Source organism: Burkholderia sp. 9120 (assembly GCF_000745015.1).
Classification (GTDB): Bacteria; Pseudomonadota; Gammaproteobacteria; order Burkholderiales; family Burkholderiaceae; genus Paraburkholderia.
In genome coordinates, this window is sequence record NZ_JQNA01000002.1 from 5,224,507 (window position 1) to 5,282,177 (window position 57,671).

General features: G+C 62.9%; 50 protein-coding genes and 1 pseudogene (2 of these 51 only partly in view). 25 read left to right on the forward strand and 26 right to left on the reverse strand.

The genetic code is table 11. The features are described from left to right. Positions 1-188: the beginning of a hypothetical protein gene (locus FA94_RS39635; protein WP_231585074.1), read on the reverse strand. It extends 355 nt beyond the left edge of the window; only the first 188 of its 543 coding nucleotides appear in the window; it begins with the start codon at positions 186-188; its stop codon lies beyond the left edge, outside the window. A gap of 27 nt (positions 189-215) precedes the next feature. Next, positions 216-584: a nuclear transport factor 2 family protein gene (locus FA94_RS31420; RefSeq protein ID WP_035558880.1), complete on the reverse strand. Its 369-nt coding sequence runs from the start codon at positions 582-584 to the stop codon at positions 216-218. A gap of 303 nt (positions 585-887) precedes the next feature. Here FA94_RS31420 and FA94_RS31425 point away from each other — a divergent pair, with 303 nt between their 5' ends. From FA94_RS31425 to flhC, 7 genes and pseudogenes are all read left to right on the forward strand, one after another. Beyond that, on the forward strand, positions 888-1,259 hold the full coding sequence (locus FA94_RS31425; RefSeq protein WP_035558883.1) for a type II toxin-antitoxin system RelE/ParE family toxin: 372 nt from the start codon (positions 888-890) through the stop codon (positions 1,257-1,259). After that, positions 1,256-1,558, forward strand: a complete 303-nt coding sequence (locus FA94_RS31430; RefSeq protein WP_035558886.1) for an addiction module antidote protein — start codon at positions 1,256-1,258, stop codon at positions 1,556-1,558. The genes FA94_RS31425 and FA94_RS31430 overlap by 4 nt, the downstream gene beginning before the upstream one ends. 175 nt (positions 1,559-1,733) lie before the next feature. Continuing rightward, the gene (locus tag FA94_RS31435; RefSeq protein ID WP_459251936.1) at positions 1,734-2,600 is read left to right on the forward strand and encodes a helix-turn-helix domain-containing protein; all 867 of its coding nucleotides are present in this window, start codon (positions 1,734-1,736) and stop codon (positions 2,598-2,600) included. 53 nt (positions 2,601-2,653) lie between these two features. After that, positions 2,654-3,259: a GNAT family N-acetyltransferase gene (locus FA94_RS31440; protein ID WP_051980964.1), complete on the forward strand. Its 606-nt coding sequence runs from the start codon at positions 2,654-2,656 to the stop codon at positions 3,257-3,259. A 188-nt stretch (positions 3,260-3,447) separates the two neighbouring features. Continuing rightward, positions 3,448-3,636 (forward strand): annotated as a pseudogene (locus FA94_RS39640) (YeeE/YedE thiosulfate transporter family protein); the annotation flags it as partial. A gap of 534 nt (positions 3,637-4,170) precedes the next feature. Then, a complete protein-coding gene (gene flhD / locus FA94_RS31445; protein WP_035558891.1) occupies positions 4,171-4,491 on the forward strand; it encodes a flagellar transcriptional regulator FlhD in 321 nt (106 codons plus the stop codon). Between the two features lie 14 nt (positions 4,492-4,505). Then, a complete protein-coding gene (gene flhC / locus FA94_RS31450) occupies positions 4,506-5,075 on the forward strand; it encodes a flagellar transcriptional regulator FlhC (RefSeq protein ID WP_035558895.1) in 570 nt (189 codons plus the stop codon). Between the two features lie 161 nt (positions 5,076-5,236). Here flhC and FA94_RS31455 read toward each other — a convergent pair whose 3' ends face one another. The 10 genes from FA94_RS31455 to FA94_RS31505 all read right to left on the reverse strand — a co-directional run bounded on the left by FA94_RS31455 (position 5,237) and on the right by FA94_RS31505 (position 19,348). Continuing rightward, positions 5,237-6,565 (reverse strand): Nramp family divalent metal transporter, encoded by a 1,329-nt coding sequence (locus FA94_RS31455; protein WP_035558899.1) that lies wholly within the window; start codon positions 6,563-6,565, stop codon positions 5,237-5,239. A 61-nt stretch (positions 6,566-6,626) separates the two neighbouring features. Then, positions 6,627-7,829 (reverse strand): acyl-CoA dehydrogenase family protein, encoded by a 1,203-nt coding sequence (locus FA94_RS31460; protein ID WP_035558902.1) that lies wholly within the window; start codon positions 7,827-7,829, stop codon positions 6,627-6,629. A 36-nt stretch (positions 7,830-7,865) separates the two neighbouring features. Then, entirely contained in the window at positions 7,866-8,522 is a 657-nt protein-coding gene (locus FA94_RS31465) for a methionine ABC transporter permease (RefSeq protein WP_035558905.1), read from the reverse strand. Beyond that, positions 8,515-9,675, reverse strand: coding sequence for a methionine ABC transporter ATP-binding protein (locus FA94_RS31470; RefSeq protein ID WP_035558907.1), 1,161 nt, complete (start codon positions 9,673-9,675; stop codon positions 8,515-8,517). The genes FA94_RS31465 and FA94_RS31470 overlap by 8 nt, the downstream gene beginning before the upstream one ends. A 13-nt stretch (positions 9,676-9,688) precedes the next feature. Further along, on the reverse strand, positions 9,689-11,131 hold the full coding sequence (locus FA94_RS31475; RefSeq protein ID WP_051980966.1) for an LLM class flavin-dependent oxidoreductase: 1,443 nt from the start codon (positions 11,129-11,131) through the stop codon (positions 9,689-9,691). Between the two features lie 41 nt (positions 11,132-11,172). Further along, positions 11,173-12,018 carry a MetQ/NlpA family ABC transporter substrate-binding protein gene (locus FA94_RS31480; RefSeq protein ID WP_035558910.1) on the reverse strand — a complete coding sequence of 282 codons (846 nt, stop codon included), beginning with the start codon at positions 12,016-12,018 and terminating at the stop codon, positions 11,173-11,175. A gap of 356 nt (positions 12,019-12,374) precedes the next feature. Further along, the gene (locus FA94_RS31490; RefSeq protein WP_035558916.1) at positions 12,375-13,973 is read right to left on the reverse strand and encodes an efflux transporter outer membrane subunit; all 1,599 of its coding nucleotides are present in this window, start codon (positions 13,971-13,973) and stop codon (positions 12,375-12,377) included. Between the two features lie 13 nt (positions 13,974-13,986). Next, positions 13,987-17,172: an efflux RND transporter permease subunit gene (locus FA94_RS31495; RefSeq protein WP_035558919.1), complete on the reverse strand. Its 3,186-nt coding sequence runs from the start codon at positions 17,170-17,172 to the stop codon at positions 13,987-13,989. Positions 17,173-17,229: 57 nt separating this feature from the next. Continuing rightward, positions 17,230-18,450 (reverse strand): efflux RND transporter periplasmic adaptor subunit, encoded by a 1,221-nt coding sequence (locus FA94_RS31500; RefSeq protein ID WP_035558922.1) that lies wholly within the window; start codon positions 18,448-18,450, stop codon positions 17,230-17,232. A 43-nt stretch (positions 18,451-18,493) separates the two neighbouring features. Continuing rightward, complete coding sequence (locus tag FA94_RS31505) at positions 18,494-19,348, reverse strand: alpha/beta hydrolase (RefSeq protein WP_035563645.1); 855 nt, start codon at positions 19,346-19,348, stop codon at positions 18,494-18,496. A gap of 173 nt (positions 19,349-19,521) precedes the next feature. On the opposite strand from FA94_RS31505, the gene FA94_RS31510 reads away from it, so the two are divergent. Together FA94_RS31510 and FA94_RS31515 are read left to right on the forward strand one after the other, a co-directional pair. Then, complete coding sequence (locus tag FA94_RS31510) at positions 19,522-20,526, forward strand: LysR family transcriptional regulator (RefSeq protein ID WP_035558925.1); 1,005 nt, start codon at positions 19,522-19,524, stop codon at positions 20,524-20,526. Between the two features lie 235 nt (positions 20,527-20,761). Further along, positions 20,762-21,076, forward strand: coding sequence for a DUF4148 domain-containing protein (locus tag FA94_RS31515; RefSeq protein WP_035558929.1), 315 nt, complete (start codon positions 20,762-20,764; stop codon positions 21,074-21,076). A 239-nt stretch (positions 21,077-21,315) separates the two neighbouring features. Here the strand turns inward: FA94_RS31515 and FA94_RS31520 are convergent, their stop codons facing one another. Then, positions 21,316-22,389, reverse strand: coding sequence for a purine-nucleoside phosphorylase (locus FA94_RS31520; RefSeq protein WP_035558932.1), 1,074 nt, complete (start codon positions 22,387-22,389; stop codon positions 21,316-21,318). Between the two features lie 270 nt (positions 22,390-22,659). Between FA94_RS31520 and FA94_RS31525 the strand changes: the two genes are divergently transcribed. Further along, positions 22,660-23,640 carry an aldo/keto reductase gene (locus FA94_RS31525; protein ID WP_035558935.1) on the forward strand — a complete coding sequence of 327 codons (981 nt, stop codon included), beginning with the start codon at positions 22,660-22,662 and terminating at the stop codon, positions 23,638-23,640. Between the two features lie 7 nt (positions 23,641-23,647). Here the strand turns inward: FA94_RS31525 and FA94_RS31530 are convergent, their stop codons facing one another. The 5 genes from FA94_RS31530 to FA94_RS31550 all read right to left on the reverse strand — a co-directional run bounded on the left by FA94_RS31530 (position 23,648) and on the right by FA94_RS31550 (position 28,057). Then, positions 23,648-24,553, reverse strand: coding sequence for a cation diffusion facilitator family transporter (locus FA94_RS31530; RefSeq protein WP_035558938.1), 906 nt, complete (start codon positions 24,551-24,553; stop codon positions 23,648-23,650). Between the two features lie 130 nt (positions 24,554-24,683). Continuing rightward, positions 24,684-25,511, reverse strand: coding sequence for an alpha/beta fold hydrolase (locus FA94_RS31535; protein ID WP_051980967.1), 828 nt, complete (start codon positions 25,509-25,511; stop codon positions 24,684-24,686). A gap of 257 nt (positions 25,512-25,768) precedes the next feature. Continuing rightward, positions 25,769-26,731, reverse strand: coding sequence for an anti-sigma factor (locus FA94_RS31540; protein ID WP_035558941.1), 963 nt, complete (start codon positions 26,729-26,731; stop codon positions 25,769-25,771). Beyond that, positions 26,728-27,285 (reverse strand): RNA polymerase sigma factor, encoded by a 558-nt coding sequence (locus FA94_RS31545; RefSeq protein ID WP_035558943.1) that lies wholly within the window; start codon positions 27,283-27,285, stop codon positions 26,728-26,730. The genes FA94_RS31540 and FA94_RS31545 overlap by 4 nt, the downstream gene beginning before the upstream one ends. A gap of 172 nt (positions 27,286-27,457) precedes the next feature. Next, positions 27,458-28,057, reverse strand: a complete 600-nt coding sequence (locus tag FA94_RS31550) for a superoxide dismutase (protein WP_231585158.1) — start codon at positions 28,055-28,057, stop codon at positions 27,458-27,460. A gap of 485 nt (positions 28,058-28,542) precedes the next feature. On the opposite strand from FA94_RS31550, the gene FA94_RS31555 reads away from it, so the two are divergent. After that, a complete protein-coding gene (locus tag FA94_RS31555) occupies positions 28,543-29,646 on the forward strand; it encodes a TIGR03118 family protein (RefSeq protein WP_051980969.1) in 1,104 nt (367 codons plus the stop codon). A gap of 89 nt (positions 29,647-29,735) precedes the next feature. On the opposite strand, the gene FA94_RS31560 is transcribed toward FA94_RS31555, so the two are convergent. From FA94_RS31560 to FA94_RS31570, 3 genes are all read right to left on the reverse strand, one after another. Next, positions 29,736-34,577 (reverse strand): NAD-glutamate dehydrogenase, encoded by a 4,842-nt coding sequence (locus FA94_RS31560; protein ID WP_035558950.1) that lies wholly within the window; start codon positions 34,575-34,577, stop codon positions 29,736-29,738. A 158-nt stretch (positions 34,578-34,735) separates the two neighbouring features. After that, positions 34,736-35,512, reverse strand: coding sequence for an alpha/beta fold hydrolase (locus FA94_RS31565; RefSeq protein WP_035558952.1), 777 nt, complete (start codon positions 35,510-35,512; stop codon positions 34,736-34,738). After that, the gene (locus FA94_RS31570) at positions 35,509-36,546 is read right to left on the reverse strand and encodes a M14 family zinc carboxypeptidase (protein ID WP_035558955.1); all 1,038 of its coding nucleotides are present in this window, start codon (positions 36,544-36,546) and stop codon (positions 35,509-35,511) included. Before FA94_RS31570 ends, FA94_RS31565 begins: the two co-directional genes overlap by 4 nt. A gap of 939 nt (positions 36,547-37,485) precedes the next feature. On the opposite strand from FA94_RS31570, the gene phnC reads away from it, so the two are divergent. Genes phnC through phnE form a run of 3 tightly spaced genes read left to right on the forward strand, consistent with a single transcriptional unit; the run spans position 37,486 to position 40,288 of the window. Then, a complete protein-coding gene (gene phnC / locus FA94_RS31575) occupies positions 37,486-38,430 on the forward strand; it encodes a phosphonate ABC transporter ATP-binding protein (protein WP_035558958.1) in 945 nt (314 codons plus the stop codon). Between the two features lie 41 nt (positions 38,431-38,471). After that, a complete protein-coding gene (phnD, locus tag FA94_RS31580; RefSeq protein WP_035558960.1) occupies positions 38,472-39,449 on the forward strand; it encodes a phosphonate ABC transporter substrate-binding protein in 978 nt (325 codons plus the stop codon). Next, positions 39,446-40,288 carry a phosphonate ABC transporter, permease protein PhnE gene (phnE, locus tag FA94_RS31585; protein ID WP_035558963.1) on the forward strand — a complete coding sequence of 281 codons (843 nt, stop codon included), beginning with the start codon at positions 39,446-39,448 and terminating at the stop codon, positions 40,286-40,288. The genes phnD and phnE overlap by 4 nt, the downstream gene beginning before the upstream one ends. Before the next feature lie 50 nt (positions 40,289-40,338). Here the strand turns inward: phnE and FA94_RS31590 are convergent, their stop codons facing one another. Then, complete coding sequence (locus tag FA94_RS31590) at positions 40,339-40,992, reverse strand: hypothetical protein (protein WP_231585075.1); 654 nt, start codon at positions 40,990-40,992, stop codon at positions 40,339-40,341. Positions 40,993-41,080: 88 nt separating this feature from the next. Between FA94_RS31590 and FA94_RS31595 the strand changes: the two genes are divergently transcribed. Next, on the forward strand, positions 41,081-42,028 hold the full coding sequence (locus FA94_RS31595) for a LysR substrate-binding domain-containing protein (RefSeq protein WP_231585076.1): 948 nt from the start codon (positions 41,081-41,083) through the stop codon (positions 42,026-42,028). Between the two features lie 153 nt (positions 42,029-42,181). On the opposite strand, the gene pdxR is transcribed toward FA94_RS31595, so the two are convergent. Beyond that, a complete protein-coding gene (gene pdxR / locus FA94_RS31600; RefSeq protein ID WP_035558969.1) occupies positions 42,182-43,765 on the reverse strand; it encodes a MocR-like pyridoxine biosynthesis transcription factor PdxR in 1,584 nt (527 codons plus the stop codon). Positions 43,766-43,885: 120 nt separating this feature from the next. On the opposite strand from pdxR, the gene FA94_RS31605 reads away from it, so the two are divergent. Next, the gene (locus tag FA94_RS31605; RefSeq protein ID WP_035563657.1) at positions 43,886-45,169 is read left to right on the forward strand and encodes a 4-aminobutyrate--2-oxoglutarate transaminase; all 1,284 of its coding nucleotides are present in this window, start codon (positions 43,886-43,888) and stop codon (positions 45,167-45,169) included. An 11-nt stretch (positions 45,170-45,180) separates the two neighbouring features. After that, positions 45,181-46,641, forward strand: a complete 1,461-nt coding sequence (gene gabD, locus FA94_RS31610; RefSeq protein ID WP_035558972.1) for an NADP-dependent succinate-semialdehyde dehydrogenase — start codon at positions 45,181-45,183, stop codon at positions 46,639-46,641. 165 nt (positions 46,642-46,806) lie between these two features. Here the strand turns inward: gabD and FA94_RS31615 are convergent, their stop codons facing one another. Both FA94_RS31615 and FA94_RS31620 read right to left on the reverse strand, forming a co-directional pair. After that, complete coding sequence (locus tag FA94_RS31615; protein ID WP_035558975.1) at positions 46,807-47,133, reverse strand: DUF4148 domain-containing protein; 327 nt, start codon at positions 47,131-47,133, stop codon at positions 46,807-46,809. A gap of 146 nt (positions 47,134-47,279) precedes the next feature. Then, positions 47,280-48,290 (reverse strand): GlxA family transcriptional regulator, encoded by a 1,011-nt coding sequence (locus FA94_RS31620; RefSeq protein ID WP_051980971.1) that lies wholly within the window; start codon positions 48,288-48,290, stop codon positions 47,280-47,282. A 422-nt stretch (positions 48,291-48,712) separates the two neighbouring features. On the opposite strand from FA94_RS31620, the gene FA94_RS31625 reads away from it, so the two are divergent. From FA94_RS31625 to FA94_RS31645, 5 genes are all read left to right on the forward strand, one after another. Beyond that, positions 48,713-49,666: a choline ABC transporter substrate-binding protein gene (locus FA94_RS31625; RefSeq protein ID WP_035558978.1), complete on the forward strand. Its 954-nt coding sequence runs from the start codon at positions 48,713-48,715 to the stop codon at positions 49,664-49,666. Positions 49,667-49,701: 35 nt separating this feature from the next. Next, positions 49,702-50,631, forward strand: coding sequence for a 3-dehydrocarnitine:acetyl-CoA trimethylamine transferase CdhC (gene cdhC / locus FA94_RS31630; protein WP_035558981.1), 930 nt, complete (start codon positions 49,702-49,704; stop codon positions 50,629-50,631). A gap of 123 nt (positions 50,632-50,754) precedes the next feature. Next, positions 50,755-51,720: an L-carnitine dehydrogenase gene (locus tag FA94_RS31635; protein WP_035558984.1), complete on the forward strand. Its 966-nt coding sequence runs from the start codon at positions 50,755-50,757 to the stop codon at positions 51,718-51,720. A gap of 97 nt (positions 51,721-51,817) precedes the next feature. Further along, entirely contained in the window at positions 51,818-52,303 is a 486-nt protein-coding gene (locus FA94_RS31640; protein WP_035558986.1) for a thioesterase family protein, read from the forward strand. A 14-nt stretch (positions 52,304-52,317) separates the two neighbouring features. Continuing rightward, the gene (locus FA94_RS31645; RefSeq protein WP_035558989.1) at positions 52,318-53,298 is read left to right on the forward strand and encodes an alpha/beta hydrolase; all 981 of its coding nucleotides are present in this window, start codon (positions 52,318-52,320) and stop codon (positions 53,296-53,298) included. 29 nt (positions 53,299-53,327) lie between these two features. Here FA94_RS31645 and FA94_RS31650 read toward each other — a convergent pair whose 3' ends face one another. Continuing rightward, on the reverse strand, positions 53,328-54,290 hold the full coding sequence (locus FA94_RS31650) for a response regulator (RefSeq protein ID WP_035558992.1): 963 nt from the start codon (positions 54,288-54,290) through the stop codon (positions 53,328-53,330). 436 nt (positions 54,291-54,726) lie between these two features. Between FA94_RS31650 and FA94_RS31655 the strand changes: the two genes are divergently transcribed. The 3 genes in view from FA94_RS31655 to FA94_RS31665 are tightly spaced (each overlapping or abutting the next) and all read left to right on the forward strand, a layout consistent with a single transcriptional unit that may run on beyond the window. Next, on the forward strand, positions 54,727-54,969 hold the full coding sequence (locus tag FA94_RS31655; protein ID WP_176057560.1) for a hypothetical protein: 243 nt from the start codon (positions 54,727-54,729) through the stop codon (positions 54,967-54,969). Further along, positions 54,966-56,015: a multidrug transporter subunit MdtN gene (gene mdtN / locus FA94_RS31660; RefSeq protein ID WP_035558995.1), complete on the forward strand. Its 1,050-nt coding sequence runs from the start codon at positions 54,966-54,968 to the stop codon at positions 56,013-56,015. Before FA94_RS31655 ends, mdtN begins: the two co-directional genes overlap by 4 nt. Next, positions 55,996-57,671, forward strand: partial view of an FUSC family protein gene (locus FA94_RS31665; protein WP_035558998.1) — the 5' portion only. Its footprint extends 382 nt past the window's final position; only the first 1,676 of its 2,058 coding nucleotides appear in the window; the start codon lies at positions 55,996-55,998; its stop codon lies beyond the right edge, outside the window. Before mdtN ends, FA94_RS31665 begins: the two co-directional genes overlap by 20 nt.

Genomic DNA, 57,671 nt, shown 5'->3' on the forward strand with positions numbered 1-57,671 from the left:
AGCAACACGAGACCCACGCCTCCCAGCACCGGCTCGCGCCAGGCGAGCAGCGCGGTAAAGGTGAAGGCGCGCGTGCCGGCAAGTAGCGCGAAACCGGCGATGGCGCTGCAAAGTGCGTCGACCGCGCCCGACAAACGTGCAAACACAACGACACTTTCGGGAACCGTGACGGCGGCGGACTCATGCATGATTTTCTCCGTGAAAAAGGTTGTGGGTCAGGCGCCGCCCGGCGCCTCGTCGAGAAAACCCGTTACCGCTTGCAGACGGCCGCGCGAATCGACCATGCCGAAGTCGGATCCCTTGACGATCGCGTCGCCCGCCGGCGTAATCAGCGCCCACGAAAAACGCAGCCGGTTCGCAAAGCCGTCCACGTCGGTGGTACGGCGAAACGTGTGATGCGGAAAGCGCTCGTGGACCGCGCGGATCATCGCGTCGATGCCGTCGTGACCCGCGCCGGCCAGCAGCGGATCGCGATAGTCGGCGTCGGCGCTCCAGGTCGCCGCGATCAACTCGCGACGGCGTGCGCCATCGGTTTCGTTCCATGCGTCGAAATAACGGTCGATCAGATCGGTATGCGCATTCATCTCAGACTCCTTCGTGAACTTGACTGAGCACAACGCTCGGCTGACAGGGTGTCGACGGCGGGCTCGGAGTGAAGATTGACGGCTACGGTGTGGTGAGTCGATTACGTGGGAGGTAAGCATCTCGATGCGCCGCCAGCCAGAGGCCTTCGTCGGAACCTTGCCGGGTCACCGGATTAGCCATTCGGCTGAATCGTCAGCGGCGCAAGCAGCCGCTAATCTCATGTGGGAATTTGGGAGCCGCGCAATGTCGTCGCGCGGTAGACGACGAACCGAACGAACCGGAGCAGGAGCCGCTTTATTAATATGGATTCCATACTTGTAAATACGTATCTTAGTAGATACAATCCTCGACAGATCGTTTCACCACCGGTGTACACGGTCAACCGCACCGAAATATTCGACACCTGGCTTGCCCGCCTCGCGGACTTAAGAGCGAGAGCAAAAATCCTCGTGCGGATCCGGCGGGCGGAACGAGGTCATTTCGGCGACATGAAGTTGCTGGAAGACGGTGTGTCCGAGATGCGCATCGATTGGGGACCCGGCTATCGGGTCTATTTCGCGCGTGAAGGGTGCATGGTGTATCTGCTGCTCTGCGGTGGCGACAAGTCTACCCAGGCGGCTGATATCAAGCATGCCAAAACAATGTGGGCCGAACTCAGAAAGGAACTGTCATGAGCAAGATCAAAACCGCACGGTTCGACGCAGCGCATTACCTCGATAGCGAGGCAATGATCGCTGAATATCTCAACGCAGCGCTCGAAGAAGGCGACGCCGACCTGCTGCTCGCCGCGATCGCAGACATCGCCAAAGCGCGCGGCATCGCCAAGGTCGCATCAGACGCAGGGCTCGGGCGCGAAAGCCTCTATAAAACACTCGCACCGGGCTCCAAGCCGCGTATGGACACCGTGTTCAAACTGCTGCGCGCGCTGGGCGTCAAACTTAATGCCGTGCCGGAAGGTGTGGCTGCCGCGTGATTCGCGTCTGCTGCGTTGCGCTCGCGGTCGGTCTACTGGTGGCATGGGAGTTGGGTGGTATGCGTTGGCGTCGAAAGGGGCTCGGAGCGGTTACGGGCATTCGTAAATTCTCCCGGGGTATTCCATTACCTGTCAGGTAATGGATCGCTGGCGTGCTTTGGCTATCATCGTTGCCATGAACACACTCTCTCTTGCGCACACCGCGCCGTCGTCGCCAACATCGCCGTCGGCTAGTCGCACCGTCGGCGATCTGCTTCGCGAATGGCGTCAGCGGCGAAGAATGAGCCAGTTGCTGCTCGCCACCGAGGCCGATGTTTCAACCCGGCATTTGAGCTTCGTCGAATCGGGCCGCGCGTTGCCGAGTCGGGAAATGGTCATGCATCTTGCCGAGCGACTCGACGTCCCGCTGCGTGCACGCAACGCGCTACTGGTCGCCGCAGGCTACGCGCCGCTGTTCCGCGAGCGCCCGTTGTCGGACCCGCAACTCGCCGCCGCACGCGAAGCCGTCGATCTGGTGCTGAAAGGACACGAGCCCTACCCAGCGCTGGCAATCGACCGTCACTGGACCATCGTCGCTTCGAACAATGCGCTCGCGCCGCTGCTGTCCGGCGCCAGTCCCGAACTGTTGAAACCACCGGTCAACGCGCTGCGGTTGAGTTTGCATCCGGAAGGCATCGCCGGGTCGATCGTCAATTGGCATGCGTGGCGCGAGCACACGCTTACGCGATTGCAACGGCAAATCGAAGTGAGCGGCGACGGCACGTTGAGCGCACTGCGCGACGAGTTGGCCGCCTACCCCGCGCCACCCGGCGCCGAGGCCGCAGAGCACGACAATGCAGCGGTCAATCAGATTGCCGTGCCATTGCGGTTGCGCACACCGATCGGCGAGCTATCGTTTTTTAGTACGACCACCGTGTTCGGCACGCCGGTGGATGTAACGCTATCGGAACTTGCCATTGAAGCGTTCTTTCCCGCCGATCAGCAAACCGCAACCGCACTGCGCAACTTCGCCGACAGCCAACGTGCCGAAGCCGCCTCGTAGCCATTGCGTCACGCCGTGATAGCGGGCAAGCTCGAGGGCTTGGCGGCGCGCACATGCACCGCTCAACCCACACGCACCGAGGGCTGCACTTGAACGACGCCACCGCTGTATTCATCCGCCAGCTCGGCCCGGCGGATCGCGACGCTTATTTTCAGCTTCGCTTGCGCGGGCTGAAGGCGCATCCGGATTCGTTCGGGCAGAGCTATGAGGAAGCGTTCGCACGAGGCCCCGAGCAGCACGACGCGAGATTGCAAGGTCTGCGCGCCGCCGAGGGCGAGTTTTTGCTCGGCGCCTTTGCATCGGTGAGCACATCGGCAAACACACCCGCGGACAAACCCGCGGACTCACCCCTACTCGGCGTAGTCGGCCTGTCGCGCAACCAGCATGACAAGGAACGGCACAAGGCGGCCGTAGTCGGCATGTATGTCGCGCCGGAAGCAGCGGGCCGCGGCATCGGCCGCGCATTGCTATGCGAGTTGCTGGCGCGCGCTGCGCAGATCGACGGTTTGCGGCAAATCCAGTTGATGGTTGGCAGCCACAACGAGGGCGCGCGCCGGCTCTACGAATCGGTCGGCTTTAGCAAGTACGGCTGTGAAGTGGGCGCATTGAATGTCGGCGGCGTATTTCACGATGCCGATCTGATGGTGCGTTTCATGTAACAGATCTTCGCGAGGTCGCTCCGCCTGCCTCAGCGCGCGACCCGCGCTATTTTTTCAGCTCCCTCCTCGCGACATCCCAACAAGACTCGCCAGCCGCGGTTTTTCGGCGGCAGCCACCAGCACACTATTCGTGCGGCCAGGTAATCGGCGCTTGTCGCGCCTGCGAGCCCTCCGCGCTGCCCAGCAGCCTGATACTCGACTACGGCGCCTGCCTGGCCCAAGGTTGTAACATCGGCGCCTACCTCAGCGGCAGTGTGTCAGGCAGCCTGCGCGGCGCGCTCCGGCTCGTCGCTGCGTTTGCCGGCAACGTGCCTGGCACGCGTCTGCGCCCCCTCTTCGGCCTCGAAATCGAACGCGCTCGACCGACCCGTTGCTAAACGTTACGTAAGACGTTACAAATGCGGCCCAGTTTGTAACTGGGGCCGCACCGCTCAGTTACACCTGCGATTTGTCCCTCTAACAGGCTCAGTGAGCGGTATATATTACTTAATATTGCGTTCGCTTTCTGTTCCCTTTCTTGTCGCAGCGCAAATTACCGCACCGCGGGCGCACTCGATCATTTGTTCATATGATTAAGCAAGATGTCCACTGGGCAAGGGTTTCCATGGATCAGACGAAAATTTAAGACGGCAAAAAATCTGCTAGGCATTGACTATTACAGCACCGTGAAAGACTTACCGAAATTTAATGTATCTTTTTGAGATATTTTTTATAGAAGGGATTGATTTCTTGTTTTGCCCTTCATACAATTCGTCCCAAGCTGTTACGAAATGTAACGCGATGTATCAAAAGGTCGCCGTCTGTATCAAGTCGGTGACATGTAGCCGGAGGTTATCGTTTCCGGCGAGGCAGAAAAGACATAACGGCAAAAAATGCCGACATAGTAATTCGGGGCTTCGGAAACAGAGAAAATGGACCGTAGCAGCGAGACGCTGGATTCAATCCGCGAGATTAACTTGTCTTACATCATGCTCGCGCAACGTATGTTGCGTGAGGACAAACCGGTCGGCATGTTCCGTCTCGGTCTGTCGTCGGAACTGGCTGATTTGCTCGCGGGCTTGTCCCTCGCGCAGATCGTCAAGCTGGCCGCTTCCGATCAGCTTTTGTGCTTTTTCCGCTTCAACGACCACGCTATGTTGTCGGCGTTGACGCAAACCACGAAGCACGCCGCAGTTGCACCGACTCACGCGGCGATCCTGCTGGCAGGCCAACCTGCCGAGCAGTTTGCTTAATCGAGGTGACGACGATGCTCAAGCGTAGCCTGACGGAAGACGCACAAGAAGTATTCCGTGCGATCGCGCTGATCGAACTGGGCGCCCGCATGCAGGTGCTCGAGAGTGAGTTGACGCTCTCGCGCGACCGCATGATCCGCCTGTACCGCGAGGTCAAAGGCGTATCGCCGCCCAAGGGCATGCTGCCGTTCTCGGCGGACTGGTACATGACGTGGCTGGCGAACATCCACGCGTCGTTGTTCTACAACACGTACCTGTTCCTGAAGAACGAAGCGCGTTGCTCGCATCTGGACGCGCTGACCAAAGGGTATCGGCTGTATCTGGAACATTGCCACCACAGCGAATCTGAACCGGTGCTGGATCTGACGCGCGCCTGGACGTTGGTGCGTTTCTTCGACGCCAACATTCTGCAACTGACCAAGTGCTGCCGTTGCACCGGCAAGTTCGTCGCGCATAAGCACGACCTGCAGCACAACGTCGTGTGCGGCGCTTGCCAGCCGCCGTCGCGCGCCGGCAAGACGAAGAAGGCCGCAGCCGCTCGCCAGGAAGCGCTCGAAGCTGCGCAGATCGCGCAAGCCGCCTGAGTTGAAGTTATTCGACAAGGGCTGGTCCGGCCCGACTCGAACCGAAGCCTGAAAAACAAAAGGTCCGCCATTGAGCGGACCTTTGTTTTTGATGGCGTCTGATTTGTCGTGGCGCCGCGACACTGAACGCGGCGAACGCGGGCCGGTCGAGACATCGACTCTCAGCCGACCAGTCCGATCGTCTGCACCACCAGCCACAGGTTGGCGACGCTGATCACCACGAACAGCGTCCACGCGACCAATCGCGTCAGCATTGTATTGGCGAATTCCCCCATCAACGAACGGTCGCCGGTCATCCTGATCAGCGGATAAAGCGCGAACGGCAGTTGCAGGCTCAACACGACCTGGCTGGCGACCAGCAACTTGCCGACCGCGCCGTTGCCCATCATCTGCACGCCGATCAACGCGGGAATCAGCGCGAGCGCGCGGGTGATGAAGCGGCGCTGCCAGCACGGAATTTTCAGGTTCAGGAAGCCTTCCATGATGACCTGCCCCGCGACCGTGCCGGTGAAGGTCGAGCTTTGTCCCGACGCGAGCAGCGCAATGGCGAACAGCACCGCCGCGAAGCCGGTGCCGACGATCGGCGCAAGCAGCTTGTAAGCGTCTTCGATCTCAGTGACCTGAGTATGGCCATTGGCATGAAACGCGGCGGCGGCAAGAATCAGGATCGCCATGTTGATCAGCAGCGCGATCACCAACGCCCCAATGGTATCGAGCCGCGACATACCGATCGCCGAGCGGATACTCGCGGGATCGCGCTTCACCGCGCGCGTCTGCACGATCGACGAATGCAGGTAGAGGTTGTGCGGCATGACGGTCGCGCCAAGAATGCCGATGGCCAGATACAGCGGTTCGCGCGAATTCAGCGCCTGCCACGACGGAATCAGCCCCATCGCGACCGACGGCCAATGCGGCTTCACCAACGCTAGCTCGACGATATACCCCACGCCGATCGTCGCGATCAGGCCGAGCATGATCGCTTCGAGGTCGCGGAAGTTTTTGCCCTTCAGGCCCAGCACGATCAGCGTATCGAAGGCGGTCAGCAGCACGCCGGTGGTCAGCGAGCATTTGAACAGCAGGTGGAATGCGAGCGCGCCGCCGAGCACTTCGGCCAGATCGCACGCAATGATCGACACTTCCGCGAGCACCCATTGAAAGCGCGCCACCGCCGGCGAATAACGCGCGCTCGACAGTTGTGCGAGGTCACGCCCAGTGGCAATACCCAGGCGCATGCTCAAACATTGCAGCGCAATGGCCGCGAGACTCGAGAGCACGACGACGAACAGCAGGCTGTAACCATAGCGCGAGCCGGCTTCGATGTCGGTCGCCCAGTTGCCGGGGTCCATGTAGCCGATCGAAATCAGCAGGCCGGGACCGGCGAATTGCAGAATCTTTTTCCAGAACGGCGCGCCTTGCGTGATGGCGACCGAGCCTTGCACCTCGGATGGGCAAAACGGCGCCGTGGCGGTGGTGGGTAGTTTGAACTGCAAGCGTGGAATCTCTCGAGGAGGATAAAGCGCGGCGCCTCGTATCGAGGCGCCGCGAGCCGCCTCAAGTGTACAAAGAAACCTCCGGCAATGTCCCACTCAGCGCGTAGCGGCCGACGTCGCGGATCCGATAGTCGAGCGGATCGTGCAACGTGTGTACGCGCGCGTTACGCCAGAAACGATCGAGTGCGAGTGGCCCATGCGTGGCGCGCGCGCCACAGGCATCGAAGAGTTTTTCGCTGACGTCGAGCGCCGCGCGGTGCGCAACGATCTTCGCCTCCGACGTAGCGAGCGCGACGTGCGCGCGCGTTTCCGCCGTGAGCGATGTGCCTTGCTGCCACGCATCGTCGAGCGCATACGCGGCACGCGTGGCCAGCGCTTCGGCGCTCACCGCCTGCAGACGCATCTCGCCAAAGCGCTGGATCAGGTAGGGATCGTCGGTGGCTTTGTCGACGCCGGAGCTGATCCATGGCCGGCCATGCTGGGTCACGTACGCGCGCGCTTCTTCGAGCGCACCTTGCGCAATGCCTACAAACAGATTGGTCAGCACCTGCTGCGAGATCAGCATGCGCAAACTCGCGTAAGGGGTGTCGGCTCGCTGCAACACTTCGTGCGGCTCGACCACGACCCGCGCGAACGAGACGCTGCCGCTGTCGGTCTGCCGCTGGCCGATCGGATCCCAGTCTTCATGCACGGTGATGCCCTCGCGCGCGGTCGGCACGACGGCGAACACCGGTTTGCCGGTGACGGGGTCGTGCGCGGAAACCGTCATCATTTGCGAGCCGCGTGTGCCGGAGCAAAAGCCTTTCTGACCATCCAGAAGATAGCCGCCGTCACTGGTTGCGCTCGCAACCAGCCGGGTATCGAGCGGATTGACCGCGTTGCCCCACCACCAGCGTTGTTCGACGGTGCCGCGCAGATAGCGGGCACGTTGTGCCGGATTGCCCCAGACGTTGACGCTCACCACCTGCAGGCAGGTAAAGCCCAGCAAATGCGCGAGCGCGCTGTCGACGCGCGCGATCCGCCGGATCGTTTCGTAGATGTCGGGCCAGCGCGCGCCCGCGCCGCCGAATTCGCGCGGCACCGCGAGCGTGAGCAGCCCCGCGTCGGCGATCCATTGCTTTTCCTGCGCGGCGTGGCCGCCGTCGCGATCTCGCTGCGCCGCGCTCGCGCGCAATGCGTCGAGCAAACCGGCGAGGTCGCTCGCCACGGGTGCAGCGGATGCGTCGCGTGGGTGCAGCGCCGCGGCTGGGCGAGGGTCGTTCATCCTGAGTCCGTTTAGAAAAAGTGGAGCGGCCTGCGATCACACACGCTGCGCGAAGCGCCTGACGAGTCGGTCGCCCGCGAACTGTACCGCCGTCACGATCGCGATCAGCAAGACGATCACCGTCACCATCACCGTCGTATCGAAACGCTGGTAGCCGTAGCGGATCGCCAGATCGCCGAGGCCGCCGGCGCCGACCGCGCCCGCCATTGCCGACGAACCGATCATGGCCACCACGGTAATGGTAAAGCCGCCGAGAATGCCCGGCAACGCTTCGGGCAACAGCACATGCCAGATGATATGCCTGCGCTGCGCGCCCATGGCTTGCGCGGCCTCGATCAACCCGCGGTCCACTTCGCGCAGGCTTACTTCGGCGACGCGCGCGAAGAACGGAATCGCCGCGATGCTGAGCGGCACGATCGCCGCCCATACGCCGATCGTGGTGCCGATCAGCAAACGCGTCAACGGCAACAGCGCGACCAGCAGAATGATGAACGGCGTGGAGCGGAACGCATTGACCAGCGCGCCGAGCGCGCCGTTCACCGCGCGCTTCTCGCAGATACCGCCGCGTGTCGTGGTGACCAGCAGCAGCGCCAACGCTATGCCGATCAATGCCGCGAAAAAAGCGGACACACCCACCATGACGATCGTGTCGCGAATCGCATCGGCCAATTCGGAGAGCCACAGATCAGACATAGCCTAATACCTCGACATGGTTCGCATAGCGGCGCGCGCGTTCGAGCAGCGTCGCGATCTGCTTCTGCACGGTACTGTCCGCGCTTTCCCGCACTTGCGCCGATACCACCAGACGCCCTTGTGCATGTCCTTGAATCCGGTCGATGCCGCCGTGCACGAAACTGACGCTACCGCCCTCACTACTCAGCGCCGAGGTGAGGCCGCCGATATCCGGCTCGTGCGCGTCGGCGCCTGTGAAGCGCACGTCCAGCAGAATCCGCGCATCGGTTTGCGCGAGATCGTGTAGCGGCTTGACCCGTTCCGCCAGATCCGCGGGCACGTCATGCACCAGCGTGCGCAGCAACGCGCGCGTCGCGTCGTGGTGCGGATCGCCGAACACACGCCACACCGGACCGTTTTCCACCACGGCGCCCCGTTCGATCACGGCGACCGTATCGCAGACTTCACGAATCACCTGCATTTCATGCGTGATCAGCACGATGGTCAAATTGAGCCGCCGGTTGATATCGCGCAGTAACGCAAGAATGGCCTGGGTCGTTTCCGGATCGAGCGCCGAAGTCGCCTCGTCGCACAGCAGAATGTCCGGGTCCGTGACCAGCGCTCGTGCAATGCCGACCCGCTGTTTCTGACCGCCGGACAAGCTCGCCGGATAAGCGTCGCGTTTAGCGGACAAGCCCACCAGTTCGAGCAGCGCGGCGACTTTCCTGTCGATCTCCGCTTTCGGCACGCCCGCGATTTTCAGCGGCAACGCAATGTTCTCGCGCACCGTTTTCGCGGAGAGCAGATTGAAGTGCTGAAACACCATGCCGATGCGTCGACGCAATGCCACGAGTTCGCGCTCGTTGAGTTCGCCGACGCTTACGCCGTTCACGCGCACCGCGCCGGATCCCTGTTGTTCCAGACCGTTGACGAGCCTCAGCAGCGTCGACTTGCCCGCCCCGCTGCGGCCGATAATGCCGAACACCTCGCCGCGAGCGATCTTCAGCGTGACGTTGGCGAGCGCCGTGGTCGACACGCCGCGCGCATTCGTGAACTGCTTGCTCACGTTGTCGAATACCACGGCGATGTGTTCCGGCGTCTGAGGTGCATCGCGATTCGGGGCGAGAGACGGCGAGTCTTCGATGAACTGCGGGGCGTCGAAAATATGGGCCATGGCGGCGCTCCTGTCAGACTTGCACAGTGTTGGGCAGGTCAGCTTGCTCATTAACTAGCGGACCGGTTTGCGGATTGTTTTGCGCGGACCGCCGATGCTGCGCGCCGACATGCACCGCCGGCAATCGCGCACGGCCGCCGCCGAACAGCTTCTCGCGCAGCGTCGGCGCCGGATCGTAGTCTTCCTTGTAGACGCCGCGATTCTGCAACTCGGGCACCACCAGATTCACGAAGTCTTCGAACGATTCAGGCATGACGGTGCGCGTCAGATTGAATCCGTCGACACCGGCCTCGTCGATCCACGACACCAGCTCATCGGCAATCTGCTGCGGCGACCCGACCACCGGCTTCGCGCGACCGCCGAGCGTCATCTGCTCCAGTACCTTGCGCTTGGTCCACACGCCGCTCACGCTCTTCTTCGAAATCGCTTCGACGGCCGACTGCATCGACTCGGTCTTCACATACAAAATCGGTTCGTCCAGCTCGTATTGCGAAAAGTCGATACCGGTCGAACTGGAGAAATGCGCGATGCCGCCTTCCGCACTCGCATAGCGGCGATATTCCTCGAATTTTTCCTGCGCCGCGCGCTCGGTTTCACCGACTACCACGGTAATGCCCGCGAAGATCTTGATATCGTCCGGCGCGCGTCCAAAGCTCACCGCGCGCGCGCGAATGTCGTCGACAATGGAGCGCGTCAACTGCTTGTTCTGTCCACCGACAAACACACATTCCGCGTGACGTGCCGCGAAATCGACACCGCGGCTCGACGATCCCGCCTGATACAACACCGGCGTGCGTTGCGGCGAAGGCTCGCTGAGATGAATCGCGTCGATCGAATAGTACGGGCCGTCGTGCTTCACGCGGTGCACCTTGTCCGGGTGCGAAAAGATGCGCGCCGCGCGGTCGCGCACCACGGCATCGTCTTCCCAGCTTTGTTCCCACAGCTTGTAGACCACGTCCATGTAATCGTCGGCACGATCGTAGCGGTCGTCGTGACTGATCTGTTGTGCGAGCCCCATGCCGCGCGCCGCGCTGTCCAGATAGCCGGTGACGATGTTCCAGCCCACCCGCCCTTTGGTCAGATGATCGAGCGTCGACATGCGCCGCGCGAACAGATACGGCGGCTCGTAGGTCAGATTCGACGTGACGCCGAAGCCGATGTGCTTCGTGACGTGCGCCATGGCGGGCACGATCAGCGACGGGTCGTTGATCGGAATCTGCACCGACTCGCGCAACGGCGTTTGCGGTCCGCCCTGATAAACGTCGTATACGCCGACGATATCCGCGAGAAAGATGCCGTCGAACTTGCCGCGCTCCAGCGTCTGCGCGAGGCTCGTCCAGTAATCGAGGTCGGTGTAGTTGGCCGACCGGTCGCGCGGATGCGTCCACAAGCCGTGATTGATATGGCCGACCGCGTTCATATTGAACGCGTTCAGCAGGATCTTTTTCTTCGCCATCGTGCAACTCCTGTTCTACGGCTCTGATCTACGCGCCGCGATTACCACGCCACGGCGTAGAGCTTGCCGAAAGCTTTGTCGAGCGCAGCGCGTACGGCGGGCGAATGCTGATAGATCGCGATGAACTTGCGGATACGCGGATCGTTGACGCTGTCCGGTCGCACGACCCATTGGATCGCGTAGTTCTTGTTCTCCAGCCCGTCGAAGAGCAATGCGCTATTCGGGTCGGCGGTGCCCGCGAGCTTGATGAAGCTCGGGTAGCCTTGCGCGAGATCGACGTCGTCGAGCGACCGCGCCAGTTGCGAGGCTTCCAGTTGGACGATCTTCAGATGCTTCGGGTTGTCGATAATGTCTAGCGTGGTCGCGCGATAGTCGATGCCCGGCGTCAGCTTGATCAGTCCGGCGCGTTGCAGCAGCAACAGACCGCGGCCGCCATTGACTGGATCGTTTGCAATGGCCACGGTGGCGCCATTCTTCAACTCGTCGAACCGTTTGATCTTCTTCGAATACAAACCGATCTTCATGATCGTGCCCGGCGCGATCGCGACGAAGTTGTAGCCGCCCTGCTTCTTCGCGTTCTCGAGAAACGGAATGTGCTGGAAGTAATTGACGTCGATGTCTTTATTGGCGAGCGCCGCGTTCGGCGTATTCCAGTCGGTGAACTCGATAATCTTTACGTCGAGGCCTTGTTCTTTCGCCTCGCGCGCGGCGACTTTGAGCGCCTCGATTTGCGGGCTGGTGGCGGTGCCGATTTTCAGCGTGGGCGAATCGGCCGCCTGGGCGTGCGTGGCCGATAACGCAAGCGTGAAACTGAACGTGATCGCGCCGATCAGCGCGAGCGTCGGTGCGTTGAAAAAACGCCGTACTTGGGGCAAAGGAATACGCATGGTGAGCTCGTAGAGTTAGACGTGGTGCGTTTCGAGGCGAGCGGATTCAACGGCCTGACCGAGGTGAACTCGGGCAAGCCGTACGGCATCGGGCAACGGGACACTGCAACGGGCGGCTTAGCCGGCGCGTCGTGGCAGCAACAGGACGCGCGAATCGCTCAGCGCGGACAGCGGAAGGTCGGACAGGTCATCGCCTCTCTCCAGATGAGGTGCGAATCATCATAGAGGGCGGAAAACCAACGGTCTACGAACGGATTTTTGGAAGGAAAGCGGGAAAAATGATTTGGAATAAAAAAGCCGGGCCGCGCTCCCGCGCGACCCGGCTTCCACCACCGTTCAGTACCCTGAATGGAGGACTACTGCTTCGCCACCTGCTGCACAGCCACATCAGCGCCTGACGCAGCCGAAACCACAGCCGCGCCCGAAGCCGGCGCCACCGCACCCACCGCAGCATCCGGCGCCTTCACATCACCCCAGCCGCCGCCCAGCGCGCGAATCAGGTTCACTGTCGCCACCGCCTGCGTGCCCTGCAAATGGCTCGCTTGCAATTGCGAAGTCAGCACCTGCCGCTCACCGTCGATCACATCCAGATAGCTGACCGCACCTTCCGTGTACTGCGTGCGCGACAAATGAGCCGCCCGTTGCGACGCTTCGACCGCATTGTTCTGCTCGCGCATCTGATCGTCGAGCAAACGCAGATCGGCCAGGTTGTCCTCCACCTCGCGGAACGCCACCAGCACCTGCTGACGATACTGCGCGACGTCTTCGTCGTACTTTGAACGCGCTTGCGCGAGATTCGCCTTACGCCGCCCACCGTCGAACAACGGCAACGTCAACGCGCCACCCGCGAGCGGCCCGAGCACGAACGCGCGGCTCGACCACATGAACAGATCGCCCAGCGTAGCCGACTCGAATCCGAACGCACCGGTGATATCGAGCTTCGGGAAGAACGCCGATTTCGCCAGTCCCACACGCGCATTCGCGGCCTGCATTGCCCGTTCCGCCGCCGAAATATCCGGCCGGCGTTCAAGCAGCGCCGACGGCAAACCCGCCGGCACCTGCACCGTGACCGGCTTGAGCGGCGCTTCCGCGAACGAGAAATCCGCCGGCGGCTTGCCGAGCAGAATCGCGAGGCTGTGCTCGGACGCGGCGCGCTGACGTGCTACGCCGACCGCATCGGCACGCGCGCTCGCGAGTTCGTTGCGGGAGCGCGAAACATCCAGCTCACCGATATCACCTTCCTTAAAACGCCGCTCGACCAGCTTCAGCGTATCTTCGCGCAGCGTCACGGTACGGCGGTACAAATCCTGATCCGAGTCAAGCTCGCGCAACTGGAAGTAGTTCTGCGCCACGTCCGCTTGCAACGACAACTGCACCGAACGGAACAGCGCTTCACTTTGCTGCTCGTCCGCGCGCGACGCGTTCACGTTCGAACCGACACGCCCAAACAGATCCGTTTCGTACGACGCGGTAGTTTGCGCGCGCCAGATCGTGCCGGTCGTGCCACCCGCGTTATCCGGCAAGAACTGCGAGGCCGCCGACGCACGCTCGCGCGTCGGGCCGAAGCCCGCGTCGAGTTTCGGGAACCAGTCCGACTTCGCCGCTTGCGTCACCGCACGCGACTGTTGCACGCGCGCCGCTGCGGCCTTCAGGTCCTGATTCGCGGCCGCCGCCTGCTCTTCCAGCGCGTTCAACTGCGGATCGCCGAAGACCGTCCACCATTCGCCGCGATGCGCGTCGTCGGCGGGTTGCGCCGTTTTCCACGTGCCGGTTTCTTGCGGCGATGCCGCCGTGCCCGACGTCGACGTCGTCACCGGCGCTTCCTTGAAGGCCGTCGGCGTGTCGACATCCGGCCGCTTATACGTCGGTTCCAACGAGCAGGCGGCCAGCAACGCGACCAGCAAAGCGCTGGTTGCCGCGCGGCCCCATCCGCTCAAAGATTCATAGCGTTTCATTATTGTTTTCTCCTCAGGCTTCCGTCGCCGACGCGCCATAGTGCGGCGAATCCTTCTGCGCGACGTGAATCGTCCCGCCCGCCAGCGTACGCAGTACCACATAGAACACCGGCGTCAACATCAGACCGAACAGCGTCACGCCGAGCATGCCGAAGAACACCGCGATACCCATTGCGTGGCGCATCTCCGAACCGGCTCCGCTCGACAACACCAGCGGCACCACACCCATGATGAAAGCGATCGACGTCATCAGAATCGGCCGCAGACGCAAGCGGCTCGCCTCGATCGCGGCCGACAGCGGCGTGTGCCCGTCGTGTTCGAGCTCGCGAGCGAACTCGACGATCAGAATCGCATTCTTCGCCGACAAGCCCACCAGCACCATCAAACCGATCTGCGTGAAGATGTTGTTATCGCCACCCGTGAGCCACACGCCGGTCAGCGCGGACAGCACGCTCATCGGCACGATCAGGATCACGGCGAGCGGCAACGTCAGGCTTTCATACAGGGCGGCCAGCACGAGGAACACGAGCAGCACGCTGATCGGGAACACCCACAGGCCAGCATTGCCGGCAAGAATCTGCTGATACGTCAGGTCGGTCCATTCGAGCTTCACGCCGTGCGGCAAGGTTTCCGCCGCTACGCGTTCGGCTGCGGCTTGCGCCTGGCCCGACGAGAAGCCCGGCGCCGGTCCACCGTTGATGTCGGCAGCCGTATAGCCGTTGTAACGCACCACCATTTCCGGACCATAGGTCGGCGTGACCGTCACCAGCGACGACAACGGCACCATGTCGCCCGCCGCATTACGCGTCTTCAGTTGCAGGATGTCGTCGGCACGTTGACGGAACGGCGCATCGGCCTGCACTCGCACCTGGTACACGCGGCCGAACTTGTTGAAGTCGTTCACATACAACGAGCCCAGGTAAATCTGCATCGTGTTGAACACGTCCGTGACCGGCACACCGAGTTGCTTGGCCTTCACGCGATCCAGGTCGACGTTCAATTGCGGCACGTTGATCTGGTAGCTCGAGAAGGTCGGGCCCAGTTCAGGCGTTTGCGCCGCTTTCTTCACGAACGCTTCCGCGGCCTTGTTCAATTCCGCGTAACCGACCGCGCCGTGATCCTCCAACTGCATCTTGAAGCCGCCAAGCGTGCCGAGACCGAGCACCGGCGGCGGCGGAAACACCGCGACGAACGAGTCTTTGATCGCACCATATTTCTGGTTCAACGCACCGGCAATCGCACCCGCCGAGAGCGTCTTGTTGCCGCGCTCCTTGAACGGCTTGAGCGTGACGAACACAATGCCTGCGCTCGAGCTATTCGTGAAGCCGTTCACCGACAAACCCGGGAACGCCACCGCGCTTTCCACGCCCGGCTGCTTCAGTGCGATCGCGCTCATGTCGCGAATCACTTTTTCCGTGCGGTCCAGCGACGCGCCGTTCGGCAACTGCGCGAACGCGATCAGGTATTCCTTGTCCTGCGCCGGCACGAAGCCGCCCGGCACCACGTGCGAGATCAGCACCGTGCCGCCCAGCAGAATCGCGTACACCGCGAGCATGGCGCCTTTACGACGCAGCACGCCGGTCACGCCCTTGCCATACGCCGTGGAACCGCGATGAAAGACCTTGTTGAAGCGCTTGAAGAAACCGCCCAGCAGGCGATTCATCACGCGAGTCAGGAAGTCTTCCTTCGCGCCGTGACTGCGCAACAGCATCGCAGCCAACGCCGGCGACAGAGTCAGCGAGTTGAATGCCGAGATCACCGTCGAGATCGCGATAGTCATCGCGAACTGCTTGTAGAACTGACCCGTCAGGCCCGTCATGAACGCGAGCGGCACGAACACGGCGACCAGCGTCAGCGCGATGGCGATAATCGGCCCGCTCACTTCCTGCATGGCCTTGTAGGTCGCATCACGCGCACTAAGCCCGTTTTCGATATTCCGCTCGACGTTCTCCACCACCACGATCGCATCGTCCACCACGATCCCGATCGCGAGCACCATGCCGAACAGTGACAATGCATTGATCGAGAAGCCGAAGGCGAGCAGCAGCGAGAAGGTCCCGATAATCGACACCGGCACCGCGATCAACGGAATGATCGACGCACGCCACGTTTGCAGGAACACGATCACCACGATCACCACCAGCGCGATCGCTTCGAGCAGCGTATGGATAACCGCTTCGATACTCGAACGCACGAACTGCGTCGGGTCATAGACGATCTTGTATTCGACGCCCGCCGGCATGTCTTCCGACAGTTCCTTCATCGCGGCGCGAACCTGATCGGAAATGGCCAGCGAATTCGCCCCCGGCGCCTGGTTGATCGCGAGCGCCACCGCCGGCTTGTTGTCGAGCAGCGAACGCAGGCCGTATTCCGACGCCGCGAGTTCGACCCGCGCAATGTCACGCAGATAGGTCACGCCGCCGTCCGGCGTCGTCTTGACGATGATGTCGCCGAATTCGCCCTCGGTCTTCAGACGGCCACGCGCATTCACCGACAACTGCAGTTGCGTGCCCGGCACCGAAGGCGATGCGCCGATGACACCGGCCGCCACCTGAATGTTCTGCTCACGGATCGCGTTGACCACTTCGGTCGCCGTCAACCCGCGTTGCGCGACTTTCTGCGGATCGAGCCACACACGCATGGCGTAGTCGCCCGAACCCCACAACTGCACTTCGCCGACACCCTGAATTCGCGCCAGACGGTCCTTGACGTTCAGCAGCGCGTAGTTGCGCAGATACGTCATGTCGTAGCGGTTATTCGGCGAGATCAGGTGGACCACCATGGTCAGCGTGGGCGAGCTCTTGATTGTGGTGATACCGAGCCGTTGCACGTCTTCCGGCAGACGCGGCAGCGCCTGATTGACGCGGTTCTGCACCAGTTGCGTCGCAAGGTCCGGATTGGTGCCGAGCTTGAAGGTCACCGTCAGCGTGAGATTGCCGTCGCTATTGGCTTGCGACTGCATGTACAGCATGTTCTCGACGCCGTTGATCTGCTCTTCGAGCGGCGAAGCGACGGCTTCGGCGATCACTTTCGGATTCGCGCCCGGATACTGCGCGTGCACCACCACGGACGGCGGTACGACTTCCGGGTACTCCGAGATCGGCAGCTTGAAGAGCGAAATAATGCCCGCCAGCAGGATCAATACCGACAACACGCCGGCAAAGATCGGCCGATCGATGAAGAATTTGGATATGTTCATGGGATGCTCTTAACGTTGGAGCATGCGCCGCTCAGTTCAAACCGCGGCGCACTCGGCTCACGAATTCTTGTCCGCTTTGGTGCGTGCCTGCGTGGGGGTCTGGGCAAGCGGCGCGCTGTTCGGATCCTGATCGGCGTCCATCGGCACCATGTGGGCGCGCACCATGTCGCCTGGGCGAACACGCTGAATACCGTTCACGACGATGCGGTCGGTCGCCTGCAAACCACCCTTGACCACACGCAGATTGCCTTGCATGGAGCCCACCGAAATCCCGCGATACACGACGTGATTGCTCTGGTCGACCACCAGTACGAACTTCTTGTCCTGATCGGTGCCGACCGCGGCGTCGTCGATCAGCAGCGCCGGATGCGGCGCGCTGCCACCCACCTTCACGCGTGCATACAGACCCGGGATCAACGCACCATCCTGGTTATCGAAGCGCGCGCGCACCCGGATCGTGCCGGACGACGTATCGAGACGGTTGTCGACCGATTCGATCGTGCCGCTGCGCGAGTAGCCGGTTTCATCGGCGAGGCCGAGTTCCACCGGCACCTTGCTGCCGTCTTTCGCACGACTCAGGTATTGCAGGTAGGTCTGTTCGTCCGCGTCGAACGAGGCGTAGATCGGCGAAACCGACACCAGCGTGGTTAGCGGCGTAGCGCTTGCACCCGCTGCCACCACGTTGCCCACCGTGATTTCCGCGCGCGACACGCGGCCCGCCACCGGCGCGACAATCTTCGTGTAGCCGAGATTGATGCGGGCGGTTTCGAGCGCGGCTTGCGCGGCCTTCAGGTTGGCGCTCGCCTCGCGTGCGGCGTTCTGGCGGTCGTCGTAGTCGCGCTTGGCGATCGCGTTGTCGACGATCAGGCGTTGCGCACGCTCCCAGTCGCTTTGCGTGTAACCCGTGCGCGCCTGGGCGGCCGCGAGTTGCGCTTCGGCGCGATCCACTTCCGCCGCGTACGGACGCGGGTCGATCACGAATAACGTGTCGCCCTTCTTCACGAGCGCGCCGTCTTTGAAGTTGACGGACACGATCGTGCCCGGCACCTGCGAACGCACGTCCACTTTTTCGACAGCCTCCAGACGGCCAGAATAGCTCTGCCAGTCGGTAATGGTCTTCTGCACCACCGTGGCGACGTCGACTTCCGGCACGATGGTCGGCGCGGCCGGCGAGCTCGCATCGACGCGGATCGCGCCGAACGTTCCCAGCCCAGCCACGACGATGACGGCAAGCGCTGCAATCGCCACGCGGCGACGGGAAAGAGGAAGAATAGTCATGAAAAGCTCCCGGTATCGTTGATGGATTTCTGCTTATTTCTGTTCATCGATGAGCGCGTGCGTCGAAGCGCCACTGAAAAAATTGCACCGCTTCCTGCAAGGCGGGCGGATGGTCGGCCAGTGCGGCATGCGACACGCTCGGATAGCGGACCACCTGGGTCTGCACTCCCGCATCGATCAGACTGCTGGCGTATTTCTCCGCCTCCACGTGCAGCACGTCGTTTTGCGCCGTCGCGATCAGCGTGGCCGGCAGGCCCGCGAGACGGCACGATTCGAGCGGCGCGGCATACGGATGCATGCGTTGCGACGCTTGCGGCAAGTACGCGCGATAACACGCTGCACACTCTTTAGCCGTGATATCCGAGCCAAGCCGCTTTTCGTCGCCGAGCCGCGTGAGGCTCGGATCGAGCATCGGCCCGAACAGCGCCTGCGCGGCAATCTGCACGTCACCCCGATCACGCGCGATGAAAGCGAGGCAATTGGCCAATTGCCCGCCCGCATCATGGCCGGCTACGCCAACCTTCCTGCTATTACCGCCAAACGCGCGCGCCCGCGTTTGCACCCACAGCGCTGCGCGATGCGCGTCTTCCGGCGCCGCGGGAAACGGAAACTGCGGCGCCAGCGAATAACCCACCGACACGACGAGTGCCGGTAAGTGTTCTGCGAAATACCGTGCGGCGTAGTCGGCCTGCTCGATCGAGCCCTTCGTAAAGCCGCCGCCGTGGAAATAAAGCAATACAGGCAGTGCGGTCTTCTTGCCTTGCCGGTACAAACGCAACGTAATGTCCTGAGCGTGCCCTTCAATCTGCACGTCGGTGACTTCGAGTGCCGTGCTGTCCGCCTCTGCCAGGCTGATGCTGGAGGGAACGAAAGAGTACGGCGGTTTAAATGCATCCATGTCGAGCCGCGCAATGCGCATAGAACTTCAATGGTGCGAATTGTGGGTTCGGCAGACTCGTAAATAAATGCCTATAATCCGGCAACACAATTCGGCGCCCCTGAACAATCAGCTGCGATTGTCTGCGGATTCGTTTTCCCGCCCGGTGCGCCCGCCCCTTCCGGAGGTTTGCAATGGACCGGCTTCAGGCCATGCAAGTGTTCACGCGTGTCGTCGACACAAATAGCTTTACCCGCGCAGCGGAAACGCTCGACCTGCCGCGCGCATCCGTTACTACCATCATTCAGAATCTCGAAGCGTTCCTCGGCACGCGCCTGATGCACCGGACCACGCGGCGTCTGTCGCTCACGCCGGACGGCGCGGCGTACTACGAACGTTGCGTGCGCATCCTTGCGGATGTCGAAGAGACCGAAGCCAGTTTTCAGAGCGGCAATAAAAAGCCGCACGGCAAGCTTCGCATCGACATGCCGGGGTCGATCGGCCGCCTGCTGGTGATTCCTTCGCTGTGTGAATTCCACACACGCTATCCGGACATCGATCTGCAACTCGGCTTGACGGATCGCCCGGTCGACCTGCTGCAGGAAGGCGTGGATTGCGTGGTACGCGTGGGCGCGCTACAGGATTCCTCGCTGGTGGCGCGACGTATCGGCCTGTTCGAGGGGGTGACCTGTGCGGCGCCGGATTACATCGAGCGGGCGGGTATGCCGTCTTCACTCGAAGATCTGGAGAATCACAAAGCAGTCAATTACTTCTCAAGCCGCACGGGACGCACGCTCGATTGGGCCTTCATGGTGGATGGCAAAGAAGTTGAAGTGAAGATGAAGAGCATCGTGTCGGTGAACGACGCGGACGCCTACGTGACTTGCGGACTTGAAGGCTTCGGTTTGATTCAGCCGGCGCTCTTCATGGTGCTGCCGCATCTGCGGTCGGGTCAGTTGGTGGAAGTGTTGCCGGAACTGAAGCCTTTGCCGATGCCAATTTCCGCAGTCTATCCGCACAGTCGCCATCTGTCGCCTAAAGTCCGCGTTTTCGTAGACTGGATTGCGGAGCTGTTCGATCGTTGCCCGTTGTTGAGCGGACGCGGTACGCTCGACGCAACCTGTACGAAGCGTACTTTCGAAGAACGCGAGTCTGCACCGACACTCGACACACCCGTAATCACCGAATGGGTTGCGTGAGCAACTAGCATTGAACGGCAATTGAAGTACAGTTTCTGGAACAGTGAATTCCAACCGCGGCGCTAATGCCGCGGTTACCTCGATCTACCGCCATTCGCGCGGCCTTCACAACGATTGTTCCAGAATCGCGACAATTCATTTCGCGAAAGTGCGATTTATCCGCACTGCGTCGAAGTCTACATTTCACCCTGTCGCGGCGCTGCTTGCGCTGCAAACGAATCGACAGAGGTGAATCATGAAACGCAATCTCCTGGCAGGTCTCGCTCTCTCGCTGCTTGCAAGCGCACCGGTATTCGCACAGAGCAATGGCGGCGGTATCGGCCGCGCCGGTACTTATGAAACGCAACCCGCCGCAACAGTGGCCGCGACCGGCAAGACGCGCGCTGAAGTGCAGGCTGAACTGGTCGCCGCGTATCGCGACGGTTCATTGCCTTCGCTGAATCGCACCACGTATCCGAACAAGGGCCTGGTCGGTCAAACGCAGGCGGCACGTATTGCCCTGCAGGAAGGCCACGACGGCGACGTCACGCGCGTAGCCGAAAAACAGTAACGCACTGAAGTGAAGCTGCCGCAATGATTCGGTTTCCAAAAGAAACGCTCAGCGCGGCGCCAACCATGCACTCTTCAAAAAGGAGCACATCATGACACCCTCTGAACTCGACCATTGGGATACTGACGCACCCGTCTGGACGCCGTACCGCGCGCCGCAACGGTAAGTGTGTTGTTGGTAGCAGATGAGCCTGGCTGCGGTGACGATCCTCCGCAGCCAGGTTTGTTGGCTAGATAGAACTAACGTTTCGGCACGCCATCACGCCACTCGCCCCAATGCGTGGCGATATCCTGCACGAGCGGATTGCCGGAACGGAACAGGTTTTCAATCGCAATCGTGAAGCCACCTTGCGACGCGTAGTTGAGCAGGTTGTCCGCGCTCGTCTGTCCATCATAAGGACGGTCGAAATCGGAGCCCGCCCGCAGCACGGCGACACGATTCAAATCGACCTTGTGTACGGAAGCAGCACGCTTCAGCGCCTCGTAGGTGGCGTTGTCTTCCTGCTGCGTCGTGCAGTAAACCCCTTTGCCGTCCGTCAGAATTTTGGTCCAGTCGCGGGCGCGTTGGCCGATCAACGTGCCGGACCACCACGTATCCCCCGCAAGCGTGTCGCACTGAACCACCGACGGCGGCCGGTTAGCCGGCGCATACGAATACTTGGCCCGCGCGGCCTGAGCCTGTGCGTCGTCCGACAAGGCGACGTTACGCGACAACGCGAACGCCGTATCGGCGAGTTGCGTATTCAACTGGAACACCTCGGTTTTATAGTCCAACGGGGGCTTCGCCGTGGGACCCGTGGTATTGATGCCGAGGTACCCGGTATTCCAGTTCGACGGAATTTCACGCCCATCGATCTCCCACTGAATCCCGAAGTCCACCAGATATTTCGCCCACGCGGCCGAACCCACCGTGCCCTGCTGCGGATCGATCCCGGCGATACCGGCGACCATGAAGTACGTATGCCGCAAATCGAAACGCGGCGAGAACGTCAGCGCCATGATCGACGCCGCCGCGTTGGTGTGCCCCATGCCGGTGGTCATCACGCACACGTCCTGCCTGTTGCAATGGACGGTCGGGTAATCGGGCGACAAGCCGTCTACCGTAATGTCGCGCCACGGTCCAAGCCGGTCGAGCCACACCTGGCCTTCCGGTTGGAACATCGAAATGATCATGACCTTGACGGGGCGGCCGTGCGAGCCAGCGTCGGCTTGCGAGGCATCGCCGTTGTCGTCAGCGCTGGCCGGGCCTGGCGTAAAAACCGCGCAGGCCGCGAGCGTAACAGCGCAGAAAGCGCCGAGTGTGCGAGTCAGCATCGAGTTCTTCCTTTTTGCTTGTGATGCAGGTTGGGAAAGAGTGCCGCTTTCAAGCCGGAAGAAGTATAGGTGTGAGGAAATCATTTGCCACTACGCAGCGCATCATTTCCCGTGCTCGATGTGATCGCTGTGCGAAATCGCATGCAAATCGGCTCAATACGCATTTCTCGCCGGGTTCTTATAATCGATGGTTCGCAGCATGCCCCGAATGAAATCCCGTTCAAAGGTGCACCGCCTTTGTGCACCTCACTTCGTACCTGGAGCATCACGATGGACTATGTGAAACTCGGCCGTACCGGCCTCGATGTATCGCGTCTTTGTCTTGGCTGCATGAGCTACGGCGTGCCCACTCGCGGCACTCACCCCTGGTCGCTCGACGACGAAGCGTCGCGGCCCTTCATCAAACAGGCGCTCGACTACGGCATTAATTTCTTCGACACCGCGAACGTCTATTCGGACGGCACCAGCGAGGAAATCGTCGGCCGCGCGCTGAAGGACTTTGCCAAACGCGATGAGATCGTGCTGGCCACCAAGGTCAACAGCCGCATGCATCCTGGTCCGAACGGCGCCGGTCTGTCGCGCAAGGCGATCATGTCGGAGATCGACAAAAGTTTGCGGCGCCTGGGCACGGACTACGTCGATCTGTATCAGATCCATCGCTGGGACTACGAGACGCCGATCGAAGAAACCATGGAAGCGCTGCACGACGTCGTGAAGGCCGGCAAGGCCCGCTATATCGGCGCGTCGTCGATGTACGCGTGGCAGTTCGCCAAAGCGTTGCACGTCGCGGAAAGCCATGGCTGGACGCGTTTCGTGACGATGCAGAACTACGTGAATCTGCTGTATCGCGAGGAAGAGCGGGAAATGCTGCCGCTGTGCGAAAACGAAGGCATCGGCGTGATTCCGTGGAGTCCGCTGGCACGCGGGCGCCTGACGCGCGACTGGAATACGGAAAGCGCACGCTCCGAAACCGACGAATTCGGCCAAACGCTGTACGCGCAGACCGAAGACGCGGATCGCAAGATTGTGGAACGCGTCAGCAAGATTGCCAGCGACCGCGGTGTGCCGCGCGCGCAGGTCGCGTTAGCGTGGGTGTTGCAGAAGCAGCCGATTACCGCGCCGATTGTCGGCGCGACCAAGCTGCATCATCTGGACGATGCGGTCGCCGCGCTGTCGTTGAATCTGAGCGACGACGAAATCCGTCAGCTTGAAGAACTGTATGTACCGCACGCGGTGACCGGCTTCAAGTAAGCCGGCTTCAAACGCGCGGCACGTCCGGTTCGAAAAACACCCAGCGGACTTGCGGGAACGCCGCCTGCAAGTCCGCCTCGATCACGTTGATCGCGTCCACCATGGCGCGGCCGCTGGCGTAGTCGATCATTTCGGCCTGCACGGCCACCACCACGTGGCGGCCCCATTGCAGCGTAATCATGTTGATGATGCTGCGAATTTCGGTGCGCGCCTGCAAATGCGCCTCGATCGCGCGACGCACTTCCGGGCTCGCCGACTCGCCGACGATCATCGACTTCACCTCGCGCGCCACCAGCCACGCGATCACCATCAGCAGCAGCCCCACGCCGATCGAACCCAGCGCGTCATAGACGGGATTGCCGGTCACCATGGTCAGCAGCACGGCGACGAACGCCATCGCGAGCCCCGCCAGCGCCGCGATATCCTCACCTGCGACCACCAGTAAATCGGATTCGCGCGTCTCGCGAAACCAGCGCCACATGCTTTTGTCCGGATGCGTCTTGCGGATTTCCTTCACCGCGCCCCACAACGACAAGGCCTCCAGCACGACCGACACGCCGAGCACCACCAGCGCGACATACGCGTACTGCAGCGGCTCACGTTCGAACAATCGATGCACGCCCTCATACACCGAGAACGCGCCGCCGACGAAGAACAGCAGCAGCGCTACCAGCAGCGAATAGAAATTGATCTCGCGTCCGCTGCCCATGGGGTGCAACGGGCTCGCCGGTTTGCGCGCTTCACGCAGACCGAATAGCAGGAGCAGCTGGTTACCGCAGTCGGCGGTCGAGTGAATCGCTTCGGCGAACATCGAACCGGAACCGGTGAACGCAGCGGCGGCGAACTTGCAGATCGCGATGCCCAGGTTGGCGGCGAGCGCGTAGAAAATGGCTTTCGGCGATTCTTCTTTCATCGTCGTGGAGGGTGTCGGTGGGGTCGGCGCCAATCATACCGCACCGCCTCCACACGACGAACACGCCCCACCTTGACCGAGAAACCTCAGCGGCGATATCGGCGTAAATATCGCCTTGCCGCCTCAAGACTCAGTTCTTGACCGCTGCGGTCGTTGCGGTCGTTGCTGATGTCGTTACCGCGCCCGCTTCGTGACCCGCCGCTTCCAGAATCAGATTGGCGATTTCCTGCGGATGAGACACGAGCGACAGATGACCCGCATCGAGTTCAATCGTCTTCGCCTTCATACGCGCGGCGAGGAACCGCTCCAGATCGGGAGAGATCGTCTGGTCGTCTTTGGACACGGCATAGAACGTCGGCTTGACGTGCCAGCCGGCCGCCGTGGTCCGCTCACCGAACAGCGAAGCCGCCGTGGGCCATTGTTCCGCATACATCGCTTTCGCCTGGTCGGGCGTGACGCCGTTTGCAAAATAGCGCAGGTAGGCCGTTTCGGAAATAGTGGTCAGGCCGTCATGATTCTCGACGCCCGCACGAACCGGCATGGTCGGAAATTTGCCCGACAGCGCAACGAAATCCTCGCCGGCGTCGGGCGCGCGTGCGGCGACATACACGAGTGCCGAGACTTTCGGATCGTTGCCCACGTCGCTCACGACCGTGCCGGCCCACGAGTGTCCGACCAGCACCGTCGGACCGTCCTGCAAAGCCAGCGCACGGCGCGTGGCCGCATCGGAATCCGCGAGCGACGTGAGCGGGTTCTGAACCGCGGTCACATGTATGCCGGCCGCCTGCAGACGCTCCACCACACCGTTCCAGCTGGAGCCGTCGGCCCAGGCGCCATGCACCAGAACGACATTGTTGGCGCGCACGGGCTGAGTGGTTTGCGCCGATGCTTCGTTAAAGAACAGCGGCGCGGTCAGCGCGACAAGTGCAACGACATGCGGGAGGCGAAAGGATTTCATGACTGATCGGAATAGATTGATGAAGGTCGACGAACTCGATATCGCGGCGTGACCGCGACACGGAGCCAGGTTTTTACGCGTGACTCCAGCGTTAACCCGGTTTCGTCGGCTTTATTCCAAACATTTTTTGCGGCCGCGACAGCCGATAAATTCCGCCGATCGCACCGTTTGAATCAATTCATCGCGCTCAACGCGGCCGTCGAAGCCGCGCGCGGGCCAACCTGAACGGCTCGGCGCATCCGTCGATCACAATCGGATCAGGCCCGCGGATCAGGCGCGCTGTTGTCGTTGCTGCCGACCGTAGTCGTCACCTGGCCGTTGAACAACTGCTTGCCGAGCGCGTCGAGATCCACTGTGCCGGGTTCAGCGATCAGCGCGTAGCCGAGTTGCCCGCGACGCCATGAAACTACGGCCATGCCGTGCACATTGCCGTCCGACGGCGCGGCGTCCGCCTTCGCCTCTTTCAGCACGCACAGCGCGACCGGGTTGCCCTTCTGCGGCAAATAGACGATCTGCACGAGCGCCTTGTCATGAAAGCGTAAGCGCTGCACACGCTTGAACGTGAGGCCCTGGCTGCTCAGATCGGGAATCTGCATCGCGAGGTTGTCGACGTGGCGAATGTCGGCGACGGTGGCGGTCGTCACGTTCATGTCGGGCTGCAACAGCGCGACCGTATCGCGCGTGTAAAGCTGCTGGTAGCCGGCGGCCGCCCTGATCCACGGCATCATGGTGGCGTCGTTCGACGCAGTGACAACGCCACCACTGCCGTTGTTGCCGCTGCCCGCCAATTGCGGCACCAGTCGCAACGCAAGGCCACAACAGAATGCGCCCGCAACGAACGCGACGGCGAGCTTCGGCCACGACAGCGTAGGCAGCAATCTCGCGCGCGGCTTGAGACGATGCACGTTCTCGCCCAAAGACGCTTCCTCGGGTTCGCTGCGGGACGACGCATCGGCAACGCCGGCCGCGTGCTGCTGCGCCGACGCATTCGCGAGGTGCTGACGGATCATCTCGTCGACACTTCGGCTCAACGATTCAGGCACTGGCGGCAGCGATTGCTGATCGAATGCTTCAGCATAGGGAAGTTGTGACGCGCGCAACATCGACACGCGCGAGGCGATCTCCGCGGACTCATGAATCGCATGTTCGACTTTCACGCACTCGTCGTCCGGGAGATCGCCGTCGACGTAAGCTAGCAGGATGGCGTCATCGATCTTCATTGCGCCGCTCTCTGTGTGTTGCCGGTTGAGCGCGCCGCCGACGCGTCGCGCTCGCCGAATTGCACGCCGATAGTCTGGCGCGCGCGGGACAGCCGGCTCATGATCGTGCCGATCGGCACGCCGAGCGTTTCGGCTGCTTCTGCATAGCTCATTCCTTCAACCGCGATCAGCAGCATCACGATCCGTTGCGCGTCGGGCAAACGCTCGACGGCCGCGATGATCTCGCCGCTCAGCAAGCTCGCTTCCGGATTGCGCGCGCCGGGATCGGCCACCGTCTCGAGAAAGTTATCGTCCCATTCCATGCTCGAACGGCTGCGCACATTACGCGCGCGCAATTCGTTGATCCAGGTGGAGTGAACGATCGAGAACATCCAGCTCAGCGGCGACGTACCCGGCTGCAATTGACTGGCGCGTTCGAGCCCTCGCACGCAGGCGCGCTGGAGTACATCTTCGGCGTCGTGCTGATTTCCGCACAGCCGCAAGGAGAATGCCCACAGCCGCGGCAGCATGCCCGGCAGCAAATTCGGCAGATTCTCGGCATCTGCTGTTGACATGATTGACTGGCTGGAAGCAGGGGTTGCGGGCGGGCGAGGCGGCCGAAAAAACGGCCGTTGCGGGCAGGCCACGAAGTTCGCGGATTGTACAACGTTAGTCATACCGCTGCTGCCGCAAAAAATTGCATGGAACCCGGCAATCCGGCCGTGTGAGATAGGGAGCCAACCCCGGTCAGACGCGCTCGAAGTTAGCCGACGCGAACGCCCAGTTCAGATGACGCGAGACCGTCGCCACCAGATAGTCCGGGCGGCGATTCTGATAGTCGAGGTAATACGCGTGCTCCCACACGTCGACCGTGAGCAACGGCGCGAGGCCGGCCGTGAACGGCGTTTCCGCGTTGCCCGTTTTGACGACCGCGAGTTCGCCGCGATCGACCACCAACCATCCCCAGCCGCTACCGAATTGCGACGCCGATGTCGCGACGAGCGCTTTCGATAGCGCTTCGATCGAGCCGAACTTGCGTTCGATCGCGGCCTGCAATTTCGCGCTCGGCGTGGTCGCGGCAGGACTCAGCGAGTTCCAGTAGAAGTTGTGATTCCACGCTTGCGCCGCGTTGTTGAATACGTCGGCGAGCATTGGCTGATCGTGCGACTGCACGATGATCTGCTCGAGCGACGCCTGTTCGAGCGGCGTACCGGCCAGCAGCTTGTGCAGATTGTCGAAGTACGCCCGATGGTGCTTGCCGTAGTGAATCCCAACCGTGCGCGCCGAGATGGTCGGCTCGAGCGCGTTTTCCGCGTACGGCAGCGGTGGCAGCGTTTGCGGCGACACACCGAGGTATGCGGGCACGACGCTGAGCGCGGGCTTCGCGGCAGTCGGCGCCGTCTGGCCGAAAGCAAATCGGGAGAGCGCGACACCGACCGAAGCCAGCGACCCGGTCGCAATCAGGCGACGGCGGGAAATGAGCGAATTGAACATGACAGGTACCGTGATGGTGGAGAGAGCGCGGCCATCGCCCGAATGACGGTGAGTCGTGGCCACTCACACAGAACAGTTGACCTGGCCTGGCTATTCCAACGTAAAACAACTTTTTACGCGCGATGGGCAAGCCGCAACCCATCCACGACGGCAGACAGAAATTCGTTGCGGTGCGGGTGGAATAAAGCGCGTTGCCGTGCGTTTTGCAAAGGACGGTCGAATGATCCGCGGTCCACCCCGACGGACTCGCAGCCGTTGCGGCTCGCGTCGTCGATTCGCTCGCCTGATCTCGTGAAGGCGCGGCGGGCACGCGCTCATCCCTCTACCGGAACTCCACTATGAAACTGCATCGAAACGCAGTGCTTGCCGCACTGTGCGCGGTCACGGCCGTCACGCTCGTCGCATGCGGCGGCGGCAACCACCTGAGTACTCCGACGCCGACGTTGCCGTCGCAATTCAAGGCCACTACGCTCGTCTCGGACGGCAGCGCGAACGCACCGAACATCGATCCCAATCTGAAGAACGGCTGGGGTATCGCGTTCAATCCGACCGGCGTGGTGTGGGTGTCGGACAACAACACGAAGAAGTCGACGCTGTATGACGGCAACGGCGTCGTGCAGTCGCTGGTCGTGACCATTCCGCCGAATGCCGCCGGCGCCGCGGCGGGTCCGACCGGCATTGTGTTCAACAAGAGCACCGACTTCCAGATCAGCGCGAACGGCGGTGCCTCGTCCAATGCGCTGTTCCTGTGGGCGACCGACGCCGGCACGATTGCCGCGTGGTCGCCTAAGGTCTTGCCGACCCAGGCCGTCAATGCCTTTGACGATGGCGCGGGTGGCGCGGTCTACAAGGGTCTCGCGATCGGCGCCAACGCCGGCGCGAATCTGCTATACGCGGCGGACTTCCACAACAAGAAGGTGGATGTGTTCGACAGATCGTTCAACAAGATCCAGCTCACCGGTCACTTCAGCGATCCGAATCTTCCGGCCGGCTTGTCGCCGTTCGGCATCGCGACGATCGGCAGCACGGTGTACGTCACGTACGCGCTGCTCGGTCCCGATGGTCGTACGCAGGTCAACGGTGCGGGCAACGGTGTAGTGGACGCGTTCGACACCGCCGGCAATTTCATCAAACGCATCGCGACTGCCGGTACGCTGAATTCGCCGTGGGGTGTCGCGCTCGCGCCAGCGAATTTCGGCGCGGCGAGCAATCTCTTGCTGGTGGGCAACTTCGGCGACGGCACGATCAATGCGTTCGATCCGAATACCGGCGCGTTTGCGGGCGCACTAATGAACACGGACGGCACGACGTTCAGGCAGCCCGGCATCTGGGGCATCGGCTTCGGCAACGGCTTCGCGAATCAGCCGCTCAATACGCTGTTTTTCGCGGCAGGGCCGACGCCGACGAGTGGCGTGTATGGACGTATCGACGTGACGCCGTAAGCGTGTCGCGCGGCGGGTGATCGACACACGGATACGGACACGGGCGGCCCTGATTCAGGCTGGCCCGTGTACGCCGATCCACTCCCGTGTCACGCCCTTTCCAGCGCCGCCATCTCGCGCACGATCACCAGCAGCATCGACAGACTCGCGCCGCCCGTGGCGCGCAAATCGGCCAGCAAACGACCGTAACGTTCGAGCTGCGCACCACGTTTGTCGCGCCAGGTCTGAACCAGCGCATCCGGCGTCGACGCGTCGTCGGCACCGGTTAGCGCACTCATGGTCAGTGCGCGTTTCAGGCGGGCAAGCTCGGCCAGCGCCGTGGCGCGTGCGAGCATGTCCCAGTGCGTGGGCGCGGGCAACGCCGCTGCACGCTCGCTGATCCAGCTGTAGTTCAGCAGCGTGCCGAGCGCGAAGTACACGCCCGCTACGAGTTCGAGGCTGCGTCCGCAGGTGGACGCCACTTCGGCGATATCGAGCAACGCGGCCGAGATCTCGCCGCTCGCGATCCGCACCGCGAGTTCGCCGTCCACGCCGGCATCCACGAGCACGCGCTGGCGCTCGGACAACGCGTCGAGATCGGCGTCCGGCAACAACGCGGGCCATTGCGGCGCGAGGCGCTGCGCCGCATCGCGGCAGCGCGCGAGCAAGCCGGCCACGTCGCCGTTGCTGACCGCGCCCGCTTGCAACTGCCGCAAAAACCACAGCGCCGAACGTTCCACCAGCCGCGCGACTTCGACGAACATGCGCGCCTGCACGTCGTCGGCGACGCGGTTATCGAGCGCGTCGATACTGCGCCACACGTCGTCGAGATCGAACACGTCGCGCGCCATGATGCAGGCGCGCACGATATCGCCCGGCTGCGCGTCGGTTTCCTCCATCAACCGATGCACGAACTCGCAACCTACCCGGTTCACCAATGCATTGGTCAAATGCGTCGCGAGGATTTCGCGGCGCAACGGGTGGCGCTGCATCGGTTCGCTGAAACGCTGACGCAACGGTTTCGGGAAGTACTCGACCAGCATGTCGCTGACGAGCGGGTCCTCCGGCATGGTCGAGTCGAGCAACGCGTCGTATAGCCACATCTTGCTGTACGCGAGCAGCACCGCGCGTTCGGGCGTGGTGAGGCCTTGTTTCGCCGCCAGCCGTTCGGCGACTTCTTCATCGGTCGGCAGAAACTCGATCACGCGATTCAGGCGCCCCGCGCGTTCGAGATAACGCATCAGACGCGCCTCGGCATCGAGCAGCTCGACGCCGTAGCGGCCCGCAATCGACAGCGCCTGCGTCTGGTAGTAGTTGTCCTGCAACACGAGCAGGCCGACTTCGTCGGTCATTTCGGCGAGCAACGCGTTGCGCTGCTTCTCGGTCATCTCGCCATCCGCCACCACCAGTCCCAGCAGAATCTTGATGTTGACCTCATGGTCCGAGCAGTCGACGCCCGCGGAATTGTCGATCGCATCCGTATTGATGCGGCCGCCGCGCTGCGCGAACTCGATACGCCCGAGTTGCGTGAGACCGAGATTGCCGCCTTCGGCGACGACCTTGCAGTGCAGATCGGCGCCGTTCACGCGGATCGCGTCGTTGGCGCGGTCGCCGACTTGCAGGTGCGTTTCGCGGCTCGCTTTCACATACGTGCCGATGCCGCCGTTGTAAAGCAGATCGACCGGCGCCTGCAAAATCGCCCGCATCAACTCAGTCGGCGCAAGCGCCGGCACGCTGATGCCGAGCACCGCCTGCACCGCCGGCGATAAAGGAATCGTCTTGGCGGTACGCGGAAACACGCCGCCGCCCGCGGAGATCAGCGCTGGATCGTAATCGGCCCAGCTCGAACGATCGAGAACGAACAGGCGCCCACGTTCGGCAAGACTGCTTGCCGGATCGGGGTTCGGATCGAGAAAGATATGCCGGTGATCGAACGCGGCCACCAGCTTGATATGCGGCGACAGCAGCATGCCGTTACCGAACACGTCGCCCGACATATCGCCCACGCCGACCACGGTAAAGTCCATGGTCTGCGTATCCACGCTCATTTCGCGGAAATGCCGCTTGACCGACTCCCACGCGCCGCGCGCGGTGATCGCCATCTTCTTGTGGTCGTAGCCGACCGAGCCGCCCGACGCGAACGCGTCGTCGAGCCAGAAGCCGTATTCCTGCGAGATCGCGTTCGCGTAGTCGGAGAACGTCGCCGTGCCTTTGTCGGCGGCGACCACCAGATAGGGATCGTCGGGATCGTGCCGCACCACGTCGGGCGGCGGCACCACGGTCGTGCCCGCGAGGTTGTCGGTGACGTCGAGCAGGCCGCGCAGGAAGGTCTGATAGCACGCCACGCCTTCGCGCATCCACGCATCGCGCTCGCTTTGCGGCGGCGGATTCTTCACGACGAAGCCGCCCTTCGAACCGACCGGCACGATCACCACGTTCTTCACCATCTGCGCCTTCATCAGGCCGAGCACTTCCGTGCGGAAGTCCTCGCGCCGATCCGACCAGCGCAGACCGCCGCGCGCCACCCGGCCGCCACGCAAATGCACGCCTTCCACGCGTGGCGAGTACACCCAGATTTCGAACATCGGTTTCGGCTCGGGCAAGCCGGGCACTTGCGATGGATCGAACTTGAACGACAGATACGGTTTCGGCCGGCCGTCCGCGTTGAAGCGATAGTAGTTGGTGCGCTGCGTGGCCTTGATCACGCCGAGAAACTGCCGGAGTATGCGGTCCTCGTCGAGATTCGGCACCTGATCGAGCGCGCTGTCGATCGTACGCAGCCAGCCGTCCACGCGCGCCTCGCGTGTCTCGCCCAGCACCGGATCGAAACGTGCGATGAACAGTTCGACCAGCATCCGCGCGATTCCCGGATTACCGGTCACCGCGCGTTCGATATATGCGTCGCTGAAGGTCGAGCCGACCTGGCGCAGATACTTGGCATACGCACGCAGTATCGTCACCTCGCGCGCATTCAGTTGCGCGCGCAACACGAGTCGATTGAAGTCGTCGCTTTCGATCGCGCCGGTCCACACCTGCTCGAACGCTTCCTCGAACAGATCCTTGACCCGTTCGATATCGAACTCCGCGTCGTCCGCGAGTTCCAGGCCGAAGTCATGAATCCACGCGGGGGTAGCGTCCAGCGCTTCGATCAGGTACGGCCGTTCTTCATCGACGCGCACGCCCAGATGCTCCAGCATCGGCAAACTGCGCGACAGCGCGATCGGCAAACCGGCACGGTAGACCTTGAAGCGAAACGCGCGTGGGCCCGCTTCGATCGGGCGATACAGGTTCATCGCAAGCCGCTCGCTGCCCTGCACGCGTTCGATCAACTCGATATCGCGCACCGCAGTACGAGCAGGATAATCGTCGCGATAGCCGGCCGGAAACGAATCCGCGTAGTGTTGCAGCAGACGGTTGCCCTGCTCTTCGCCGAAGGCGTCGAGCAATGCGTCGGCCAGATCGTCCTGCCAGCGGCGCGCCACGTGCACGAGCCGCGCCTCCAGCTCTCGCGTGTCGACGTTGGGCATGCCGCCCGGTTTCGCATGCACGACAAAATGAATGCGCGCCAGCGTCGACTCCGACAGCAGCGGCGTGAATTCAACGCTCTCGCCGTTGAACGCTTCGGCCAGTAAGGTCGCGATACGTTGCCGCAGATCGGTGTTGTATTTGTCGCGCGGCACGAACACCAGACACGACACGAAACGGTCGAAACGGTCACGCCGTATAAACAGACGCGTGCGCTGATGTTCCTGCAAACGCAGCACGCCGAGCGCGATGTCGTAGAGCTGGTTCTCGTCGGCCTGAAACAGTTCGTCGCGCGGATAGGTTTCGAGTACCGTCACCAGCGATTTCGCCAGATGACCTTTCGGCAGGAATCCGGCTCGCCGCACGATATTTGCGCATTTGCGCCGCACGATCGGAATCTCGGCGGCGGAAACGAAATAAGCCGTCGACGTATAAAGGCCGATGAACCGACGCTCGCCGGTCACCTTGCCGTCCGCACCGGTCAGCTTGATGCCGACGTAGTCCAGATAGCCCGGACGATGCACCGTGGCGCGAGAATTCGCCTTGGTCAGAAAGATCGGCGACGAACCGGCGATGATGTCGGCGGCAGCCGGCGGCAACGGCGTGACGTCGGGCGCGCCGATGGGCCGCAGTTCGTCACGCAGAATGCCGAGCCCCGAGCCCGCCACCGGCCGCAAACCGTAGCCGATATCGTGCTGCACCAACTCATAATCGCGTTGGCCGAGAAAGGTGAAATGATCGGCCACCATCCATTCGAGGAACGCGCGCGCCTCGAGTCCTTCCGGCCCGGCCTCCCCGGCTTTCATGCCTTTGATCGTGCCGCGCGCGAGTTCGACGATCTTCGGCCAGTCCTCAACCGCGGCACGCACGTCGCGCAATACCTTCGCGATCTCGTCGCGCAACGCGTCGAGTTTTGCGGCATCGCCGCATCGGTCGACTTCGAAGTGAATGAACGAGGTGAGCTGCGAGCGCGAGTCGGTCGCCTCTTCGGCGCCCTGGCCGACGCGTGTGATCGCCCCGTCGGGGCCGCGCCAGATCCGGAACACCGGATGCACGACCGAATGCAGCGCGAGCCGCAAACCGTTGACCGCCATCGACACCGAATCGACCAGAAACGGCATGTCGTCGTTGACGATCTCGATCACCGTGTGATCGGAATGCCAGCCGTGCTGTTCGAGGATCGGGTTATAGACGCGCAGTCGTTCGGTGCCCGGCACGAAGCGCTGCGCGGTTTGCCAGTGTGCGAGCGCCGCGCCGTAGAGATCGGCGATCGAGCGGCTTTGCAGATCGTCGGCATCGACGAAATCGTAGTAGTGCCGCAGAAAGGGCTCGACGACGTGGAAGGTCGGCTCCGGTAAACGCCCCCGCGCAAATTCGACGACATCGTTCAGCAGGTGTGTAACGGATTCTTCGTTCTTGGCTTGCATGATCAACTCCCCCGGCTGGTGGCTATGGCGAGTATCGATTGATTCGCAGGCATCGACTGAAGGGGGATTATGCACCTGCCACCCTTCACACGATGCGTGAGCACCGTTAGGTTATACCCGCTGACGCCCGCAAGTCCGTTGGTGCGCCGGCATGCCGCTCAGACCACCGGTTGCGAATCCGCGTAGTCTTGCGCGAGCCATGCACGCACCTGTTCGGCGGTCCACGCCGGATCGTCGTGCGGCAGATCGTGGCTCGCCCAACCATGCTCGCGATGCGGCGCTTTCCACGCGGCCGCGAGTTTCATCGAACACACTGGGTCGGCCAGTCTATCGTTGCGCGACGACAGAATCAGCAACGGACAGTGCGGCTGTGCAGCATGCGCGGTAAAACGCGCCGCCGCCCACAATTGCCGCAGCGCATTGCCGCGACTCACCGGTCTGCTGCGGCGAATCGCGCTCCATGCGTCAAGATCGGCGCCCAATGTTTCAACGTTATTGCAGGTCAGGCGATGAATCCCCTGTTCGGCGCGGCGCGCATCGCTCCAATGCGCTGCGACGCGCAACAGCCCAGGCCACGCCGAAGGCCGCAGCCGCTCCTGCATACGGCTGAACGGCCGCATGCTCGTGTTGATCAGCACCAAACGTTCGATCTCGCCGGGATAGCGCTGCGCCCAGTCCGTCGCCACCATGCCGCCTAACGACATGGCCAGCACGCAATACGGACCCGGCACACCGCTTTGCGCGGCAGCGCGCCGCACGAAACTCACCATGTCCGCGACGCTTGCCGGCGCGCGTAAATGAGCGAACTCGCCGTTGCCCGGCAGATCGATCAGTAATGGACTGTCGATGCCCGCGGCTTCCCGCAGCGTGTCGGGCAAGCGTCCCCAATGACGTGTTTCGCGCGTGAGTCCGCGCAACAGAATCCACGTGCTCATACGATGTCCGGGGTATACCAATGGTCGATCGCGCATTGCAGCAGTTGCTCGCGGCGATTGCCTTGCGGCAGCCAGCGCTGCGACGAAAAAGCCGCGCGCGCCAGGAAGTCGAACAGGTTCGCATGACGCCGCAACACGCGCGCGGTGCGATGCGCCTTGACCGGATTGAACATGCCCTGGCGCGAGAACAGTTGCCGCGGGTTCTTCTTGATCCACAGCCAAGAGCCGAGTTCGAGGGTCATCGGCAGGAAGACGTTGGCGGCGGGCGCGCGGTCGTATGCAAAGTCCCACAGATCGCCGTGCAACAGATATTGATGGCTCTGCGGTTCGAATGCGTAGCCATGATGCGGATGCGCGCGCTCGAACATGGTCTTCAGCACGTACATTTCCGGCAGATGCGGCATCAGCTTGCGGGTTCGCGCGTAGGGAAACCAGATGCTGTCTTTCCAGCCGTAGCCCGAGTGGCAATCGAGCGCGATGCTCAGGGGCCGCGCGGCCAGTTCGGCTTCGACCACTCGTAGCAGCGCGGCGGCCTCCGCCTCCATCGGCTCGCCTTCGCGGCCGCGATACCACGGCAGCCACGCGCCCACGCGCTGACCGCCGGCCAGCAGCGGCACGCGTTCATCGGCGTTCTGCGGCGCGTTGCGCATCAGGTCGACGCCGTTCGGATTGGCGCGTGTGGCCGCCCACATACCGCCGGGGTTGACGATCGGCATAAAGATCAGACGAATCGATTGCAATTGACGTACCAGCAACTCGTCCCATTCGAGCCGCGCGAGGAGCGCGCGCATGTAGTCGAGCACGAGTTGCGAACCGATCCGTTCGAGGCCGTGGATCCCGCCGAAAAAGCCGATGGCCGGCGCGAGTGGATCGGTCGAGCCGATGCTCGCCGTGCGTACGGCGAATTGCCGGCCGCGTACCGTTGTGTCGCAGACGGTGCGGATTTCGAAACTCGCGCTGCCCTGGTCGAGGATCGTATTGAGATCTTCGTACTCCGCAAAACTGTCGGGCAGAAAGCTCAGTGGTTGCGGCATGAGGGCGGTGAAGGGAACTGCAAGGTTATTGGGGACGGCTTGCGGTGATGGTGCAATATAGCCTGGTGGTGGGGGGTCATGCATGACGGTGGGGTTTGTTTGTTGGTTGTGTCATTGGCGTGTCATGGCGGTGTCATTTTTTTTGGGGCTTTGCGGCGGTTTTGGGTGGGCTTTCTCGCTCTGCTTTGTTGGCCTTTCCTTGCGTTCTTAGTGGTCTATTAGCGTTGCCCCTGTGCGGGGCGGCACCTACTTCTCTTTGCCGCGGCAAAGAGAAGTAGGCAAGAGAAAGCCGCTCACACCGCTAATTCTGAAGCGGGTTTCGTGGCGCGCGACGGGCAGTGGTGCATCTGGAATCCGTGCCCCCGCAGATTTACCGGCAGTGACAAAGCAGTCATTCTTCCGGCGGCGCTGCGCGCGCCCTCGGGTAATGTCCAAACCCGCGAGCGGTGTTGACCACTGGTGTTTTCGGCGTCCCGCCGAGGCGAAGCCGACGGCCCCCGCCGAGTCAAATCAACGCTACCGGCCAATCCGTTCCGCCGAGAGCGTAGCGCGAGGCGGGATGAATGACGGCCTTGTCACGAACGCGGAGTGTGCGAGGACACGGATTCCAGATGAGCCACTACCGTGACTGTGCGGGGGACCCGCTTAAGATTTAGCGGTGTGAGCGGCTTTCTCTTGCCTACTTCTCTTCGCCGCGGCAAAGAGAAGTAGGTGCTGCCCCGCACAGGGGCGACGCTAATAGACCACTAAGAACACAAGGAAAGGCCAACACAAAAGAGAGCGCAAGCCCAAACCCCTGACGCCATAAAACTGCCTTAAACCCGCCGCAAAACCTTCACAAACACATATAGTCGTCTAGACGTTGCAACACCTTCACTCAACCGTCACAGACGCTTCCTAGAATGAGCCCCACACATGCTCGACGCATCAGGGGTACTTATGAAGTCAATCCAGGAAGCAATCCGTATCGAACGGCTCAGCAAGACGTTCAACAACGGCCGCAAGGCACTGGACGAAATCGACCTACGCGTCGAAGCAGGCGAAATGGTGGCCTTGATCGGCGCGTCAGGCTCAGGAAAATCGACCCTGTTGCGCCATATAGCCGGCTTCACGCCCTCCGACGCACAACCGTCACAGATCTCGATTCTCGGCCGACCCATCCAGCAAAACGGCCGCATCGTGCGAGAAGTACGCAGCATTCGCCGCGATATCGGCTTCGTGTTCCAGCAATTCAATCTGGTCAACCGCCTCTCCGTCGAAACCAACGTGCTGGTCGGCGCGCTCGCGCGCCTTTCCTGGTGGCGTCGGTTGACCGGTTTTTTTCCGCGCGCGGAACGAGCCCTGTCGATGGCCGCGTTGAATGAGGTCGGCATCGGCGAACACGCACGCGAACGCGCCGCGAATCTCTCCGGCGGCCAGCAGCAACGCGCCGCACTGGCGCGCGCATTAGTGCAACGCGCACGCATCGTGCTAGCGGATGAACCGATCGCCTCGCTCGATCCCGAATCGTCACGCCGCGTGATGGACATGCTCCGCGCGCTGAACGTCGAGCATCAACTCACCGTGCTGGTGTCACTGCATCAGGTCGACATCGCGATGCAATATTGCCCGCGCACCGTCGCGCTGCGCCGTGGGAAAGTGGTCTACGACGGCCCATCGGCCGCGCTCAGCCCCGCGCTGCTCAAGAAACTCTACGGCGACGACGCCCGCGAACTGCTCGACGAAACGCATGACAAAGCGCACGACAAATTACACATTGAATCGCACGATGGCGCGGACGCAAATCACGCGCCGCACGACACCGCGCCCACCGCAGCCGCACAAGACAGCGCCCCGCCGTCCCAGCGTTACGCATTCGCCCTGAATCCCGCGCACTCGAACTGAGCGCGCCAACCCTTTCCGCTCCCCCTACCGGATCTCAACCGATGAAATTCCTGCGTTCACTGATCACGCTGACCGTCGGCGCGGCCGCCTTCGCCAGCGCCGCCACCGCCTACGCCGAAGACATCAACCTCGGCATCATCTCGACCGATTCGTCCTCGGTGCTGAAACAGCGCTGGGAACCGCTGATCGCCGACATGAACAAGCAAACCGGCCTGAACATCAAAGCGTTTTTCGCGACCGACTACGCCGGCATCATCGAAGGCATGCGCTTTAACAAGGTACAGGTCGGCTATTTCGGCAATGCGTCGGCGATCGAAGCGGTGGATCGCTCGCAAGGCGAAGTGTTCGCGAAGGTCCAGTACGCGAACGGCGCCGCCGGCTACAACTCGGTGCTGATCACGAACGTGAACAGCCGCTTCAAGACGCTCGACGACGTCTTCAAAAACACGAAAGACGTCACGCTCGGTTATGGCGATCCGAACTCCACCTCGGGCACGCTGATTCCCGGCTATTACCTGTTCGCGAAGCACAACGCGCCGGTCAATACGTCGTTCAAGACGGTGCTGCCGTCGAGCCATGAAGCGAACCTGCTGGCCGTGGTGAACAACAAGATCGACATCGCGACGAACAACACCGAAATGCTCGACACGCTGAAGCAACAGCATCCGGACAAGTTCGCCCAGGTTCGCGTGCTGTGGACCTCGCCGCTGATTCCGTCGGACCCGCTGGTGTGGCGCAAGGATCTGCCGCAAGCCACCAAAGACAAACTGCGCAACTTCTTCCTGAACTACGCGAAGAGCGACCCGCATGAAAAAGCCGTGATGGCGGGGATTTTCGGCTACAGCGGTTTCTCGGCTTCGTCGGATGCGCAACTGTTGCCGATTCGCCAGGTCGCGCTGTTCCAGCAAAAGCAGAAGATCGAGGCCGACGCGCATCTGTCCAACGACGATCGCAAAACCCAACTGGCCGCGCTCGACGCCAAGCTGAGCGCGCTCAACACCGAGCAAGCCAAGCCATGAATACGGCCGATCTGATCGCGTCGCCGGCACGCGCGAGCGAAACGCTCGCCGCGCAGGCGGTGGCTCAGCCCGCCCCGGCGGCACGCAAGCGCAGCTGGTTTTCGCTGCTCGGTTGGATCGCCCTGTTCGCGGTGCTGGGTAGCGCATGGCATAGCGCCGACATGCGTCCGCTGGATCTGGTGAGCGACTCCGGCAACATGGGCCAGTTCGCGAAAGACTTCTTCCCGCCGAACTTCACCGAATGGCGCACGTATCTGCATGAAATGATCGTGACGCTTTCCGTGGCGGTGTGGGGCACCGCGCTCTCGCTCGTCTGCGCGATACCGTGCGGCCTGATGTCGGCGCACAACATCGCGCCGATGTGGATCGTGCAACCGGTACGCCGCTTGATGGACGCATGCCGCGCGATCAATGAAATGGTCTTCGCGATGCTGTTCATCGTCGCGGTCGGACTCGGGCCTTTTGCAGGCGTGCTGGCGCTGTGGGTTCACACCACCGGCGTGCTTGCCAAACTGTTCGCCGAAGCGGTCGAGGCGATCGATCCGCGCCCGGCAGAAGGCATCCGCGCAACCGGCGCCAGCCCGCTCGACGAAATCATTTACGCCGTGCTGCCGCAAGTGCTGCCGCTGTGGATCTCGTACGCGTTGTATCGCTTCGAATCGAACGTGCGCTCGGCAATGGTGGTCGGCATGGTCGGCGCGGGCGGCATCGGCGTGGTGCTGTACGAAGCGATCCGCTCGTTCGACTATGCGCAAACCTCCGCGGTCATGATCATGGTGATCGTGGTGGTGTCGGCGATCGACATGGCCTCCGCGTGGCTGCGTGAGCGCGTGATCTGAAACGTCGTGCGCGATGCAAAGCGGTGCAATGCCGTGTCGCGCCGCTATCATCAAGGCCGGAGCGGCGCGGCGCCATCGCGCAGCGCCGCGTCGACCCTGGTGAAAAACGCATCGTAGTCTTCGCGCGCGAGCACGGTTTTCGTCCGGGCGTCGCCGTTGCTGTCCCACACGGTATTGTCGAAACGCGCCCTCACGATCACACCCGAATCGCTAACAGCCGGCCGCACGCTGACGAGCGCCGTGGTGTACTGGTGATCCGGTTTGGCCGGCAGCGCGCCAAGACGTGCTTTCAGTACGCCCCGCACCACTTCACGCCATTTCTTCACCAGCACTTCGCTGCGGCCGCCCTCCACAAGCGCGGTATCGGCTTCCACGGTGACCGGCGCGTAGCCGCTCGCTTTCAACGCGGCCGCGACGGCCGCGAGCACCCGCTCACTCGAAACGCCCGCGAAGTGGTGATCCCGCATGCCGGCCAGCGCGTTGCGTTCGGTCTCGGTCAGATCGACGCTCACCTGTGCCGAACTGAATTTCACCAGCGTGCCGCCGGATCCCGTGACCCGTTGATTCGGGTCCGGCGTGCTGCACGCCCCCACCGACGCGACCACCCCCGCGCCGACGAAAACACGCAGCCATAACGGCCACTCGCTCGCAAGCGAATAACAGAAAATCTTGGATCTGGCATACGGCGACGTGGACAAAGCCATTGCGATAACCGGGTGGAGAAAGCGTTATCGTAAAAGCGCCGGGCCGGTATCTTCAATTGATAGTTTCTGTTAGAAATACAAGCAATACTTGGATATAGGGCTTTTCTCGATGCGCCGCCTGCCGCCTCTGAATACCTTGCGCAGTTTCGAAGCCGCCGGCCGCCTCGGCAGTCTCAGCAAAGCCGCCGAAGAACTATGCGTCACGCACAGCGCGGTCACGCAACAGATCCGTTTGCTTGAAGAGTATCTCGGCCAGAAGCTGTTCGAACGCCGTGGCCGCAAGCTGGAAATGACGGCGCGCGCCAAACACTATCTGGTCGACGTTGCCAGTTGCCTCGGCCGCCTGAGCGAAGCCACCGAGCAGATGGGCGGCCCCGCCACACGCCGCACGATCCGGGTGAATACCACCGCTTCGTTCGCGCACGGCTGGCTGATTCCGCGGCTTGCGCAGTTTCACGCGCTGCAAGCCGATGTCGACGTCGAGATCGTCGCCGCCCCCGACCAGAAAATCGACCTCACCGACGAATCGCACGATGTGATCATCCGCCGCTTCGAGCCGAATCTGCGGCGCTACGGCTTCGATTCGCGCATGCTGATCGCGAACATCGCGGTGCCGGTGTGCTCGCCCGAACTGCGGGAGCTCGCGGCATTGCGCACGCCGGACGATCTGCGCCAGGTGCGTCTGCTGCATTTCGCCGGGATTCCCGAAGCATGGCAGTACTGGTTCCGCTGCGCGAACGTGATTGTCGGCGAAACGCTCAGCGGCCCGTTCTACGAACAGTTCTTCCTGCTGGTGCAGGCGGCTGCAAGCGGCCTGGGCGTGGCGCTCGCCCCGCGCGCGATCGTCGAGGAAGACGTGCAGCGCGGGCGTCTGGTGATGCTCTTTCCCGAAGTCCGACTCGAAGGGCCGCCGTTTCACTGCCTGTATCGCGCGGCGCCGCAGGACCGAGAACTCAAGCTGTTTCTCGACTGGCTGTTCGATGCGGGACTTAAGACAACTGGCGCCGAATCGGAAGACACGGCTAAGTCCGTGTAACTGAAAGCGTCATTCGATCGGGTGTTGGTTCATGCGCGAGAAGCCGGGCGCGCGCCGGATCGTTGCATGCGCATTCGTTACGCTAAAAGGAGTGCCGATTCGGATTTGTTGCGCGCGCAACGCCCGCTTTCTCGCCCCCTCGCTTCCTCACTCTCACGCGAATTGCGGCAACGTCGCGTCGATCGCGTCCGCCAACGTATTGAACGCCGGCGCGATGTCCTCATCCGGCACGCACGCATAGCCGATCAGCAAACCCGACGGCGCCAGCGAAGGCTGCGCGTAATACCCCGACAACGGCCGCACGACGATATTGCGCTCCAGCGCCGCCGTTGCCACGCGACGATCGTCGCTGCCTTCGGGCAACTGCATCACCAGATGCAAACCGGCATCGCCGCCCACAGCCGGTAATACATCGCCATAACGGTGTGCAGCGGCATCGAGCAGGGTTTGCCGGCGTTGCCCGTAAAGCGTGCGCATCTTGCGGATATGCGACGTGAAATGCCCTTCGGCGATGAACTCGGCGAGCATCGCCTGTTGCAACAACTGCCCCTCGCGATACAACTCGGCGCTCGCCGTGGCGAAACTTTCGGCCAGTGCTTCCGGCACGACCAGATAGCCGATGCGCAGCCCCGGAAACAGCGTCTTGCCGAAACTGCCCACATAGATCACCTGACCGGACGTGTCCAGCCCCTGCAGCGACGCCAACGGCCGACTGCCGTAGCGGAATTCGCTGTCGTAGTCGTCCTCGATGATCCAGCACTGGTTTTGCCGTGCGTATTCGAGCAGCATGCGGCGCCGCGCGAGGCTCATCACCATGCCGAGCGGGTATTGATGCGACGGCGTGACGAGCATGAGCTTCGGTGGATGCGCGAGGTCGTCGGCGGAAGGATTGATGCCTTCGTCGTCGACCGCGATAGGCCGCGATTGCAGACCCGACACGTGCAGCACGCTGCGCACGCCCCAATAGCAAGGATCTTCGGTCCAGATCAGGTCGCCCGGATCGGACAGCAGCCGCACCGCGAGATCGACCGACTGGTGAATCCCGGTCGTGATGATGATCTGCTCGGGCGTGCAACGCACCGAGCGCGAGGTGCGCAGATAGTCGGCCAGCGCGTGCCGCAGCGACGCCAGCCCGCCGCCCGGCGCATACGTGAGGAGATCCGGGCGCAGCCGGCGCCAATACTTGTTGTGCAGCCGGCTCCACACACGCGCCGGAAACTTGGTGACGTCCGGTACGCCAGGCATGAACGCGCCCCACTGCCGCTTCGACACACCCGCACCCGCGATCAGCCGCGCGCCGCGCGTGGATAGCGCGCGCGCCGCCTGCAACGGCGGCGGCTCGCGGCGCGGGTCGGGCACGTTCGATGGATCTGTCCGGCCGAGCATGCCGGAGCCAATGCCTGAATCCATGCCTGAGGCGCCAAAGCCAACCCCAAACTCCCCCTCCGGCGCCCCAACAATCTCATCCGGCGCACTATCCGCCACGAAAGTACCGCGCCCGGTCGCCGAACTCACGTAGCCCTCCAGCACCAACTGCTCGTACACCTGCGTGACGGTATTGCGCCCAATGCCCAACTCCTGCGCCAACAGCCTCGACGACGGCACCTTGCTGCCCGCCGGCAACTCGCGCGACAGGATCGCCTGCTGCAACAGCCGATGCAGTTGACGATAGATCGGCTGGCCGTTGCCGCGATCGAGGCGCTGCGCCAGCCAGTCGGACAAAACGCTCGCGCGCATGATTGGCTCCTACATTTTTATTGAAATGGCTCTGAAATTAAGAGCCAAATCTCATTATAGTCGCTGCATGTGCTGCGCTGAGAGCGCGGCGTCCGCGAAAACGAGGAGAAGGAGATGACCATGAAGAATGCCGAACTGAAAAGCCGCAAAGACGCCGCCACCCCGCGCGGCGTCGGCGTGATGTGCGATTTCTACGCCGCGCGCGCGGAGAACGCGGAACTGTGGGACGTGGAAGGCCGCCGCTTCATCGACTTCGCCGCGGGTATCGCGGTGTGCAACACGGGCCATCGCCATCCGAAGATTCTGGCAGCGATCCGCGACCAGCTCGATCACTTCACGCACACCGCGTATCAGATCGTGCCGTACGCGTCGTATGTCGAGCTGGCCGAGAAGATCAACGCGCGCGCGCCCGGCGACTACCCGAAGAAAACCGCGTTCTTCACGACCGGCGCCGAAGCCGTCGAAAACGCCATCAAGATCGCCCGCGCCGCAACCGGCCGTCCGGGCGTGATCGCCTTCACCGGCGGCTTCCATGGCCGCACAATGATGGGCATGGCGCTGACCGGCAAGGTCGCGCCGTACAAGATCGGCTTCGGTCCGTTCCCGTCGGACGTATTCCACGCGCCGTTCCCGAATCCGCTGCACGGCGTGACCACCGCCGATTCGCTGAAGGCGATCGAATTCCTGTTCAAGGCCGACATCGATCCGAAGCGCGTCGCCGCGATCATTTTCGAACCGGTTCAGGGCGAAGGCGGTTTCTATCCGGCGCCGGCCGAGTTCGTGCGCGCGCTGCGCAAGCTGTGCAACGAGCACGGCATTCTGCTGATCGCCGACGAAGTGCAAACCGGCTTTGCCCGCACCGGCAAGCTGTTTGCCATGAACCACTACGACGTGGTGCCTGACCTGATGACCATGGCGAAGAGCCTGGCCGGCGGCATGCCGCTGTCGGGCGTGGTCGGCCGCGCCGACTTGATGGACGCGGCAGCGCCCGGCGGTCTCGGCGGCACGTACGCGGGCAATCCGTTGGCGGTGGCCGCGGCACATGCGGTGCTCGACATCATCGACGAAGAAAAGCTGTGCGAGCGCGCCACGCTGCTGGGCGACCGCGTGAAAGCCAAGCTGATCGCGCTGCAAAGCGACGTGCCGCAAATCGCCGACGTGCGCGGCCCCGGCGGCATGGTCGCGGTGGAATTCTGCAAGGCCGGCGGCACCGAGCCGGATGCGGAGTTCACCAAGCGCGTGCAGACGCGCGCGCTCGAACGCGGTTTGCTGCTGCTGGTGTGCGGCGTCTATTCGAACGTGGTGCGCTTCCTGTTCCCGCTGACGATCCAGGACGCCGTGTTCGACGAAGCCATGACGATCCTCGAAGAAGTCATCAAGGACAGCGTCGCGGTCGCGGCATAAGGACGAGACTCATGAACACGTTGACATTGAAAGACCCGACGCTTCTCAAGACCCACGCGTATATCGCGGGCGAATGGCAAGGCGCCGACGACGGCGCGACCTTCGAGGTGAAGAACCCCGCCACCGGCGAAACCATCGCGACGGTGCCGCGCATGGGCACGGCGGAAACGCGTCGCGCGATCGACACCGCCAACGCGGCCTGGCCCGCGTGGCGCGCCACGACCGCGAAGCAGCGCGCGGTAATCCTGCGCAAATGGCATGACCTGATGATGGAAAACGCCGACGACCTGGCGAAGATCCTCACCACGGAACAAGGCAAGCCGCTCGCCGAAGCCAAGGGCGAGATCCAGTACGCCGCGTCGTTCCTCGAATGGTTCGCGGAAGAAGGCAAGCGCGTGAACGGCGACACGATTCCCACGCCGGCCGGCGACAAACGCATTGTCGTGACCAAGGAACCGATCGGCGTGTGCGCGGCGATCACGCCGTGGAACTTCCCGGCGGCCATGATTACCCGCAAGGTCGGTCCGGCGTTGGCGGCAGGCTGCCCGATCATCGTCAAACCGGCCGAAGCGACGCCGCTGTCCGCGCTCGCGCTCGCCGTGCTGGCCGAACGCGCCGGCGTGCCGCGCGGCGTGTTCAACGTCGTGACCGGCGAGCCGAAAGCGATCGGCGCGGAAATGACCGGCAATCCGATCGTGCGCAAACTGTCGTTCACGGGTTCGACGCCGATTGGCCGTCTGCTAATGGCGCAGTGCGCGCCGACGGTCAAGAAGGTGTCGCTCGAACTCGGCGGCAATGCGCCGTTCATCGTGTTCGACGATGCCGATCTGGATGCGGCGGTGGCCGGCGCGATCGCGTCGAAGTATCGCAATAGCGGCCAGACCTGCGTCTGCACGAACCGTTTCTATGTGCATGACAAGGTGTACGACGCGTTCGCCGAGAAGCTGCGCGTCGCCGTCGAGCAACTGAAAGTGGGCCGCGGCACCGAAGACGGCGTCACGCAAGGTCCGCTGATCAACGAAGCGGCCGTGCTGAAGGTCGAGTCGCATATCGAAGACGCGTTGGCCAAGGGCGCGCGCATCGTCACGGGCGGCAAGCGTCATGCGCTCGGTCACGGCTTCTTCGAACCGACCGTGCTCGCGGATGTGACGCCGGCCATGAAAGTCGCGCGCGATGAAACCTTCGGGCCGCTCGCGCCATTGTTCCGTTTCTCGTCGGATGAGGAAGTGATTCGCCTCGCCAACGATACCGAGTTCGGGCTCGCGTCGTATTTCTTCAGCCGCGATATCGGCCGTGTCTGGCGGGTTGCCGAAGCGCTCGAATACGGCATGGTCGGGATCAACACCGGCCTGATCTCGAACGAAGTCGCGCCGTTCGGCGGCGTCAAGCAATCGGGCCTGGGCCGCGAAGGCTCGCATTACGGTATCGATGACTACGTGGTCATCAAATACCTGTGCATCGGCGGGATCTGATCGTCAGGACGCTTGAAGCATGAAGAACGGCCACGTCGTTTGATCCGGCGTGGCCGTTTTTTTCGCTGAATGCAAAACAGGCTTGCGTCACCTCACGGTGAAGCAAGCCTGTTGCGTTTGCTGCGTATCGAACTGGCGCAAGCGATCGGCTCGCGCCGCAGTCGATTAGTGACCGTAGTTGGCAACCGGTGCCGAGTACGAGCTCGGCGTCGTGCTTGCACGGCTACCTGCTTGCGACGAACCATTCGTGGCCGAACCATAACCGCTGGTTTGCGCATTGCCGTTCTGGGCAGCGACGCGGGCTTCGGCAGCCTGAATGTTGGCCGGGTAGTCGTAGTCGTTCGCGGTTGCCGGGTTGTAGCCGGCCTTTTCCAGTTGCACCAGCTCAGCGCGCACCTGAGCGCGGGTAACCGGTTGATTCGACTGGGCGAAAGCGGCCAGCGGCGCGGTAATGAGGGCGGCGATAACTGCGGCTTCGATCAGCGACTTCATGATAACTACCTCCAGAGATTTTTTTGTCTAGCGCTGCGAGGCGTTATGTCTGCAGCGGATGGAGGAAGTGTAGGAGTCGGGTCGACTAGGGTAAACCCCTAAAGTACCAATTGAGTGTTGTGAAAATCGAGATAATCGCCAGATCGTTAGCTTTCTGAAAGCACCGAAACAGGCATCGGCGCGTCCGGCAACGGGGACTCGGCGGCATTTCTCCCGCCCAGCGGCTGCCGGTCGCTTCTCGGACTCGCACCGAAGCGCGCGCGATACGTCCGCGAAAAATGCGACGGCGACTCGAAGCCGCACGCCACACAAATCGACGTGATCGACATGTCGGTCTGTTGCAGCAACTCACGCGCTCGGGCGAGGCGCAGTTGCAGATAGAAATGCGTCGGCGTGTCCTTCAGCGACGCGCAGAAAAGCCGCTCCAGTTGCCGCCGCGTCACGCCGATTTCCTGCGCGAGCTGGTCCGGCGCGAGCGGCTCTTCCATGTGTTGTTCCATCACGCCGATCACCTGAATCAGCTTGCGATTGTGCACGCCGTAACGCGCAGCGATCTCCATGCGCTGATGGTCCGAACGCTGCCGGATACGGCTCACCACGAATTGCTCCGACACGGCCGAGGCCAGCGTCGCACCATGCTTGCGGCCGATCAGGTCGAGCATCATATCGATCGACGCCGTGCCGCCCGCGCACGTAATGCGCCGCGCGCCGATCTCGAACAGCTCCTGGCTCGCATCCAGCGACGGATAGCGCTCGCGGAACGCCGACAGCGCTTCCCAATGCACGGTCACACTGTCCGTACCGTTCAGTAGCCCGGCTTCCGCAAGCACGAAACTGCCGGTGTCGATGCCGCCGAGCGTCGCGCCGGCGCGCTCGATCCGCTTCAGCGAATCGGCCAGCGCGCGGCTATAGCAGGCAAGCGGTTCGAAGCCCGCGACCACGAACAGCGTCTGCGCTGTACCGACCTCGCCGATGGCCGCATCCGCGTTGATCGAAATGCCGTTGCTGGCCGCGACCGGCGCACCGTCGAGACTGAGAATGCGCCAGCGGTACAGCGCATCGCGAAAGCGGTTCGCCACCCGCAACGGTTCCACCGCCGACATGAAACCGATCGCCGAAAAGCCCGGCAGCAGCAGGAACGACATATCTTCGGGCATCGTGCTCGGACTCGATCAGGGATACAACGCGGACTACAAAGCGGGGGCGCGGGGTCCCGGCGAGCGTAGCAAGCAGTGCATCAACCGGCAAGGCGCGCCAAAAATCCGCGCTGCAGGGCGACCGGATGCGCATGGGATGAGATGAGATGCGATGCGATGCGTGTTGCACTGCAATGCCGCCATGCCACGCGTCATAGCCCGCACTGCTGGTTTTCCCTCGGGGTCGCGTCAGAGCAAGAACGGGTCGCTGGCGGTCGCTTTGGCGGGAATATGGGGCATTAACGTAACGTCATGCCTGCAGTCCCGCCTCACCCAGTTTGTTGCTGTATCCAAACCGTCGCGCCAGTCCGAAGGCCGCTTCGCCGTTCGAGCCGCAGCCCGGTTCGAAACACGCCGTTCAACGTGTCAGAAGGGGGAACCTCATGAAGTGTCGTCTCAATGCCTTGCTTGCCTATCTCGTCGGCTTCGCCGCCATCGCCGCTGCTACGCCCGCCTTCGCGCAGGATCCGGCCGCCTGCCGCGCGGTGCATTTCGCCGACATCGGCTGGACGGATATCACGTCGACCACCGCGCTCGCGTCGACCGTCTTCGAAGGACTCGGTTATCAGCCGGTGACCACCGTCGCCTCGGTACCGATCTCGTTCGCGGGCCTCAAGAGCAAGCAGATCGACGTGTCGCTCGGCTACTGGTGGCCGGTGCAGGAAAAAGCGATCAGCCCGTTCGTCGAGTCGAAAGCGATCAACGTACTGCAGCCGCCCAATCTGAGCGGCGCCAAGGCCACCTTCGCGGTGCCGAGCTATGAGTACGACGCGGGCCTCAAGACCTTCGCCGATATCGCCAAACATCGCGACCAGCTCGACGGCAAGATCTACGGTATCGAACCCGGCAGCAGCGCGAACGCGGCGATCCAGAAAATGATCGCCAGCAATCAGTTCGGGCTCGGTGGTTTCAAGCTGATCGAGTCGAGCGAAGCCGGCATGCTGGTGTCGGTGGATCGCGCGATCCGCGAGAAGAAATGGGTGGTGTTTCTCGGCTGGGAACCGCATCCGATGAACATCACGATCGACATGAAATATCTGACCGGCAGCGACGGCGTATTCGGTCCGAACGACGGCGAAGCACGCGTGTACACGCTGACGTCCCCCGACTTTCTGACGCGTTGCCCGAACGCCGGCAAGCTCGTGAGCAATCTGCGCTTTTCGACGCAACTGGAAAACGTCGTCATGCAGTCGGTCATGAACAAGGAAAAACCGGCCGACGCCGCCAAGGCGTATCTGAAGAAAAACCCGCAAGTACTCGACGCCTGGCTAGCCGGCGTGAAGACCTACGACGGCAAGGACGGCTTGCCCGCGGTGAAGGCCTATCTCGGCCTCTGAGCGTCGCGCATCTCAATCCACAGGAAATAGCACGTATGAATCATGAAGTCATCGTGACCTGCGCGGTCACCGGCGCCGGCGACACCGTCGGCAAACATCCGGCCATTCCGGTCACGCCGAAACAGATCGCCGAAGCCGCGATCGAAGCCGCCAAAGCCGGCGCCACCGTCGCGCACTGCCACGTGCGCGATCCGAAAACCGGACGCGGCAGCCGCGATCCGCAGTTGTACCGCGAGGTGGTCGACCGGATCCGCTCGTCGGGCACCGACGTGATCATTAACCTGACGGCGGGCATGGGCGGCGATCTGGAGATCGGGCCGGGTGAAGACCCGATGCGCTTCGGCGCCAACACCGATCTGGTGGGCGGCCTGACACGTCTCGCGCACGTCGAGGAACTGCTGCCCGAAATCTGCACGCTCGATTGCGGCACGCTCAATTTCGGCGACGGCGATTACATCTACGTGTCGACGCCCGCCCAACTTCGCGCCGGTGCCCAGCGTATTCAGGAACTCGGCGTGAAGCCGGAACTGGAGATCTTCGACACCGGCCATCTGTGGTTTGCGAAGCAGTTGCTTAAAGAAGGCCTGCTCGACGCGCCGCCGCTGTTCCAGATTTGCCTCGGCATTCCCTGGGGCGCGCCCGCCGACACCACGTCGATGAAAGCGATGGCCGACAACCTGCCGCCCGGCGCGCAATGGGCCGGCTTCGGGATCGGCCGCATGCAGATGCCGATGGTCGCGCAGGCGATGCTGCTCGGCGGTCACGTGCGCGTGGGGCTCGAAGACAACATCTGGCTCGACAAAGGTGTGCCCGCAACCAACGGCACGCTGGTGCAGCGCGCGGTGGAAATCATCGAAAGGCTCGGCGCGCGTGCGCTGACGCCGGCTGAAGGACGCCGCAAGCTGGGCTTGCCGGCGCGTGGCGAGCGGCAACTGGAACGGCGTGCAGCCGGCCAGTATGCGTGATGGCGCGGTGTGAGCGTGGTGCTTCACGCTTCACGTCGCACGCGTGATTCAACGCCTCGCGGCGTCGAGCCGCGTCAACACGCTTCGACACTCTCGAACTCGTAGACAAAGGAAATTTCAGCAATGGCAGTGATCGTCGATATCAAAACATTTGCGGCCATCGGCGTGGGCGTGATCGGCAGCGGTTGGGTCGCGCGCGCGCTCGCGCATGGACTCGATGTGATCGCGTGGGACCCGGCGCCGGGCGCGGAAAAACAGTTGCGCGAGAACATCGCCAATGCGTGGCCGGCGCTCGAACGCGTCGGGCTGGCCGAGGGTGCGTCGCCCGAGCGCTTGCGCTTTGTCGCGACGATCGAAGCGTGCGTCGCGCAGGCCGATTTCATTCAGGAAAGCGCGCCCGAACGTGAGGAGCTCAAGCTCGCGCTGCACGAGCAGATCAGCCGCGCCGCGAAGCCGGACGCGATCATCGCGTCGTCCACGTCGGGGCTGTTGCCGAGCGACTTTTACGCGCGGGCGGTGAATCCGCAGCGCTGCATCGTCGGGCATCCGTTCAATCCGGTTTATCTGCTGCCGCTCGTCGAAGTGCTGGGCGGCGCCGCGACCGCGCCGGCAACGATCGACGCCGCGCTCAACATCTACCGCGCACTGTCGATGCGGCCGCTGCTCGTTCGCAAGGAGGTGCCGGGTTTTATCGCCGATCGTCTGCTCGAAGCGCTGTGGCGTGAGGCGCTGCATCTGGTGAACGAAGGTGTGGCGACGACCGGCGAAATCGACGACGCGATCCGCTTCGGCGCGGGCATCCGCTGGTCGTTCATGGGGACGTTCCTCACCTACACGCTCGCGGGCGGCGACGCCGGCATGCGTCACTTCATGCAGCAGTTCGGCCCTGCGCTCGAACTACCATGGACTAAACTGGTGGCGCCGAAGCTCACGGACGAATTGATCGATCGCGTGGTGGACGGCACGGCGGAACAGGTCGGCCCGCGCTCGATCAAGCAGTTGGAGCGTTATCGCGACGATTGCATTACGAGCGTGCTGGCGGCGATCAGCGACGCGAAAGCGCGGCATGGGTTACAGCCTGCCGATTGACGCTGAGAGGCCGCCTACGCCGCTCAGGCAGACGGTCCAGAGGCCTGAGCGGCGCCGAACCTGAATCAATTCAACCGACCACGGAGACGATTTGCCCATGCCGCAACCCGCTTCTCTACCCAGCTATCGCGATTCAGTACGCGCGGAATGGGTCGACTACAACGGCCATTTGCGCGACGCGTTCTACATGCTGATCTTCAGCTTCGCCACGGATGCGTTGATCGACCTGATCGGTTTGCCCGACGCGGTGCGCAAGGCGCGCGGCCGCTCGATCTACACGCTCGAAGCGCACATCAACTATCTGCACGAGATCAAGGAGGGCACGCCGGTTCGCGTCGACATGCGGATACTCGGGCATGACGCAAAGCGGCTGCATCTGTATCTGGAGATGTTCGCGGGCGATGGCGCTGAACCGGTCGCCGCCGGCGAACAGATGCTGCTGCACGTCGACACCAGCGGCCCGCGCGCGGTCACGTTCGACCCTGACGTTGCGACTCTCGTGCGATCATTGGCCGATGCGCATGCCGAACGGCCCGCGGCAACATACGCGGGGCGCGTTATCGGCCTGCCGGTGAAGACCTAGACCAGTGAGTCAACATGCTCGAACCGCAAATTGCTGCATTCATCGAACGGGCCGTGGCGATTTATCCCGCGCACACTACGTCGCTGTCGCCGCGTGAACAGCGCGAGCTTTACGATCGCTACGCGGCCACGCTGACGCCGGCGTTGCCGGACGAATTGAGCGTCAGGGACGCCGAGTTCCCAACCCGCGCCGGTCATGCGCTCAAGCTGCGGCTCTACCGGCATCGCGCGCGCGGCGAGCAGGCCGCTCACGGCGCCGTGTTGTACTTTCACGGCGGCGGCTTCGTGCTCGGCTCGCTGGACAGTCATCAGCTCGTCACGGCGCGCATTGCCGCCGACACCGGGCTCGATGTCATTGCGGTCGATTACCGGCTGGCTCCCGAGCACCGCGCGCCGGCCGCGCATGACGATTGTCTCGAAGTCACACTCGCCGCGCTGGAACGACGGCTACCGTTCAATCTGAACAGCGGCACGACGTTGCAGCTCGCCGGCGACAGCGCGGGCGCCACGCTCGCGGCCAGCGTGGCGATGCGCCTGCGCGACGACGGCGTTGGCGGCGTGCAAGGGCTCGCGCTGGTCTATCCGATGCTCGGCACCGATCCGCAGCCGCCCGCCCGCGACACCGAAGCGCAAGCGCCCATGCTCAAGCTGAGCGACGTCCATTCGTTTCGTGATCTGTATTGGGGAGAGCAGCCGCCCTACCCGGCATGGACGATTCCGCTCGAAGGCACGCGCTTCGACGGCCTGCCGCCGACACTCGCGATCGGGGTCGAACATGATCCGCTAAGGGATGACGCGCGCGTGTTCGTGGAACGCATCGAGGCGGCTGGCGGCGAGGCCCGTCTCTGGATCGGCGCCGGGCTCGTGCATGGATGTTGGCGGGCGCTCGAATCGAGCCCTGGTGTGCGGATGCTGCATCGCGAGGTGTGCGATTTTCTGTCGGCACACGCCGCGCCGGTGTTCGACGCGGATGCTTCAAGCCATCGCGGCCGTTAGCCGTAGCTCGGCCGCAACTCAACGGCCAATCAGTGGACGCTCTCCTTGCGCCACTGCGAATACGTCACGAGGTCCATACCGACTTCCGCCGCTTCGATCCGCGTCCAGCAGTAGAACGCGTCTTCCCAGCCGGGAATCTTCTGCGGCGTAAGTGAACGGAAATTCAGTCCCGCGCGATAGGCCAGGTGCGGCCAGAACAACGGCATCGCCTCGCGCACCGCCATTTGCCGCAACAGCTCGACCGGACCGCTTTCGTCCGCGACGATCTCGCCCTGCGAGATCCAGTCGTTCTCCGCCCACGCAACGAACACGCTCGGATTACCGGCACGGTCGAACATCAGAATCGCGTTCTGCTCAGGACGCCAGTAGTACTCCACGATGCCGTGCGCGGCCACCACTTCGCCGATCACTTTTTTCGTGCGCGGGTCGCAGTACGTCAAACCGTTCTCGCCCAACGCCAGCCAACCGCCTTCCGAACAGTGCCGGTTCTTCGCGTCGTTCAGAAAATGGACCAGCCGGTTGGCCGAATCGGTATCGGTCTTGCGCAGATACAGATCCACAATGCCGGCATTAAAGGCCTTCACCGCGACGGTTTCGTCCGCGACGCCGGTCAGCAGCACTTTCGCGCAGCGCAAATGGGCGATCGACGCGAGGAATTCCACCCCGCTCATGCCCGGCATGTCGTAGTCCACCACGACCGCCGCCACCTCCGCGAAGCGCGCGCCGCGCGCGAGCAGATCGCGCTCTGCCGACGTCTCGACCAGCCGCTCGATCCCGGTTTCGCTCAGACACGCCGACGCCGACGCGAACTCCAGCGAATTCTCGCGCGCATGCTGGCGAATGAACGCCAACGCGGTTTGCGGCCGCGAGAAAAACAGATTGGTCGACGTATCCGGAAAGAAACGGCGCAGTGCGTCGAGGTAACTATCGTTATCGTCGACGAAGACAACCGTGGCCGGATGGAAAACGGGGGGGCGAATAAAGTTGTTCATAAGCTCATGGGGACGATGCTGGCGCGCCGCGCACCTGCTGCGCGCCGGATTGCCTGCTGGCCGCCGGGCCGGTGCCTGTGGTCCATATAGTACAGGGCTCTTCAGGTAACGGCACAAACTTGCCTGGCGGCTTGCGATCGGGCATATGCCGATCGGATATGCGGCACGGAACGGGGGCAAACGGCATGCGCCCACACCGGCCGCCAACAAACCGCTTACGGCCGGTCGCGAGCAAAAACCGCCTTGTACACGAAAACGTCGATCGCGAGGGCGGCGCTGGTAAAGTGCGCGTGATCCGCTTGCTTCCGTGACGCGTCCACCACCTGACCACCCTGGCCACGCCGCAATGCTGCTTAAACCAAACCAACGAAGCGCCCGCGAACCGTGCCCGCGACCGTGCCTGCGCCACGGCCGCACGCTTGCAGCCGTCGCCGCCTTGAGCCTGTCCTTGCAGGGATGCGCGCTGCGCGGCGCGCCATCGGTTGAAATCTTCGGCGCGTATTTTCCGTTCTGGCTGCTGGGCGGATTGCTTGGGCTGGTCGGCTCGTTGATCGCCCAGCGGATTTTCGTGACCACCGGTTGGGCGCGGACCGTTCCGTACCTTCTCTTTGTCTGCGTGGCCATCGGCCTGACGGTCGCGGTTCTTTTCTGGCTTTCGGCAACAGGACTGCTCCTATGAAAATCGCCGGCTTGCGCAAAGCCTCGTCCAAGGGCCGCGTCATCGCGGGCGTGATCGTCGTGCTCGGTCTGGCGGCGGCGTACTACGCGTATGACCGCTCCACCCGTTTCCCCTCCACCGACGACGCCACCATCGACGCCGACGTCGTCCACGTGGCGTCGCCCGTGGGCGGCCGGATCGTCCGCCTGCCGGTCGAGGAAAACCAGCGGGTCGCGAAGGGCGACGTGCTGTTCGAGATCGACCCGGTGCCCTACCGTCTCGCGCTCGCGCAAACCCAGGCTGACCTGGAACTGGCGCGCGCCTCACTCGACACGCGTCGCAAGACGATCGTCGGCGAGCGCGCGAACGCCTCCATTGCCGGCGACCAGACCGGCAAAGCCGCCCACAACTACGACCTGGCGACCCGCACCGTGCAGCGGCTCACGCCGCTCGCCGCGAAGGGCTACGTGCCCCAGCAGCAACTCGACCAGGCGCAGGTGGCGCAGCGCGACGCCGCGCTGTCGCTGCAGCAGGCTCAGGCGCAGAAGCAGGCGAGCGCGCAGACCATCGGCGAAGAAGCCGACGCGATCGCCACGGTGCATGCGCGCGAGGCGGCGGTCGCGCTGGCCCAGCACGGTCTCGACGACACCGTCGTGCGCGCGCCGCACAACGGCTTCGTGACCGGCCTGTCGGTGCTGGCCGGCGAGACGGTGGCGCCGAGCCAGTCGATCTTCACGCTGGTCCACGCCGACGAATGGTTCGCCGTCGCGAACTTCCGCGAAGGCTCGCTGGCGCACATCGCGCCGGGCGACTGCGCGACCGTTTATTCGATGATCGACCGCAGCCAGGCGATCCACGGCAAGGTGGTCGGCATCGGCGCCGGCATCGCGGATTCGGACCGCATCAACTTGCCGCGCACGTTACCGATCGTCCAGCAGTCCGTGAACTGGGTACGGGTCGCCCAGCGGTTCCCCGTGCGAGTGCGTCTCGACGAACCGGCCGCCCGGCTGGTGCGGGTCGGCGCGAGCGCGATAGTCGAGGTCCGGCATGGCGCAGCCTGCCGGTGAACTGGCCCGCCCGGGCGCCGCGGACATTCTGAAGCTGCTCGCGCCGTATCCGGGGCGCGCGGCCATGGCGACCCGCATCGCGCTGATCTGCGCGTTGACGGTGTTCGTGACGAGCGCCTATGGCACGCCGGAAGCGGCGCTCTCCGCGTATATCGTGTTCTTTCTCAACCGGCCCGACCGGGTGACGAGCGTGCTGCTCAGCGCCGCGCTGATGGTGCTGGTCACGCTGGTGATCGGACTCGTGCTCGGCGTGGCGATTTTCGCGCTCGACGATCCGATGTGGCGAGTCGCGTGTATTGCGGGGCTGTCGTTCGCGCTGCTGTTCGTGACGTCGGCGAGCAAGCTGCGGCCGGTGGGCGCGATCCTCGCGATGATCGTCGGCTTCGGGCTCGACAAGCTCGGCAGCGTGCCGTTCGGCGAAGTGGCGACGCGCGCGCTGCTCTATACGTGGTTGTTCGTCGCGATTCCGGTCGGCGTGTCGATCTGCCTGAACATGCTGCTGGCGCCGTCGCCGCGACAACTGGCCGGCCGCGAGCTGGCAAAGCGTTTGCGAGCGGCGGCACGCGGCCTGAGCGAGCCGGACGATGCCGCGCGCGCCGCGCTGACCGCCTGCCTGCGCGACGGCGACGCGCAACTCGGGACATGGCTGAAGCTGTCGGTGGTGGACGGCTCCTCGGCGCGCGCCGATATTCCGGCGCTGCGGCAAGCCGTCTCGTCGACGCTGGCGATTCTCGTCGCGGCGGATCTGGGGGCTCGCGAACCGTCGGCCCGCTTGCCGGCCACGTTCGCCGCGCCGCTGGCGGAGACGCTGGAGAACATGGCGCACATGCTCGACGCCGGTGGGTATCCGGTGGAGATCGAACTCGCGTTGCCTGGTTCGACGGCATTGCCGCCGCTCGCGCGGATGGTCGTCGACAATCTGCGCGCCGCCATTACGGGTTTCGCCGTGGTCGAAACCGTGGTCGAAGCCACGAGCGAAGCCGAAGCACCGACACCGCCCGCAGCGACAGCCACGCCCACATCCACACCCAAGCCCAAACCCGGCGGCTTCTTCCTGCCTGACGCCTTCACCAATCCCGACCACGTCCGCTATGCGCTGAAGACCACCGTCGCGGCGCTGTTCTGCTATCTGCTCTACTCGCAGATCGACTGGCCGGGTATTCATACCTGTTTCATCACGGTCTACATCGTGTCGCTCGGCACCACCGCCGAAACCGTCGAGAAGTTGACGTTGCGGATCGTCGGCTGTCTCGTCGGCGCGTTCGTCGGCACGGCGGCGATTGTGTTCGTGACGCCCGCGCTGACCTCGATCGTCGGCCTGATAGCGCTCGTGATGGTGGGCGCCTGGCTGGCGGCGTGGGTCGCGTTCGGTTCGCCACGGATCGGCTATGCGGGCTTCCAGATCGCCTTCGCGTTTTTCCTGTGCGTGGTTCAGGGCGCGGCGCCCGCCTTCGATCTGACGGTGGCGCGCGACCGCACGATCGGCATTCTGCTCGGCAATGTGGTCGTCTATCTGGTCTTCACGCGCGTGTGGCCGGTGAGCGTCGCCACCCGTGTCGATGTCGCGCTCGCCGCCTTGCAGCAGCAGTGGCAACGGCTGACGTCGCTCGCTCAAAGCGGCGCGCGCCGCACTCAGGCCGCGAGCGCGATGGCGCA

Coding starts and splice junctions, on each gene's coding strand:
- FA94_RS31565 (WP_035558952.1), bottom strand. CDS start 35,512: ATGAGCACGTGGATTCTGTTGCGCGGACTCACGCGCGAAACACGTCAT.
- FA94_RS31635 (WP_035558984.1), top strand. CDS start 50,755: ATGGCAGTGATCGTCGATATCAAAACATTTGCGGCCATCGGCGTGGGC.
- FA94_RS31620 (WP_051980971.1), bottom strand. CDS start 48,290: ATGCCCGAAGATATGTCGTTCCTGCTGCTGCCGGGCTTTTCGGCGATC.
- cdhC (WP_035558981.1), top strand. CDS start 49,702: ATGAATCATGAAGTCATCGTGACCTGCGCGGTCACCGGCGCCGGCGAC.
- FA94_RS31605 (WP_035563657.1), top strand. CDS start 43,886: ATGAAGAATGCCGAACTGAAAAGCCGCAAAGACGCCGCCACCCCGCGC.
- FA94_RS31520 (WP_035558932.1), bottom strand. CDS start 22,389: ATGCTGACTCGCACACTCGGCGCTTTCTGCGCTGTTACGCTCGCGGCC.
- flhD (WP_035558891.1), top strand. CDS start 4,171: ATGGACCGTAGCAGCGAGACGCTGGATTCAATCCGCGAGATTAACTTG.
- FA94_RS31425 (WP_035558883.1), top strand. CDS start 888: ATGGATTCCATACTTGTAAATACGTATCTTAGTAGATACAATCCTCGA.
- FA94_RS31535 (WP_051980967.1), bottom strand. CDS start 25,511: ATGAAATCCTTTCGCCTCCCGCATGTCGTTGCACTTGTCGCGCTGACC.
- FA94_RS31500 (WP_035558922.1), bottom strand. CDS start 18,450: ATGACTATTCTTCCTCTTTCCCGTCGCCGCGTGGCGATTGCAGCGCTT.
- FA94_RS31625 (WP_035558978.1), top strand. CDS start 48,713: ATGAAGTGTCGTCTCAATGCCTTGCTTGCCTATCTCGTCGGCTTCGCC.
- FA94_RS31540 (WP_035558941.1), bottom strand. CDS start 26,731: ATGAAGATCGATGACGCCATCCTGCTAGCTTACGTCGACGGCGATCTC.
- FA94_RS31480 (WP_035558910.1), bottom strand. CDS start 12,018: ATGCGTATTCCTTTGCCCCAAGTACGGCGTTTTTTCAACGCACCGACG.
- FA94_RS31475 (WP_051980966.1), bottom strand. CDS start 11,131: ATGGCGAAGAAAAAGATCCTGCTGAACGCGTTCAATATGAACGCGGTC.
- FA94_RS31645 (WP_035558989.1), top strand. CDS start 52,318: ATGCTCGAACCGCAAATTGCTGCATTCATCGAACGGGCCGTGGCGATT.
- FA94_RS31435 (WP_459251936.1), top strand. CDS start 1,734: ATGAACACACTCTCTCTTGCGCACACCGCGCCGTCGTCGCCAACATCG.
- FA94_RS31510 (WP_035558925.1), top strand. CDS start 19,522: ATGGACCGGCTTCAGGCCATGCAAGTGTTCACGCGTGTCGTCGACACA.
- FA94_RS31640 (WP_035558986.1), top strand. CDS start 51,818: ATGCCGCAACCCGCTTCTCTACCCAGCTATCGCGATTCAGTACGCGCG.
- FA94_RS31465 (WP_035558905.1), bottom strand. CDS start 8,522: ATGTCTGATCTGTGGCTCTCCGAATTGGCCGATGCGATTCGCGACACG.
- FA94_RS31545 (WP_035558943.1), bottom strand. CDS start 27,285: ATGTCAACAGCAGATGCCGAGAATCTGCCGAATTTGCTGCCGGGCATG.
- FA94_RS31430 (WP_035558886.1), top strand. CDS start 1,256: ATGAGCAAGATCAAAACCGCACGGTTCGACGCAGCGCATTACCTCGAT.
- pdxR (WP_035558969.1), bottom strand. CDS start 43,765: ATGCGCGCGAGCGTTTTGTCCGACTGGCTGGCGCAGCGCCTCGATCGC.
- FA94_RS31505 (WP_035563645.1), bottom strand. CDS start 19,348: ATGGATGCATTTAAACCGCCGTACTCTTTCGTTCCCTCCAGCATCAGC.
- phnE (WP_035558963.1), top strand. CDS start 39,446: ATGAATACGGCCGATCTGATCGCGTCGCCGGCACGCGCGAGCGAAACG.
- FA94_RS31615 (WP_035558975.1), bottom strand. CDS start 47,133: ATGAAGTCGCTGATCGAAGCCGCAGTTATCGCCGCCCTCATTACCGCG.
- FA94_RS31570 (WP_035558955.1), bottom strand. CDS start 36,546: ATGCCGCAACCACTGAGCTTTCTGCCCGACAGTTTTGCGGAGTACGAA.
- mdtN (WP_035558995.1), top strand. CDS start 54,966: ATGAAAATCGCCGGCTTGCGCAAAGCCTCGTCCAAGGGCCGCGTCATC.
- phnC (WP_035558958.1), top strand. CDS start 37,486: ATGAAGTCAATCCAGGAAGCAATCCGTATCGAACGGCTCAGCAAGACG.
- gabD (WP_035558972.1), top strand. CDS start 45,181: ATGAACACGTTGACATTGAAAGACCCGACGCTTCTCAAGACCCACGCG.
- FA94_RS31590 (WP_231585075.1), bottom strand. CDS start 40,992: ATGGCTTTGTCCACGTCGCCGTATGCCAGATCCAAGATTTTCTGTTAT.
- FA94_RS31440 (WP_051980964.1), top strand. CDS start 2,654: ATGCACCGCTCAACCCACACGCACCGAGGGCTGCACTTGAACGACGCC.
- FA94_RS31555 (WP_051980969.1), top strand. CDS start 28,543: ATGAAACTGCATCGAAACGCAGTGCTTGCCGCACTGTGCGCGGTCACG.
- FA94_RS31530 (WP_035558938.1), bottom strand. CDS start 24,553: ATGAAAGAAGAATCGCCGAAAGCCATTTTCTACGCGCTCGCCGCCAAC.
- FA94_RS31560 (WP_035558950.1), bottom strand. CDS start 34,577: ATGCAAGCCAAGAACGAAGAATCCGTTACACACCTGCTGAACGATGTC.
- FA94_RS31460 (WP_035558902.1), bottom strand. CDS start 7,829: ATGAACGACCCTCGCCCAGCCGCGGCGCTGCACCCACGCGACGCATCC.
- flhC (WP_035558895.1), top strand. CDS start 4,506: ATGCTCAAGCGTAGCCTGACGGAAGACGCACAAGAAGTATTCCGTGCG.
- FA94_RS31525 (WP_035558935.1), top strand. CDS start 22,660: ATGGACTATGTGAAACTCGGCCGTACCGGCCTCGATGTATCGCGTCTT.
- FA94_RS31515 (WP_035558929.1), top strand. CDS start 20,762: ATGAAACGCAATCTCCTGGCAGGTCTCGCTCTCTCGCTGCTTGCAAGC.
- FA94_RS31650 (WP_035558992.1), bottom strand. CDS start 54,290: ATGAACAACTTTATTCGCCCCCCCGTTTTCCATCCGGCCACGGTTGTC.
- phnD (WP_035558960.1), top strand. CDS start 38,472: ATGAAATTCCTGCGTTCACTGATCACGCTGACCGTCGGCGCGGCCGCC.
- FA94_RS31490 (WP_035558916.1), bottom strand. CDS start 13,973: ATGAAACGCTATGAATCTTTGAGCGGATGGGGCCGCGCGGCAACCAGC.
- FA94_RS31420 (WP_035558880.1), bottom strand. CDS start 584: ATGAATGCGCATACCGATCTGATCGACCGTTATTTCGACGCATGGAAC.
- FA94_RS31495 (WP_035558919.1), bottom strand. CDS start 17,172: ATGAACATATCCAAATTCTTCATCGATCGGCCGATCTTTGCCGGCGTG.
- FA94_RS31470 (WP_035558907.1), bottom strand. CDS start 9,675: ATGGCCCATATTTTCGACGCCCCGCAGTTCATCGAAGACTCGCCGTCT.